The sequence below is a fragment of the Nonomuraea monospora genome, from assembly GCF_039531895.1.
Taxonomy (GTDB): domain Bacteria; phylum Actinomycetota; class Actinomycetes; order Streptosporangiales; family Streptosporangiaceae; genus Nonomuraea; species Nonomuraea monospora.
Map to the genome: position 1 here is coordinate 173,015 of NZ_BAAAQX010000008.1, position 56,631 is coordinate 229,645.

Sequence of the window (56,631 nt, forward strand, 5' to 3'; positions counted from 1 at the left end):
CCGTTCGAGCTGGACGAGGCCGCCTACATCGACGGCGCGTCCCCGTGGCGGGTGTTCTGGACGATCGTCATGCCGTTGTCGAAGCCCGCCGTCGTGGTGGTCACGATCTTCACGTTCATCGGCACCTGGAACGACTTCCTCGGGCCGCTGCTCTACCTCAACGACGAGCGCAAGTACACGCTCTCCCTCGGCCTGGCCTCCTTCCAGAGCGTCTACCTCACCCAGTGGGGCTACCTGATGGCCGCCTCCGCCGCCGTCATCGCCCCGATCATCGTCCTGTTCTTCTTCCTGCAGCGCTACTTCATCGAGGGGGTCACGCTCACCGGCATCAAGAACTGACGAGCGCCCGCAGCCCGGCGGCGGCCAGGCTCGGGACGGCCGCCCCGACCGTGCCGAAGCCCTCTCCCACGGTCATGCCCTTGAGGTGGCGGGCGTGGATGCCCTCGGCGATCACGGCGATCTTGAAGTAGCCGAGGGCGAGGTAGAAGTCGAGCCGGCCCAGGTCGCGTCCCGACGCGCGGGCGTAACGCTCGGCCAGGTCCGCGACGGACGGCAGGCGCTCGCTGGTGGAGGCGGCCGAACCGCCGAGCACGGGCTCGAACGCCGGATCGCGGTAGACCAGGTGCAGGCCCAGGTCGGCCAGCGGGTCGCCGAGCGTGGCCATCTCCCAGTCGACCAGCGCCCGCACCGTGCCGGGGTCGTCCACGGCCAGGATGGCGTTGTCGAGGCGGAAGTCGCCGTGCACCACCGCGCCCGCGCCCCCGCCCCCGCCCCTGCCCGCGCCCCCGCCCCTGCCCGCGCCCCTGCCCGCACCCGCACGCCCGCCCGCCCCCGCACTTCCGCCCGCACCCGCACGCCCGCCCGCACTTCCGCCCGCACCCGAGCCCGCGCCGGTCGCGGGAACCAGGTCGGCGAGCCGGGCCGCCAGGGTCTCGACGTCGGGCAGCTCCCGGGTGGCCACCCGGCGCCACTGGTCCGACCAGCGGGCGACCTGCCTGGCCAGGAACCCGTCCGGACGGCCGAAACCCGCCAGCCCCACCTCCTCGTACGGCACGGCGTGCAGCGCGGCCAGCACGTCGATCAGCGCGTGGGCGCAGCGGGCCGCCTCCGCGCCGGAGTAGCGGCCGAGGTCCTCGCGGCTGCGCACCACGACGCCGGGGACGTACTCCACCAGGGAGAACGCACAACCCAGCACCGAGGCGTCCGCGCACAGCGCGACCGGGCGGGCGACCGGGACGCCCGTGCCGTGCAGGGCGGCGACCACCCGGTACTCGCGGGCCACGTCGTGCGCGGACGGCGTGAGGCCGCCCAGCGGCGGGCGGCGCAGCACCCACGCCCGGTGGCCGTCGCTCAGCCGGTAGGTGAGGTTGGAACGCCCGCCGGGCAGCAGCTCGGCCGTGATCGGCCCGGCCACCTCGGGGACGTGCGCGGCGAGATACCGCGTCAGCGCGCCCAGATCCAGCCCAGGCGGAGAGGCGGCCATCGCGGGCTCGCGCGCCGGGGGACGCTCGGGCGAGGAAGCGGCCTCTGCGGCCTCGCGCGCCACGGGATGACCGGCCGGGGAGCCGCTCACCGCAGCGTCAGGCAAATGGCCGGTCGCGGCGTCGGCGTGCGCCGGGTGAGGATCGGGCAGGCGGCCGGTCGTCGTGTCGGCGTGCGCCGGGTGAGGATCGGGCAGGTGGCCGGTCGTCGTGTCGGCGTGCGCCGGGTGAGGATCGGGCAGGTGGCCGGTCGTCGTGTCGGCGTGCGCTGGGCGATGGCCGGGCAGGTGGCCGGTCGTCGTGTCGGCGTGCGCTGGGTGAGGGTCGGGCGGGTAGCCGGTCACCGGGTCGCCGTGCGCAGGGCGCGGCGGGCGATGGCCCAGCGGTGGGTCTCGGTCGGGCCGTCGTAGACGCGGAACGGCCGCACCTCCCGCAGGAACCGGCTGAGCAGCACGTCGCCCGAGACGCCGAGCGCCCCGCAGATCTGCAGCGCCCGGTCCACCACCCGCCAGACCGCCTCCGCCGTGAACGCCTTGGCGATCGAGGTGGACTGGCTGGCGCTGTGCCCTTTGTCCAGCTCCCAGCACGCCTGCAACGTCAGCGCCCTGGCCGCCGCCATGTCGATCTCGGAGTCGGCGATCATGCCCTGCACCATGCCGAGGTCGCCCAGCCGCGAGCCGAAGAGCCGCCGCTCCGACGCCCGGACGAGCGCGATCTCCTGGGCGCGCCGCGCGATGCCGAGCCAGCGCATGCAGTGCGTCATCCGGGCCGGGCCCAGCCGCACCTGGGCGTAGTCGTAGCCCTGGTCCACCTCGCCGAGCACGGCCTCGTCCGGCACCACGCACCCGTCGAAGTCCACCTCGCAGTGCCCGCCGTACAGGCTCTCGTCGAGGGTGTCGAGGTGCCGGACGATCTTCATGCCGGGGTTGTCCGCGTCCACCAGGAACATGGTCGCGCCGCCCCGATCGCCCGGCTCGCCGGACGTGCGGGCCATGCAGATGGCGAACGCCGCGCCGTCGGCGCCGGTGATGAACCACTTGCGGCCGTCGATCCGCCAGCCGCCCGGCACGCGGACCGCCCGGGTGCTCAGCGCGGCCGGGTCGGAGCCGGCGCCCGGGGCGGGCTCGGTCATGGCGAAGCAGGAGCGGATCTCGCCCAGGGCCAGCGGGCGCAGGTAGCGCTCCTTCTGCGCCCGGCTCGCCACGAACTCCAGCAGATGCATGTTGCCCTCGTCGGGCGCGGCGACGTTCAGCGCGAGCGGCCCGAACAGCGACCAGCCGGCCTCCTCGAAGACCGCCGCCCGCCCGCGCATGTCGAGGGCCTGCCCGCCGTACTCGGCCGCCACGTGCGGCGCGAACACCCCGGCCTGCTTCGCGGCGGCCTGCAGCCGGACGCGCATGGCCTCGCCGCCGCGCGCCGCCACGCCGTCGTGGCGCTCCTCCTCCGGCACCACCACCTCGCGCACGAACGCCGCCGTCCGCTCGGCCAGCTCCACCACGTGCGGCACGTGCGACAGATCGACCGCCACCGGAACCCCTCCCTAGGCTAATGACCATTAGCCCCATCTTGGGCGGGAACGGCGGCGCTGGTCAAGACCGGCTATCAGCCATTAGCCTGTGTGGCATGACGGGGCGGGCCGTGGACATCAGGGCGGCGGCGCTGGCGCTGTTCGCCGAGCGCGGGTATCAGGCGACGACCATGGCCGACATCGGGGCCGCCCTCGGCATCCGCGGGCCGAGCCTGTACAAGCACGTCGGCTCCAAGCAGGAGCTGCTCGCCGAGATCATGATCGCCACGATGGACGCGCTGCTCGCCGGGCACCGGGCCGCCGTCTCCGGCTGCGACGACGTCGCCGAACGGCTGCGCCGCGCCACCGAGGCGCACGTGCGCTTCCACGCCCGGCACCGGCTGGAGGCGTTCGTCGGCACCCGCGAGATCCGCAGCCTCGAGGAGCCGCACCGCGCCGGCGTGCTCGACCGGCGGGCCTGCTACGAGGGCGGGTTCAGGGAGATCGTGGCCGACGGGGTGCGCCAGGGGCGGTTCAAGGTCGCCTCGGCCAAGCTGACCTCGTACGCGATCCTGGACCTGGGGATGGGCGTGCCGGTCTGGTACCGCGAGGACGGCGAGCTGACCGAGGACCAGCTCGTCTACCAGTACGGCGACTTCGCCCTGCGCCTGGCGGGCGCCCGCTAGAGCGCTCGGCGGCCGCCCGCCGGGGCGAGGGGCCGGGAGGTCGGCGATACTGGGGCTGCCCGACCTCACGGGCCGGAATCCTGCGCACCACCGTCAGCACAGGAGGATCGATGAACGACGACTTCCCGTCCTTCCCCGGCGCACGCCCGTCGGCCTGCCCCTTCGACCCGCCGCCCGAGTACGCGGGCTGGCGGGAGGCGGACGGGCTGCAGCGGGTGCGGCTGTCGGACGGCTCCCTCGCCTGGGCGATCAGCCGGTACGACGACATCCGCGCCGCGCTCGGCGACCCGAGGATCAGCGCCGACGACCGCGACCCGAACCTGCCGCTCAGCGCCGCCGCCCTGTCCAGGCCGCCCGCCTTCCCCCGCATGGACGACCCCGAGCACGCCAGGCACCGCCGCATGCTGATCAAGGACTTCACGCTCAGGCGCATCAACGGGCTGCGCCCGCGCATCCAGGAGATCGTGGACGGCTTCCTGGAGGAGATGACGGCGAAGGGCCCGCCGGCCGACCTCGTCCGGGACTTCGCGCTGCCCGTCCCGTCGCTGGTGATCTCGCTGCTGCTCGGCGTGCCGTACGAGGATCACGAGTTCTTCCAGCGCAACAGCGGCGTCCTGGTCAACCCGCTCTGCTCGGAGCAGGACAAGACGCAGGCGTCGGTCGCGCTGTTCACGTACCTGCTGGAGCTGGTGGAACGCAGGCGGAGCGAGCCGGGCGACGACATCGTCAGCCGCCTGGCCCGCGAGCGGATCGCGGCCGGCGAGCTGACCGCGCAGGAGGCCGCGATGAGCGGCATGACGCTGCTGGTCGCCGGCCACGAGACCACCGCCAAGATGATCTCCCTGGGCACGCTGGCGCTGCTGTGGCACCCCGACCGGCTGGCCGCCCTGCGCGACACCGGCGATCCGGCCGTCGTCGCGAACGCCGTGGACGAGCTGCTGCGCTACATCACGCTCGCCGAGAACCTCATCGTGCGCGTCGCCGCCGAGGACGTGGAGATCGGCGGCAGGCTCATCCGCGCCGGCGACGGCATCATCCTCAACCTCCTGTCGGGCAACCACGACCCGTCCGCCTTCCCCGACCCGGACGCGCTCGACCTCGGCCGCAACGCCCGCGGCCACGTCGCTTTCGGCTACGGCATCCACCAGTGCCTGGGCCAGCCGCTGGCCCGCGCCGAGCTGGAGATCGCGCTGCCCGCGCTGCTGCGCCGGCTGCCCGGCCTGCGCCTGACGATCCCGCTGGAGCAGGTCGAGCTGCGCCCCGACCTGAGCCGCTATCCCAGCGAGCTGCCGATCGCCTGGGGGTAGCCCGGCCCGCGCGCGCAGCCCCTCGCGAGGCTGCGCGCGCGGTCTCGGTCAGGCGGGTCCGTGCAGCAGCTCGTGGAACTTCTTGTGCCGCTCGTACGAGGCCGGCGGCCCGGCCTCCCGCACCCGTGCCGTGACCGTCGCGGGCGGGCCGGCGGGCTTGACCGGCTCGTACAGCCACGTCTGGAACAGCGCGTCGAGCTGCCTGCCGGAGATCTTCTCCGACAGCGCGATGAACTCGTTGGTGTCGCCGTTGCCGTGCTGCTTCGTCCTGGCCCAGGCCCTGATGATGGCGAAGAAGTCGTCGTCGCCGACCTCGCTGCGCAACGCCTGCAGCGTCATGCCGCCACGCCAGTAGACCGAGGCGTAGAAGAGGAAGGCGGGGGTCGGATCGCCGGGCACCCGCACCCAGAAGCGGGGGTGGTCGGCCGGGATCTCGTCGTAGAGCGCGTTGGCCAGCTCGGCGGCGGTGCCCGTGCCCTCCTTTTCCGACCACAGCCACTCGGCGTAGGTGGCGAAGCCCTCGTTCAGCCAGATGTCGCGCCACTGCTTGAGCGCGACGCTGTCGCCGAACCACTGGTGGGCGTTCTCGTGCACGACGACGGCGACGTCCGGGCCGGTCTCGAAGAAGATCGAGTCGTAGACGGGCTGCGTCTGCGTCTCCAGCGCGAAGCCCACGTTCTCGTTGACGACCGAGCCGCCCATCGAGGAGAACGGGTAGCGGCCGAACACGCTCGCCTCCCAGTCGATGATCTCCGGCGTGCGCTCGACGCTGGCCTTCGCGAACTCCAGGCGCGGCCCGAGCGTCCTGTCGTACGCCGTGATCACCGGCAGGCCGGTGGACGAGCGCCCCTTGTGCACCTCGATGTCGCCGATGTACAGCGTGGCCAGGTAGGTGGCCATGGGCTTGTCCATCAGCCAGTGGAAGGTGGTCTTCCCGCGCGAGGTGCGCTGCGAGGCGAGCACGCCGTTGCTGATCACCTGCTTGCCCTCGGGCACGGTGACCGACACGTCGAACGTGGCCTTGTCCGCCGGGTGGTCGTTGCTCGGGTACCACCACCAGGCGATCTCCGGCTCGCCCAGCGCGAGCGCGCCGTCGGCCCGCTTGATCCACGGCCGGACGATGCCGGGCACCTCGATCGAGCTGGGCACGCCCCCGTAGGTCACCTCGACCACGAACGGCAGGAAGCGGGGCAGCGGCCGGGCCGGGGTGATCTCCAGCTCGTGCGCGCCCGTCCTGGCGAACGCCGCCAGGCCGCCGTTGACCTTGACCTCCCGCACGTCCAGCAGGAAGTCCAGGTTGAAGCGCGTCAGCGACTGCGTGGCGGTGGCCAGCAGGGTCGCCTTGCCGTCCAGGCGGTCGGCGCCCGGCTGGTAGTCCAGTTTCAGGTTGTAGTGCTTGACGTCGTAGCCGCCGTTCCCGTAGTCGGGGAAGTAGACGTCCCCGATGCCGGGCGCTCCGGGCGCGCGGGACATCGCCGCAGCGGGGGCGGACAGGGGGACGGCGAGCAGCAGTGATAAGGCGGCGGCCGTGGCGGCGCGCCTGAGCGAGCGCGGGAACATGTCCCTCCTCGGCAGAGATCCGGTGCTCGCGAAGCTACGTCAATCGCGCACGCGTGCAAAGAGCGCGGTGCGTGATCCTGACGCCGTTGCGGTGATCGTCAGGCATCAGCCCAGCTCACACGGGGTACGGCCTGTCGCGACGGGGGGAGAGTGGCATGGGCCGGACGCGGGGCGGTGCGGCGTGGCCGTGAGCTGGTTCGCCGCCGGCATGCGGGGCCCGCTGAAGTGGCCGGGGGAGATCACCGCCGGGGTCACGCTGGCCGCGCTGGCCATCCCGCTCAACATCGGCTACGCGCAGATCGCCGGGCTGCCGCCGATCGCCGGCCTGTACGCCGCCATCGTGCCGATGCTGGTGTTCGCGCTGCTCTGCTCCTCCCGCCAGCTCGTGGCCAGCCCGGACGCGCCCATCGCCGCGCTCATCGCCTCCCTGCTGGTCGCGATCGCCGCCCGGCCGGGCAGCCCGCAGTACGTCGAGCTGGCCTACGCCCAGGCGCTCGTCTGCGCGGCGGTGTTCCTGCTGTTCTACGCCTTCAAGCTGGGCTTCCTGGCGAACTTCCTGTCCGAGCCCGTCCTGGTCGGCTTCATCGCCGGGCTGGCCGTCGAGATCCTCACCAGCCAGGTGAAGAAGATCCTCGGCATCCACACCACCGCCGAGCGGTTCTTCCCCGAGCTGTGGGAGATCGTGACCAGGATCCCGCAGGCGCGTCCGTGGAGCGTCGTCGTCGGGGTCGCCACCATCGTCGTGATCGTCGCGCTGCGCAGGCTCCTGCCCGCGCTGCCGGGGCCGCTCATCGCCCTGGTGGCCGCCACGGCGGTGGTGACCTGGGCCGGGCTCGACCGGCTCGGGGTGTCCGTGCTCGGTCACGTCCCGTCCGGGCTGCCCGTGCCGCACTGGCCGTCGATCACGCTGGGGCAGTGGGCCGCGCTCGTCCCCGGGGCCATCGCGATCTGCGCCGTCACGCTGGCCGACGGGCTGCTCACCGCCCGCCGCTACGCCGAGCAGCACGGGTATCCGCTCGACGCCAACCAGGAGCTGCGCGCCTTCGGGCTGGCGAACGTGGCCGCCGGGCTCACCCAGTCGATGACCGTCGGGTCGAGCGCCTCCCGTACCGCCGCCATGGACGCCGCGGGCAGCCGGTCGCAGATACCGAGCGCGGTCTGCGCGGTCGTGGTGGCCGTGCTGGTCGCGTTCTGCTCCGGGCTGCTGGCGTACCTGCCCAACACGGCGCTGGCCGGGATCGTCGCGGTCGCGGTCGTCCGGCTCATCGATGTGCGCAGGCTGGCGGAGCTGTGGCGGCTGCGCAGGTCCGAGTTCTGGATCGCCGTGGTGTGCCTGCTCGGCGTCCCCGTGCTCGGCTCGCTGACCGCGGTGGTCATCGCGTTCCTGCTGTCGGCCGTGGACGTCGTCCGGCGCGCCTCCCGGCCGAGCACCGCCACCCTGCGGCCGGGCGAGCACGGCCGTTACACCAGGGGCGCGGCGGAAGGGCCGCTGGTCGTCTACCGGTTCGAGAGCCAGTTGTTCTTCGCCAACGCCGGCACGTTCAAGAGCGAGATCACCCGCCTGGCCGACGACGGCGCCGAGTGGATCGTGCTGGACGCCGAGGCCATCACCGACGTGGACGTGACCGGAGCCGAGGCGCTCCGCGAGACCGCCGCCGCGCTGCGCGAGCGCGGCGTCACCTTCGCCGTCGCCCGCGCCACCGCCGGGCTGCGGCGCCTGCTGGCCCACTACGGCCTGACCGGGCTGAGGTTCTTCGACTCCAACGAGGCCGCGGCCGCCGCCCACCGGGAGAGTGACCATGGGTGAGGCCTTCGCCGACATGCTGCCCTACACGCTGGGCCTGATCGTCTCGCCGTTCCCCGTCGTGGCCGTGATCGCCCTGCTGGTCAGCGCGAACGGCCGGGCCAAGGCGCTGCTGTTCGCGCTCACCTGGCTGGTCATGAGCTGGGTCGTGCTGATCGCCCTCATCGCGCTGCTCGGCGCGCTCGGCGGGGGCGGGCACGCCAAGCCGGCCTGGGTGGCCTGGGTCGCCCTGGTCATCGGGGTGCTCCTGCTCGCGGCGGCGGCCGTCGGCATCCGCAGGGCCGTCCGCCGCACGGACGGCGCCGCGCCCGAGCCGCCCCGCTGGATCGCCGCCATGGACACCATGACACCTCCCAAGATCGTCGCGGTGGCGGCGCTGCTCATCGTGGCCAACCCGGTCAACCTCGCCTCGCTGGCAGGAGGGGCCCTCGCCGCCACCCGCGAGCCGCTGCCCGCCGGTCGTCAGGCCGTCGTGGCCGCCGTGTTCGTCGTCATCGGCAGCATCGGGGTGCTCACCCCGTACGCCACCGCGCTCGGCGGGGGCGGGCAGCGGCGGCTCGCGTGGATGCGCGGCTGGCTGATCCGGCACAACGGGGCTCTGACCCTGCTGCTGATCCTGGTCTTCGCGCTGCTGTTCCTGGCCAAGGGGCTGCGCGGCCTGCTCGGCTGAAGCGGTGGGTTGTCAGGCCCGCACCCGTCGCCTACGCTCTTTCGTAATTATGAATTTACGTAGGAGAGTGCGATGAGCGAGGACAGACTCGCCGAACTCGAGCGCCGCATCGCCCGCCTGGAGAGCCAGGCGGGCCTCGCGAGCCCGGCCCGCCGCCCGCCGACGGCCCCGCCGTCCCTCGCCGCCGCCGCCACCGGCATGCTCCGCCAGGCCAAGGAGGCGGACGAGGCCGGGACGGTCGGGTACGCCGGAGCGTCGCGGCTGGCCGGCGGCGAGAGCCTCTGGGACCGGCAGGTCTCCCTCGCCACCCTGCTGTCGGCAGACTGGGCGCCGGTGGCCGGCGTCCTGGAGTCGCTGGGCAGCAGGCCCCGGCTGGCGCTGCTCGCCGAGCTGCTGCGTCAGGGCCGGTGCACCAGCACGGACCTGCAGGAATGCCTCAGCAGGGACGGCGAGCAGACCACGACGGGGCAGCTCTACCACCACCTGCGGGCGCTGCAGGGGGCCAGGCTCATCATGCAGCGGCGGCGGGGCGAGTACGCCCTGGTGCCGCAGGCCATGACCCAGGTCCTCACCATCCTGGCCGCCGCCTTCGACCTGGCCAGCGACCCGCCGTTCGGCCGGCCCGCCGGACCGCCCGTGGATCTGCCCACCGTGGAGTGACATCCGCGCGGGAGGCGGGTGCGTGCCGCCGGAAGTACTATTTCCTTTAAAACCAGTAGGAAATATTGACTTATCCGGAATGTCGGCTTAGCGTCGTGACCATGAGCCAGGGCCTCCTCCTCACCAGGCGCCCCCACGTGGACCACGGCCACGTCAGCAGCGCCCAGTGTCGTTGATCACGCGTACACCCCCGCCTCCTTCGACAAGCGCAAAGCTCTCCCGTGAGGAACCTCCTGTGACCCCGACCAGATCAGTCCTGCCATCCACCCGCCCCCACCCCGGCCCCCACGCCGGCCCCGAGGGGAGCGCGGCATGACGGAAACCCTGCCCGGGCGCGCCGTCGCCGCCGAGCACTTCCGCCGCGCGCTCGCCGTGCACGCCAGCGGCGTCGTGGTGATCACCGCGCAGACCGGCGGCGTCCCCGCCGGGCTGACGGCCACGTCGTTCTCCTCCGTCAGCCTCGAACCGCCGCTGGTCTCCTTCTACGTGGACCGTTCCTCGACCACCTGGCCGCTGCTCGCCTCCGCCGACCACTTCGCGGTCAACATCCTGGCCAGCGACCAGGCCGAGCTGGCCTCCCGCTTCGCCCGCAAGGGCGTCGACCGGTTCGCGCCGCCCACCCGCTGGCGGCCGGGGCCGCTCGGCGCGCCGCTGCTGCTGGACGTCTCCGCGCACCTGGTCTGCCTGCCGTACGAGCGGGCCGAGGTCGGCGACCACCTGCTGGTCGTCGGGCTCGTCGCCGAGGTCGAGACGCACAGCACCGGCCGCCCCCTGCTGTACCACCAGGGCCGTTTCGGCCGTTTCCTTCCGCACCCAGAAGACTGATCTTTCCGCACGTGGAGTCGAGTGTGACCCTCTCTACTGGGATTCCCGCGTACGCGAGTCCCGTCGATCACGTCGCCTACGGCCAGTACGGCCCAGGCCGCCTGCACCTGTCACCGGGCTGGAACCGCCCCCTCTACCCCTTCCAGGACCGGATCACCGCCGACGGCTCCAGCGGCCACCGCGCCGAGCCCGGCCGCTACCACCTCTACCTCGCCTGGGTCTGCCCCTACGCCCATCGCGCCGCCATCGTCCACAGGCTCAAGGGCCTGGAGGAGGTGGTGTCGCTGTCGTACGTGGACGACGAGCGCGACGGCCGCGGCTGGGCCTTCAGGGAGCGGCGCGGCCCCGACCCCGTCAACGGGTTCACCCTGCTGGAGCAGGCGTACACGGCCACGGAGGAGGGCTACGGCGGGCACGTCTCCGTCCCGGTGCTCTGGGACAAGGAGCTGGGCAGGATCGTCAGCAACCACTTCCCGGACATCACCATCGACCTGGCCACCCAGTTCGAGCGGTGGGCCGACCCCGCGGCCGACCTCTACCCGGAGGCGCTCCGGCCCGAGATCAACAAGCTGAACGCGTGGATCTACCACGACATCAACACCGGCGTCTCCCGGGTGGCCCGCGCCGAGGGCGCGGAGCGCGAGGACGAGCGCCTGCGGGTGCTGGCCGCGCTGGAGTGGGTCGACGAGCGGCTGGCCGGCCGCCGCTACCTCACCGGCGACACCCTGACCGAGGCGGACGTCCGGCTGTGGGTGACGCTGGCCAGGTACGACGCCCTGCACAACCGCGACCACGAGATCAGCGAGTGGGACCTGTCCGGCTTCGAGCACCTGTGGGGCTACGCCCGCGACCTCCACAGCCTCCCGGCCTTCCGTGAGACCACCGAGGGCCTGCCCGCCACCTGGGACCTCCCGCACGGGCGGGGCGCCTGATGAGCCGCAAGCAGGTGCACCTCGCCGCCCACTTCCCCGGCGTGAACAACACCACGGTGTGGACCGACCCCCGCTCGGGCAGCCAGATCGACTTCGCCTCGTTCACCCACCTGGCCAGGACGGCCGAGCGCGGCAAGTTCGACTTCTTCTTCCTGGCCGAAGGGTTACGGCTGCGCGAGCTGAAAGGCCGCATCCACGACCTCGACGTGGTGGGCAGGCCCGAGTCGCTCACACTGCTCAGCGCGCTGGCCGCCGTGACGCACCGGCTCGGCCTGGCCGGGACCGTCAACGCCACCTTCAACGAGCCGTACGAGCTGGCCAGGCGCCTGTCCACGCTCGACCACCTGAGCGGCGGGCGGGCCGCCTGGAACGTGGTGACCACCTCCGACGCCTTCACCGGTGAGAACTTCCGCCGCGGCGGCTACCTCGACCGGGCCGACCGGTACGAGCGGGCCGCCGAGTTCGTCCGCCTGTCCCGCGAGCTGTGGGACTCCTGGCAGCCGGACGCGGTCCTCGGCGACCAGGCGGCGGGCCAGTTCCTCACCCCGGACGCCGTCGGCACGGTCGGGCACCGGGGCGCGCACTTCTCCGTGGAGGGCCGCTTCACGCTGCCGCGCAGCCCGCAGGGGCACCCGGTCGTCATCCAGGCCGGCGACTCCAGCGAGGGCAGGGAGTTCGCCGCCGCCAACGCCGACGTGATCTTCACCGGGCACGGCTCGCTGGAGGACGGCAAGCGCTTCTACGCCGACGTCAAGGGCCGCCTGGCCAGGTACGGGCGCGAGCCGCACCAGCTCAAGATCATGCCAGGGGTGACGTTCGCGCTGGGCGACACCGAGGAGGAGGCCGCCGAGAACGCCGCCGCCATTCGCCGCCTCCAGGTCGGCCCGCAGACCGCGATCGCCTTCCTGGAGCAGGTGTGGGGCCGCGACATGTCCGGATACGACCCGGAGGGGCCGCTGCCCGACCTCGAGCCCGACCTGGACGAAGGCGTCTCCCAGGGACGCGTCGCGATCAAGGACAGGGCCGCCGTGGCCGCCAAGTGGCGGGCCCTGGCCGCGGAGAAGGGCCTGTCGATCCGCGATCTGGTCATCGAGGTGACCGGGCGGCAGACGTTCGTCGGCACGCCGCAGACCGTGGCGCGGCTCATCGACGAGCACGTGCAGGCCGACGCCGCCGACGGGTTCATCCTCGTGCCGCACCTGACGCCCGGCGGGCTGGACGACTTCGTGGACCGGGTGGTTCCGCTGCTGCAGGAACGCGGCTCCTTCCGTACCGACTACACCGGCAGCACCCTGCGCGAACATCTGGAGCTGGCATGAGCACCCTGCACCTGGCCGTCGCGCTCGACGGCGCCGGCTGGCACCCGGCCGCCTGGCGGGAGCCGAGCGCCGCGCCGCGCGCCCTGTTCTCGGCCCGCTACTGGGCGGGGCTGGTCGCCGAGGCCGAGCGCGGGCTGCTCGACTTCGTCACCCTCGAGGACGCGTTCGGCCTGCAGTCCACCCTGCCCGACGCGCCCGACGACCGGACCGACCAGGTACGGGGCCGCTTCGACGCGGTGCTGCTGGCCGCCAGGCTGGCGCCGCTCACCCACCACATCGGCCTGGTGCCGACCGCCACCACCACGCACACCGAGCCGTTCCACGTCGCCATCGGCATCGCCGCGCTCGACCACGTCAGCGGCGGGCGCGCCGGCTGGCGGCCCCAGGTCTCCGCCCGCAGCTTCGAGGCGCGCCACTTCGGCCGCCGCGAGTTCCCGCCCCTCGACCAGGTGCTGAACCGGCCCGGCGGCGCGGACCTGTCCGGCGACCCGCAGGTGCGCGACCTGTTCGCGGAGGCGGGCGACGCGGTACAGGTGGCGCGGCGGCTCTGGGACAGCTGGGAGGACGACGCCGAGATCCGCGACGTGCCCACCGGCCGGTTCATCGACCGCGACAAACTCCACTACATCGACTTCGAGGGGCGCTTCTTCTCGGTCAAGGGCCCGTCCATCACCCCCCGCTCGCCGCAGGGCCAGCCGATCGTGGCCGCGCTGGCGCACAGCCGGCTGCCGTACGAGTTCGCCGCGGCAAACGCCGACGTCGTCTTCGTCACACCGCACTCGGCCGAGCAGGCCCGCGCCATCGTCACCGAGGTCAGGGAGCTGTCCCCGGACGTGAAGATCTTCGCCGACCTCGTCGTGTTCCTCGGCGACGACGCGACCGCCCGCAAGGCGCGCCTCGACGAGCTGGACGGGGCCGAGCTCGCCTCCGACGCCGCGATCTTCACCGGGCACGTGCGGGACCTGGCCGGGCTGCTGCTGGAGTGGCGGCGCGCCGGGATCGAGGGGTTCCGGCTGCGGCCGGGGGCCGTGCCGTACGACCTGTGGCAGATCGCCTCAGGCCTGACCGCCGAGCTGCGCGGCCGTCAGGCGTTCAGGAGCCGGTACGAGGCGCAGACGCTGCGCGGGCTGCTCGGCCTGCCCCGCCCGGCGAGCCGTTACGCCGGCCAAAACGCGGGGGCACGATGAAATTCCTGCTCATCACGCTGATCACGCACACCGGCGGCTCGCCGACCGAGCGGTTCCGCGAGGTGGTCGGCAACGCCGTGCTGGGCGAGGAGCTGGGCTTCGACGGGTTCGGGGTGGGGGAGCGGCACGAGCGGCCGTTCATCTCCTCCTCGCCGCCGGTCGTGCTCAGCCACATCGCGGCCAAGACGTCCAGGATCCGGCTGTTCACGGCGGTCACCACGCTCAGCCTGCTCGACCCCGTGCGGGCCTACGAGGACTACGCCACGCTCGACCACCTGTCGGGCGGCCGCCTGGAGCTGATCATCGGCAAGGGGAACGGCGCGGCGCAGGCCCAGCTCTTCCACGTCACCGCCGAGGACCAGTGGGAGCGCAACCGGGAGTCCTACGAGCTGTTCCGCCGCCTGTGGCGGGAGGACAAGGTCACCTGGCAGGGCCGGTTCAGGCCGTCGCTGACCGAGGCCGAGACCTGGCCGCGGCCCCTTCAGCAGCCGATCAGGGTCTGGCACGGCAGCGCCACCAGCAAGGAGTCGGTGGACCTGGCCGCCCGCTACGGCGACCCGCTGTTCTCCGCGAACGTCACCAACCCCATCGACCCCTACGCCGAGCTGATCGACCACTACCGCGAACGCTGGGCGCACTACGGGCACGACCCGGCCGACGCGCTCGTGGGCGCGGGAACGGCCGGCTACTACGCCGCCAGGACCTCCCAGGAGGCCGTCGCCACCTACCGGCCGATCTTCGACGCCCGCGTGGAGTTCCAGCGCCGCCTCGGCCTGCCGGTCGTCTTCCCGACCCTGGAGGACGCCATCGAGCGCAGCTCCATCCTCGTCGGCAGCCCGCAGCAGATCATCGACAAGGTGCTGCGCTACCACAAACGGTTCGGCCACGAGGTCATGCACCTGCACGCCGACGCCGACGGGCTCACCCCGGCGCAGCACCGGGGAGCGCTGGAGCTGTTCCAGGCCGAGATCGCGCCTGCCCTGCGGGCCGAGATCCCCAGCAGGCCGTTCCCCACCTCCGGAGGTGACTCATGACGCTGTCCATCCTCGACCTGGCCCCCATCCCCTCCGGCGGCACGGCCGCCGACGCGCTGCGCAACACCATCGACCTGGCGCGGCAGGCCGAGCGGTTCGGCTACCGCCGCTACTGGGTGGCCGAGCACCACTTCGCGCCCGGCGTGGCCAGCTCGGCGCCCGCCGTGCTGATCGGGCTGATCGCGGCGGCCACCTCCACCATCCGGGTGGGGTCGGGGGCCGTGCAGCTCGGACACCAGACGCCGTTGTCGGTCGTCGAGCAGTTCGGCCTCATCGACGCCCTCTACCCGGGGCGGCTCGACCTCGGCATCGGCCGCTCAGGCCAGCGCCGCGCCGAGCTGGCCGCCCGCGCGACCGTCCCCGCCGAGCCGCCCGCCGAGCGGGTAGTGGACGGGCTGCTCATCCCCAAGCCGTTCGACTTCTCCAAACTCGTCACCCATCCGCAGCTCGCCCACTACGCCACCCTCCTGCAGCAGCCCGGCGCCCAGACCCCCGACTTCGCCGGCCAGATCGACGACGTGCTCGCCTTCCTCGACGGCACCCACGAGGCGCACGCCGTCCCCGGCGAGGGCGCCGACCTGCAGGTGTGGATCCTCGGCAGCAGCGGTGGGCAGAGCGCCCAGGTCGCGGGGGAGCGGGGCCTGCCGTTCGCGGCCAACTACCACGTCAGCCCCGCCTCCGTGCTGGAAGCCGTCGAAGCCTACCGGGAGGCGTTCAAGCCGTCCGCCGCGCTGGCCGAGCCGTACGTCGTCGTCTCCGCCGACGCCGTCGTCGCCCACGACGAGGCCACCGCCCGCGAGCTGGCCTCCCCCTACGGCCTGTGGGTGCGCAGCATCAGGACGGGCGCCGGCGCCATGCGCTTCCCGACGCCCGCCGAGGCCGCCGCCCACACCTGGACCGACGCCGACCGCGAACTCGTCAAGGACCGCCTCGACACCCAGTTCGTCGGCACCCCGGGACAGGTCGCCGAACGGCTGGACGTGCTGCGCCGCGTCACCGGGGCCGACGAACTGCTCGTCACCACCATCACCCATGATCACGACGACCGCGTGCGCTCGTACGAGCTGCTCGCAGAAGCCTGGAACCGCCGGTGAAGCGCCTCATCCCCGTCCTCCTGCTGGCCTTGACCGCGTGCGGCGCCCAGCCCGCCGCCCAGCCAGAGGCCGCCGCCCCCACCTCCCTGACCTGGGCCATCGAGACCCAGCCGATCACCCTCAACCCGCAGCAGTGGGCGCAGAACAAGGTCAGGCTGCTGGTGTTCAACCAGTTCGACGCGCTGCTGACCAGGAACAAGGACGGCTCGTTCGGCCCCTGGCTGGCCAAGGAGTGGAAGGTGTCGGACGACGAGCTGACCTACACCCTCACCCTGCGCGACGACGTGACCTTCCACGACGGCGCCAAGTTCGACGCCGCCTCCGTCAAGGCCAACCTCGACCAGTTCTTCGTCGAGGGCTACAACACGGCCGTGGCCGGCATCCAGCTCCGGGCGTACCAGGAGGCGAAGGTGGTCTCGCCGACCACCCTGGAGATCACCCTCAAGGAGCCGGACGCCCTCTTCCTCGACTTCCTCGCCTCCCCCTACGCCGGGCAGGTCTCCCCGAAGTCGCTCAAGAGCGCCAAGGACGTCAAGTTCGGCGGGATTGACCTGGTCGGCACCGGGCCGTTCATCCTCGACAGGTACGTGCCGGGCCAGGAGATCCACTACCGCCGCAACCCCGCCTACCAGTGGCCGCCCGCAGGAGCCGCCCACCAGGGCCCCGCCCACCTGTCGGAGATCACCTACCGGTTCCTGCCCGAGGCCGCCGTCCGCGTCGGCGCGCTCACCTCCGGCCAGGTGCAGGTCATCGAGGGCGTGCCCGCCACCGAGGCCGGCCTGATCAAGAGCGACCCCGGCCTCACCCTGCAGACCGCGCTCAACTCGGGCACCTCCTTCTCCTACTACTTCAACGTCTCCCGCGCCCCGTTCGACGACCAGCGCGTACGCGAGGCCTTCCGCGAGGCCGTGGACCTGGACGCCGTGCTCAAGGCCGTCTACCAGGGCACCGCCACCAGGGCGTGGAGCGTCGTCGGCAAGGCGAGCACCTTCTACGACACCTCGCTGGAGAACACCTTCGGCGGCGACGTCGCCAAGGCCAACGCGCTGCTCGACGAGGCCGGCTGGAAGCAGCGCGACGCCCAGGGCTACCGGGTCAAGGACGGCAAGCGGCTGAGCGTGCGCACGCTCGCCTCGGCGGCGTTCATCCGCGACCGGCGCGACATCCTCGCCCAGGCCATCCAGGCGCAGGTCAAGCAGAACGCGGGCATCGACTTCCAGGTCAAGATCGTCGACCAGGGCACGGCGCAGAAGGCCCTCGACGACAACGACTACGAGGTGTTCGAGAACTCCCGCGGCGACTCCGACGCCGGCGCCGCGCTCAACCTGCTCCTGCCGGGCAAGGGCGCGCTCAACCGCACCCACTTCTCCGACCCCGACGTGGAGAAGTGGATCGCCGAGGCCTCGCGGACCTCCGACCAGGAGCGGCGCAAGGAACTGTACGCCAAGGTGCAGCAGGTGGTGGTGCGGGACAAGGCCATCGTGTTCCCGATCTACGTGCCCGCCGACCAGATCGCCGCGCAGAAGAGCGTCCAGGGGCTCGGCTTCAACCCCGCCTCCGGCACGCCCGCCGGCGCGTACGACGTGCGGATAGGCACATGATCGGCCGGCTCGGCGTCGTCAGGCGGCTCGGGACCGGGCTGGCCGTGTTGTGGGCCGCCGCCACCGCCTCCTACGTCGCGCTGCTGATCGCCCCGGGCGACACCGTGGACATCCTGGTCGGCGACGGCGCCGACACGCCGGAGATCCGGGCCGCGATCATCAAGGAGTGGGGGCTCGACCGGCCCGAGGTCGTCCAGTACCTCGCCTACCTGTGGCGGCTGCTGCACGGCGACCTCGGGCGCTCCTACCAGCTCCAGCGGGGCGTCGGCGAGGTGCTGGCCACCCAGATCGCGCCCACCGCCCAGCTCACCCTGGCCGCCGCGGCCGTCGGGGTGACCCTCGCCGCCGTCATCGCGCTCGTCACGGCCGGGCGCGGGCGGGCGGCGCGCGGCATGGCCTCGCTCGCCTCGGTGGCGGAGCTGGTGGCGGTGTCGGTGCCGCCGTTCCTCATCGGGATCGTACTGCTGGCCGTCTTCTCGTTCACGCTCGGCTGGTTCCCCGTCTCCGGCGCGCAGGGGCCGGCCGCGCTGGTGCTGCCCGCGCTCGCGCTCGGGCTGCCCATCGCGGGCGTGCTCGGGCAGGTGCTGCGGGGCGGGCTCGAACGGGCGCTGGAACAGCCGTTCGCGGTCACCGCGCGGGCGCGCGGGCTGACCGAGCGGGCGCTCGTCGCCCGGCACGCGCTGCGGCACGCGCTCATCCCGGCCGTGACGCTGGCCGGCTGGTTCACCGGCACGCTGCTCGGCGGGGCCGTCATCACCGAGGTGCTGTTCGGGCGGCCCGGGCTCGGACGCGTCGCCATGGACGCCGTCACCGGGCGCGACATGCCGGTGGTCATGGCCGTCGTGCTGCTGTCGGCCCTGGTGTACGTGACCATCAGCACGCTCCTCGACCTGGCCTACCGCGCCATCGACCCGCGAATCCGAGGCTGACCGTCCATGTCCGCACTCACCCCGGCCTCCACCCCGCCCTCCCCGTCGCCCTCCACCCCGGCCTCCACTCCGCCGGCCTCTTCTGCTTCTTCTTCCGCGAGGTCGCCTGCCAGGGCCGCGGTGGCAGCGCCGCGCCTGCCCATCGCGCCAGGGCTGCTCCTCCCGAGCGCCTTCCTCGTCCTGCTCGCGCTGGCCGTCGCCGCGCCCGCCCTGCTCACCGGCGCCGACCCGCTGGCCGCCGACCCGCTCAGCGCGCTCGCGCCCCCAGGCGCGGAGCACTGGTTCGGCAGCGACCACCTCGGCCGCGACGTGCTGTCCAGGGTCGTGTACGGCGCCCGCCACTCCATCAGCATCGGCGTCGCCGCCACCGTCCTGGCCGTCACCTCGGGCGTGCTGCTGGGCCTGGCGGCCGGGCTGTCCCCCACCTGGCTGGACGAGGCGCTGGCACGCGCGTTCGACGTGCTGTCCACCCTGCCCGAGCTGCTCCTGGCCCTGCTCGTGGTGGCGATCACCGGCCCCGGCACCGGGAACGTCATCTTCGCGATCGCCGTCGCGCAGATCCCGAACTACGCCCGCGTGATCCGCGCCCAGACGTTCGTCGTGCGCCACTCCGGCTACGTCGAGCAGGCCGTCACGTTCGGCCGCCCCCGCCTGGCGATCACCGCCGGGCACGTGCTCCCCAACGTGCTCGGCCCCATCCCCGTCCTGGCCACCATCGGGCTCGGCCAGGCGGTCATCGCCAGCTCGGGGCTGAGCTTCCTCGGCATGGGCCCGCAGCCGCCCGCCGCCGAATGGGGCGCGATGCTCTCCGAAGCCCGCAACTACCTGCGGGTCGCCTGGTGGGAGGCGCTCTTCCCGGGCCTGGCGATCACGCTCACCGTCGTCTGCCTGACCGTCGTCGGCCGCCGCCTCCAGCGCCGCTTCGAAGGAAGGACCCCATGATCACCAACCCCGGCGAGGACACGGCGATCACCAGCCCTGGCGCGGACACGGCGATCACCAACTCCGGCGAGGACACGGCCGCCTCCCCGCTCGTCGCCGTGCGGGACCTGCGGGTCGGCTTCAACGGGACGGAGGTCGTGCGCGGGCTCTCGCTGTCCGTCGCGCCCGGCGAGTGCGTGGCCGTTGTGGGGGAGTCCGGCTCGGGCAAGAGCGTCACCGCCCGCACCCTGCTCGGCCTGGCCGGGCCGGGCTCGTCCGTGCGGGCGTCCGCGTTCACCGTCGCGGGGCGCGACGCGCTGACGTTCGGCGAGCGGGAGTGGCGCGGGCTGCGCGGCAGGTTCGCCGGGCTCGTGCTCCAGGACGCGCTCGTCTCCCTCGACCCGCTGCGTACCGTCGGCGCGGAGATCGGTGAGGTGCTGACCGCGCACGACGTCGTGCCGCGCCGGTGGCGGGAGAGCCGGACGCTCGAACTGCTGGAGTCGGTCGGCGTGCCCGAGCCGGAGCTGCGGGTGCGCCAGCATCCGCACGAGCTGTCGGGCGGGCTGCGGCAGCGCGTGCTCATCGCCTCCGCCATCGCGGCCGAACCCGAGCTGATCATCGCCGACGAGCCGACGACCGCGCTCGACGTCACTGTGCAGGCCCAGATCATGCGGCTGCTCGCCGAACGCAAGGCGGCCGGCACCGCGCTGCTGCTGATCAGCCACGACCTCGCCGTCGTCGCCTCGATCGCCGACCGGATCCTCGTCATGCGGGACGGCCGCGTCGTCGAGGAGGGGCCCGCCCTGGACGTGCTGGCGGCGCCCGCGCACGACTACACCCGCGCCCTCCTCGCCGCCGTCCCGTCCGCCACCTCCCGCGGCACCCGCCTCACAGACGGCACCCCCCTCACCACACGCCTCACGAAGGGCTCGCCCCTTACGAAGGGCTCGCCCCTTACGGACGGCCCGCGCCTCACGGACGGCCCGCGCCTCACGGACGGCCCGCGCCTCACGGACGGCCCGCGCCTCACGGATGGCCCGCGCCTCACGGAGGGCCGCGCGCTCACGGAGGGCAGCCCTCTCACGGACGGCCCGCGTTTTGCGGACGGCACGCCTGGTGGGCCCCTCACCTCGTCTCCGGGCCAGGCTCCGGTGCTCGCCGTGTCCGGCCTGACGCGCTCCTACGGCCCCCGCCGCGTCGTCGAGGACGTCTCCTTCGTCCTGCACCGGGGCGAGACGCTGGGCATCGTCGGGGAGTCGGGCTCGGGCAAGACCACGGTGGCCCGCCTGGCCCTGGCCCTGATCGAGCCCGACGACGGCCAGGTCACCCTGCACGGCGAGCAGTGGAGCGGCCTGCCCGAGCGCCGGCGCCGCCCCCGCCGCCCCACCCTCCAGCTCATCTCCCAGAACCCCCTGGACTCCTTCGACCCCCGCCACACCACGGCCCGCCTGATCGCCGAGCCGCTGCGGCTGCCGCGGGCCGAGCGGCGGGCGCGGGTGCTGGACCTGCTGGCCCGCGTCGGACTCCCGCTCGAGGTGGCGGGCAGGCATCCGCGCGAGCTGTCCGGCGGCCAGCGGCAGCGCATCGCCATCGCCCGCGCCCTCGGCCCCCGCCCCGACGTGCTGGTCTGCGACGAGCCCGTCTCCGCGCTGGACGTCTCCATCCAGGCCCAGGTGCTCGACCTGCTGGCGGAGCTGCAGGCCGAGTACGGCACCGCGATGGTGTTCATCTCGCACGACCTGGGCGTCGTGCACCACCTCGCCGACCGGGTGCTGGTCATGAAGGACGGCAGGGTCGTGGAGGAGGGGGAGGTGGACGAGGTGTTCACCGCGCCGCGCCACCCGTACACGCGGGATCTGGTGGCGGCGGTGCCCAGGTTGCCCGGCGGGGAAGTGGCAGATCTTCCTCGATCCGCAGCGGAAGCGCAGGTGAGCGCGGGGATGTGACCCGCTGGAGGGTGGCGCAACCTCCCCGTTATCCCCTTATTCCTACTCATTTAGTAGGTTGAAGGCATGGAACGGGTGGCCCTCGACGATCGGCGGCGCCGGGCGGATCGTGCCCGGCAGGTCGCCGACCTGCTGAGAAGACAGATCATCCACGGCGGCTTCCCCGGCGGGCAGCTCCCGCTGGAGGCGGCGCTGGCGCGCGAGTTCGACACCTCGCGCAACACCGTGCGCCAGGCCCTGGACCTGCTGCGCGAGGAGGGGCTGGTCGAGCGGTGCCCCGGCGTGGGCACCACCGTGGCGGCCGAGAAGTACCCGCACGGCCTGCACCGCCTGCTCGGCCTGGCCGAGACCCTGCACGAGCACGGGCAGGTCGTCAACCAGGTCCGCACGATGACCCTCATCGAGCCGCCCGCCCCGGTCAGCCACCGGCTCGGGCTGCCGCCCGGCGAGCAGGTCGTCTACCTCGAACGGCTGCGCAGCCTCAACGGCCTGCCGCTCTCGCTCGACCTGACCTACCTGGTGCGCGAGGTCGGCGAGCCGCTGTTCGACGAGGACCTGGCGGGCAACGACATCTTCGTCCTGCTGGAGACGATCACCGGGCAGCCCCTCGGCATGGCCGAGCTGACCCTGGAGGCCGTCAACGCCGACCCGCACACCGCCGCCGCCCTCGGCACGCCGCGCGGCGCCGCGCTGCTGATGGTCGAACGGCTGACGCACCTGGCCGACGGCAGGCCGGTGGACCTGGAGTTCATCCGTTTCAGGGGGGACCGGCTGACGATGCGCGGCCACCTGCGACGTACCGAGAAGGAGGAGCACGCATGGCCCTGATCGAGCAGCGGGTCGAAGTCCCCGTGACGATCGACGAATCCCTGTGCATCGACGGGTGCACGCTGTGCGTGGAGGCGTGCCCGCTCGACTCGCTGGCGATCAGCGACGAGACCGGCAAGGCGTACATGCACGTGGACGAGTGCTGGTACTGCGGCCCCTGCGCGGCCCGCTGCCCGGTCGACGCGGTCACCATCAACATCCCCTACCTGCTGCGATGAAGGAACGCCCGATGCGGAGAACGCGGAGAACTCTGACGGCCCTCGCCCTGCTGCTGGCGGCGACGGCCTGCTCGGTCTCGGGGGCGGCGGACGGCGGCGAGGGGAAGATCAAGCTCGTCGTAGGCTACCAGTCCAAGACCATCAACACCGTCACGGCGGGCACGCTGCTGCGCTCGCTGGGCTACCTGGAGAAACGGCTCGGCGACAAGTACACCGTCGAGTGGCAGGACTACGAGACCGGCGCCCCCATCACCGCCAAGATGGTGGCCGGGAAGATCGACATCGGCTCGATGGGCGACTACCCGCTGCTCATCAACGCGGCCAGGACGCAGGCGATCCCGGCCGCCCGCACCGAGCTGATCTCCATCACCGGCTACAACCTGCGCGGCGGGCTCAACATGGTGCTCGTCCCGCCCGCCGCCAAGGCACGCACGCTGGCCGACCTGGCCGGCGCCAAGATCTCCGCCAGCGTCGGCTCGGCCGGCCACGGCACCCTGGTGCAGGCGATGGAACGGGCGAAGATCACCGCCGAGGTGGTCAACCACCAGCCCGCCATCGGCGCGGCGCAGCTCGAGTCCGGCGGCGTGCAGGGCTACGCCCAGTTCGTGGCCTGGCCCGGCCTGCTGGCCTTCCAGGGCAAGGGCCGCCTGATCTACGACGGGTCGGCCCTGGACGTGCCGACCTTCCACGGGGTCGTGACGCGGCAGGCGTACGCCAAGGAGCACCCCGAGGTCGTGGACGCCTTCCTCAAGGCCCAGCAGGACGCCACCCGCTACCTGCACGAACACCCCCTGGAAGCCGCCGAGTCGGTGGCCAAGGACACCGGGCTGCCCGCCGAGGTCGTCTACCTCTACAACGGCAGGAACGGCATCTCCACCTTCGACCTCACCCTGAAGGAGCCGCTGCTCAAGGCGCACGAGCGCGACGTCGCCTACCTCAAGCAGATCAGCCCCGACTTCTCCGGCGTGGACGTCAAGGCGTTCGTCAACGACGGCTACCTGCGCAAGGCGTACGGCGCCGCCTACGACCAGGACCTCGCCTCGACCGCGAACCCCGCCGCGACCACCGGCACCGACGCCGCCTGCGGCGAGCCCGTCACCGACCCGGCGACCGCCTCAGAGCTGTGGCTGTCCGGCGAGAACACCACCAGGCCCGCCGCCACGCCCGCCTGCCTGCTGCGCCAGGTCGCCGCGGCCCAGGGCAAGGTGCGGGCGGCGTACGTGCCCGACACCGTGACCGGCACCAGGTGGTTCGCCGACCAGTCGGTCTGGCTCAAGGGGCCCGGCGGGAGCCTGCTGCCCTTCACCACCCAGGACGGCGCAGACGCCTACCGCGAGGAGCACCCGAAGGCCGAGCCCGTCAGCTACGCGGACGCGCTCAAGACGGCAGCCGAAGGGGGTGACGAGCGATGACCGCCGACGCCCGGACCGCCGATCCACACGTGCCCGCCGTCCAAGCCGATGTCCAACCCGATGTCCAACCCGACGTCCAACCCGACGTCCAACCGGGCGTCCAACCGGGCCTCCAAGCGGGCGTCCGAGCCGACGTCCAAGCGGGCGTCCAAGCGGGCGTCCAGCCCGGCGCCCAAGCGGGCGTCCCGGCCGCCGCGTCCTCCGTGGCGGGGCGGCGGCGCGCCAGGAGCGGCGCGAAGGCGCGGCGGCGGCTCGTCAGGGCCGCGTCGCTGCTGGCCGCAGCCGGGCTGTGGCAGGTGCTCACCGTCACCGACGCCCACCTGTGGCTGCGCTTCGACCGGCTGCCCACCCTGGGCGAGATCGGCGCCAGCGCCGCGAGCCGCGTCACCACCCAGCTCTACTGGCTGGACCTGCTGCAGAGCCTGATCAGGATCCTCACCGGTTTCGGGCTGGCCGCCGTGGCGGGGGTGGCGGCGGGCGTGCTGGTCGCCAGGTCCGCCAGGGCCGGGGACGTGCTGACGCCGCTGTTCGAGGCCGTCCGCCCCATCCCCGCGATCGCGCTGGTGCCGGTCGCCATCCTGCTGTTCCCGACGGACGAGCAGGGCATCGTGTTCATCACGTTCGCCGCCGCGTTCTTCCCGATCCTGGTCAGCACCCGGCATGCCGTCCGCGCCCTGCCCACGCTGTGGGAGGACGCCGTCAGGACGCTCGGCGGCGGCCGTCGTCACGTGCTGGCGAACGTGGTGCTGCCGGGGATCCTGCCCGGCGTGTTCGGCGGCCTGTCGGTCGGCATGGGCGTGTCGTGGATCTGCGTCATCTCGGCGGAGATGATCTCGGGCGAGTTCGGGGTCGGCTACCGGACGTGGATGTCGTACACGATCGTCGACTACCCCGCCGTCATCGTCGGCATGATCACGATCGGCCTGCTCGGGTGGCTCACCTCGGCCGCCGTCGAGCTGGCCGGGCGCCGCGTGACGCGCTGGCTGCCCAGGGCGGAGGAGACGTCGTGACGCTCGGCATCACCCTGGACTCCCTGTCGCTCGGCTACGCGCGCGGCCCCGTGCTGCGGGAGGTCGATCTGACGGTACGGCCCGGCGAGGTGCTGGTGATCGTCGGCGCGTCCGGGTCGGGCAAGTCAACGCTGCTGCGCGCGCTGGCCGGGCTGCTGACCCCGCACGGCGGCCGGGTCCTGGCCGGCGACGAGGAGGTCACCGGCACCTCACGCGAGCGGGCGATGGTCTTCCAGGACGACGGGCTGCTGCCCTGGCGCACCGTGCGGCGCAACGTCGAGCTGCCGCTGCGTATCCGCGGCCTGCCCAGGGGCGAGCGCAGGACCGTCGCCGAGGAGTGGCTGGCCCGCGTCGGCCTCGAAGGGCACGAGGACCGGCTGCCCCGAGAGCTGTCCGGCGGCATGCGGCAGCGCGTGCAGCTCGCCCGCGCCCTGGCGGGCGCGCCCCGCGCGGTGCTCATGGACGAGCCGTTCGGCGCGCTCGACGCCCAGACCCGCGCCGGCATGCAGGCCCTGCTGCTCGACGTGCTGCGCGACACCCGGGCGACGATCGTCTTCGTCACCCACGACGTGGACGAGGCGCTGCTGCTCGCCGACCGCGTGGTGGTGCTCGGCTCCGGCGGCGTCCGCACCACCATCGAGGTGCCAGGCCCCCGCGACCCCGCCGCCGACCGCGCCGAGCTGCGCGCGAAGATCCTCAAGGAGCTGTGAAGAATGGACATCCCCGCGATCGAGGACGCCCTGCGCCTGGAGTGTGAGGTGCTCGTCGTCGGAGGCGGCACCGCCGGCACGATGGCCGCCATCACGGCGGCCGAGCAGGGTGCGCGCGTGCTGCTGCTGGAGAAGGCGCACGTGCGGCACAGCGGCGCGCTGGCCATGGGCATGGACGGCGTCAACAACGCCGTCATCCCCGGCAAGGCCACGCCCGAGGACTACGTCGCCGAGATCACCCGCGCCAACGACGGCATCGTCAACCAGAAGACCATCCACCAGACCGCGACCAGGGGCCACGACATGGTCCGCCGCCTGGAGCGCTACGGCGTGAAGTTCGAGAAGGACGAGCACGGCGAGTACGCGGTGCGCCGCGTGCACCGCTCCGGCAGCTACGTGCTGCCCATGCCGGAGGGCAAGGACGTCAAGAAGGTCCTCTACCGGGTGCTGCGGCAGCGCCACATCCGCGAGAAGGTCCGCATCGAGAACCGGGTCATGCCCGTCAGGGTGCTCACCTCCGGCGGCCGGGCGGTCGGCGTGGCCGGCTTCGACTCCCGTTCGGGCAGGTTCGTCACCGTCTCGGCCGGCGCCGTGATCCTCGCGACCGGCGCGTGCGGCCGGCTCGGCCTGCCCGCCTCCGGCTACCTGTACGGCACCTACGAGAACCCGACGAACGCCGGCGACGGCTACGCCATGGCCTACCACGCCGGCGCCGAGCTCAGCGGCATCGAATGCTTCCAGATCAACCCGCTGATCAAGGACTACAACGGCCCCGCCTGCGCCTACGTCGCCAACCCGTTCGGCGGCTACCAGGTCAACAACAAGGGCGAGCGGTTCGTCGACTCCGACTACTGGTCGGGGCAGATGATGGCCGAGGTGTCCGCCGAGATCGGATCCGCCCGCGGCCCCATCTACCTCAAGCTCTCCCACCTGCCCGACGAGACCGTCACCGCCATCGAGAACATCCTGCACACCACGGAACGCCCCACCCGTGGCACGTTCCACGCCGGGCGCGGCCACGACTACCGCACCCACGACGTCGAGATGCACATCTCGGAGATCGGCCTGTGCGGCGGCCACTCGGCCTCCGGCGTGTGGGTGGACGAGAACGGCGCGACCACCGTCCCCGGCCTGTACGCGGCGGGCGACCTGGCCTGCGTGCCGCACAACTACATGATCGGCGCGTTCGTCTTCGGCGACCTCGCCGGCGCGCACGCCGCCGCCCACCACCGGGAGCCGGACGCGCTGCCCGAGGACCAGATCGCCGCCGCCCACGAGCTGGTCTACCGGCCCCTGCGCCACCCGGAGGGGCCGCCGCAGCCGCAGGTCGAGTACAAGCTGCGCCGCTTCGTCAACGACTACGTCGCGCCGCCGAAGACGGGGGCCAAGCTGGAGATCGCGCTGGAGTCGTTCGAACGCATGCGGGAGGAGATCGCCGCCATGGGCGCGCGCACGCCGCACGAGCTGATGCGCTGCGCCGAGGTGGACTTCATCCGCGACTGCGCCGAGATGGCCGCGCGCTCCTCGCTGGCCCGCACCGAGAGCCGGTGGGGGCTCTACCACGAGCGGGCCGACCTGCCGGGGCGCGACGACTCCGAGTGGCTGTTCCACCTCAACCTGCGCAAGCGCGCCGACGGGGCGATGGAGTTCGTCAAGCGGCCGGTGGAGCCGTACCTGGTGCCGGTCGAGGAGTTCACGCCCGTCGCCGCCGAGCCGGTGGTGCTGGGCACGCGCGGCCCCCAGGCGTCCGCCGCCGCCAGGGGCGCCACCGGCGGGCGGGGCGCGCGGACCGCCGTCGGACGCTCGCCGCGCATCCTGGAGCTGCACCGGCTCGCCGAGCAGCAGCCCGCCGTCACCGACCTGGCCCCCTACCTCGCCGACCCCGACCCCAAGGTGCGCCGCGCCGCCATCGCCACGCTCACCGAGACCGTCCCCCCGGGCACGGACCTCGCGCTCGCGGCGGCCCTCGACGACGCCCACGGCACCGTACGGCGCGCCGCCGCCACGGGGCTGGTCGAGCTGGTCGAGGTGCTGCCCGCCACCGCCGCGCTCGGCGACGCGCTCGCCGCCCGGCTGTCCAGCGGCGACGCCACCGTACGGGCGGCCGTCCTGGACGTGCTGCGCGCGTTGCGCCTGGGAACGGTCGGGCTGTTCCGCTCCGGGCTCTCCGACGCCGACCACCGGGTGCGGATCGCGGCCATCAGGGGCCTGGTCTCGCTCGACGCGGTCACCGAGGTGGCGGACGCGGCCTCGGACCCGTCGCGGGAGGTGCGGGTGTGGGCGGCCAAGGGGCTCGGCCTCATCGGCAAACCGTCGCCCGCCCTCGCCGTGCTCGCCGCCGACCCCGACCTGCTCGTCAGGGCCGCCGCCCTGGAGTCGTCGGCCGCCACGGGGGATCCGCTCGTGTCGCCGGCCCTGGAGGGGCTGTCGGATGCGGCCTGGGAGGTGCGGGTGGGCGCGGCGCGCTGCCTGGCCGCCGCCGACCCCGCCGTCGCCGTGGGGCCGCTGGTGGGGGCGTTGGCGGATGCCAACCTGGATGTGCGCAAGGCGGCGGTGGTGGCGCTGGGGGCCTGGGCGGGGAGCGCGGAGGTGGCGGGGGCGTTGCGGGCGGTGCTCGACGACACGGATGCCGACGTCCGCGCCTACGCCCGCCGCGCCCTCACCACCCCCTAACCGCCACCACCTCCTGAAACGCCCGCCTCCGCCTGACGCCCGCCCCCGCCCAACGCCTGCCTCCGTGCGACGCTCGCCATCCCGGCCTCGCACGCTGCGCCCGCCGTGCCGCGTGCGTGTGCCCGCCGTGCCCGCCCTGCCATGCACGCCAGGGCGGGCGCGGGGGTGTCAGGTGAGGGAGGCGCCGCCGGGCAGGAAGTCGCGCAGGTGGGCGACCAGCGCGTCCGGCCGCTCCTCCGCGATGAAGTGCCCGCACTCCGCGATCTCGAAGCCCCGCACATCCTCGGCGTACTCACGCCAGATCTCCAACGTGGGCAACCGGGCGGGCAACCCGGCCGACCCCCACAACGCCAGCACCGGCATCGTCAGCCGCCGCCCGGCAGCCGCGTCCGAGTCGTCCAGCGCGAGATCCTCCTCATGCGCCCGGTAGTCGTCGAACCCCGCCCGCAACGCCCCCGGCCGCGAGAACGCCCGCACGTACGCGTCCACCGCCTCGGCCGGCAACCCGTGCCGGTTGTACGTCCACCGCTCGAAGAAGTACTCCAGGTACCCGCGCACATCCCGCCCCACCAGCCGCTCGGGAAGATCGGGCTGCAGGTGGAACAGCCAGTGCCAGTAGGCCGACCCGACCGACGCGTCAAGGCGGCGGAACATCTCCCTGGTCGGCACGATGTCCAGCACGGCGAGCCGCTCCACCTGGTCAGGACGGTCCAGCGCCCACCGGTGCGCCACCCGCGCCCCCCGGTCGTGCCCGACGACCGACGCGCGTTCGAAGCCGAGCGAGCCGATCAGCTCCGCCAGGTCGGCGGCCATCCGCCGCTTGTCGTAGCCGGTCGCGGGCTTGTCGCTGAGCCCGTACCCGCGCAGATCGGGAGCCACCACCGTGTGCCCGGCGGCGAGGCGTCCGAGCACCGGCTCCCAGCACAGGCTCGTCTGCGGCCAGCCGTGCAGCAGGACCACGAGCGGGCCCGAGCCGGCGCGCGTGTAGTGCAGGCGGATCCCGCCGACGGAGGCCACCCCTGTGGTGTTCATGGGCCTTCCTTCCTTAACCTCTTCATAGGGTTAGCGACATTACCGGGAAAATGGGGACATGGCAGCGAACGACGCGTGGATCCGGGACGGCGGGCGGGTGTGCCTCGACTTCGTCAACACCCTGCGCGACCGCTGGGACGTCCCCAGGGAGACCCTCGAACAGCCGGACGACCTGGCGCGATGGCTGGACGGCGCCGGACTGGTCGCCCCCGACGCGCGCCTCGCCGTCCCGTCCGACGCCGCGTTGCGTTCGGCCTGGCTGCTGCGGGAGGCGATCGACCGGGCGGTGCTGGGCGCGTCCGAGGGCCGCCTGCCCGCCCCGGCGGACGTGGACGTCCTCAACGAGGCGGTGGCGGCGGCGCCCCGCCCGCTCCTCCAGCTCGTGATCACGGACGGCCGGCTGGAGCCGCAGGCGGAGCCGCTGGCCGCCGACGTGGCCGCCGCGCTCGGGCTCGTCGCCCGCGACGCCGCCGAGCTGCTGCTGTCACCCGAGGTCGGACGGGTGCGAGTGTGCGGGTCGGACCGCTGCGCCCTGCGCTTCGTGGACCGGTCGCAGGCGGGCAGGCGCCGCTGGTGCTCGATGACCCGCTGCGGCAACCGCACCAAGGTCCGACGCCACCAGCAACGCACCAGGACCTGACGCCGCGCGGCAGCGCGCCACGACTCAACCCCCGCCGGCAACGCGCCCGAAAATAGCACTGGGAGTTTTGGTCCTCACTCAGCCACAATTAGCGATGTGTGCCTCTTTTGGGACTTAAGTGGCGCACGGCCTCTTTGTGGTTCAACGAGTGATTGGCGATTGCATGGCGGGCGAGCACAGACGTACGGCCCTCGTGGTGCGAGGCGGGTGGGAGGGACACGCCCCGGTGGCGGCCACCGACCTCTTCGTCCCCTTCCTCGAGAAGAACGGCTTCGAGGTGCGGCTGGAGGACAGCCCGGCGCCCTACGCGGACCCCGCGTACATGGCGGGGGTCGATCTCATCGTGCAGTGCTACACGATGGGCAGCATCGAGCAGGACCAGCTCAAGGGCCTGCGGGCGGCGATCGAGGCCGGCACGGGGATGGCCGGCTGGCACGGCGGCATCGCCGACTCCTACCGCAACTCCTCCGACTATCTGCACCTGATCGGCGGGCAGTTCGCCTGCCACCCCGGCAAGCACCCCGACGACGAGGACGCGGGCACCGAACGGCACAACTTCGTCCCGTACACGGTCAACATGCTGCCCGAGGCGGCGGCGCACCCGATCACCGAGGGGATCGGCGACTTCGACCTCGTCACCGAGCAGTACTGGGTGCTGGCCGACGACTACAACGACGTGCTGGCCACCACGACGCAGAAGGTGCGCCCGTGGGACCCCTGGCACAGGGAGGTGACCTCGCCGGCGATCTGGACGCGCCGCTGGGGCAAGGGGCGCATCTTCGTCGCGACCCCGGGGCACAGCCTCGACGTCCTGGAGCACGACAGCGTGCGCACCATCATCGAGAGGGGAATGTTGTGGGCCAGCCGCTGAACCTCGGCATCGTCGGTTGCGGGGCCATCTCGGCCCAGTACCTGCGCACCATCGAACGGCTGCCGCAGGTGCGGCTGGTCGCGGTCGCCGACCTCGACCTGGAGCGGGCCCGCGAGGCCGTCGCGTCCTATCCGGGCGTGGACGTGCTGGGCGTGCCGGAGCTCCTGGCCGATCCGCGCGTCGAGGCCGTACTCAACCTGACCATCCCCGCCGCCCACGCCGAGGTGGCCCTCCAGGCCATCGCGGCCGGCAAAGACGTCTACTGCGAGAAGCCGCTCGCCGCGACCGGCGAGGACGCGCGCCGGGTGCTGGAGGCGGCCCGCGCGGCGGGGGTACGGGTCGGCTGCGCGCCCGACACGGTGCTCGGCACCGGCACCCAGACCGCCCGCCAGGCCATCGACGACGGCCTGATCGGCCGGCCCGTCGCGGCCACGGCGACCATGGTCACCCCGGGCCACGAGCGCTGGCACCCGAACCCGGACTTCTACTACGTCCCGGGCGGCGGCCCGCTGCTGGACATGGGCCCGTACTACGTCAGCAGCCTGGTGACGCTGCTCGGGCCCGTCGCGACGGTGATCGGCGCGGCCAGCCGCACGCGCGCCAAGCGCACCATCGGCTCAGGGCCCCGGCAGGGCGAGGAGATCCCGGTCACCGTGGACACCCACGTCACCGGCGTTCTCGTGCACGAGTCCGGCGCGCTGTCCACGCTGGTGATGAGCTTCGACGCGGTGGCCACCAGGTCGCCGAACATCGAGGTGCACGGCGAGAAGGGCTCCCTCGTGGTGCCCGACCCCAACCATTTCGACGGCGACGTCCTGCTGACCCGCCTCGGCGACGACGGGCCGCGCACCCTTCCCGTCTCCGCCGGGTACGCCGACGCGGGCCGGGGCGTCGGCCTGATCGACTTCGCCGACGACCGTGAGCCTAGGGCGGGCGGGGAACTGGCCTTCCACGTGCTCGACGTCATGGAGTCGCTCCTCGCCTCGGCCCACGAGGGCCGGGCGGTGGACGTCGAAAGCACCTGCGAGCGGCCCCGTCCGGTCGCACTGGGCGGCCTCACCACCGAGGGCTGAGCCTCCCGCGCCCGCGCAGCGGCACGTTGCTCGGGTCGGCGTGCGCGGCAGCATGTTGCGCTGGTCGGGCCTGCGCGGCGGTAAGCGGTGCTGGTCGCGGCTGCGAGCCCGGAGCGGAGGGTTGAAGCCGTGAGCCGGGCTCGGCGCGAAGGGTGGTCCTTTCGTGCCGGGCCCGGCGCCCGCGATCCTGAGGCGGCCGCTCAGCGGACGGACTCGCCGGTGGTGCTGAGATCGCGCCGGTACGACTCCGGCGCCTTGTACACGGCGAACATCGTCACCAGCGCCCCTGCCATCACGTACGCCGCCACCAGCGGCCACCGCGCCCCGTCCGCCCCCGCCAGCGCCGTGGCGATGAACGGCGTCAGCCCGCCGGCGAAGATGGAGGCGATCTCCCGCCCCGCCGCCGCCCCCGTGTAGCGGCGTTCGGCAGGGAAGAGCTCGGCGTAGAAGGCGGGCTGGATGGCGTTGATGGCGTTGTGCCCGACGTTCAGCACCAGCACGTACCCGAGCACGATCAGCACCGTCGACCCGCTGTGCAGCAGCGCGAAGAACGGGAAGGCCATCACGAACACCACGGCGGCGCCGAAGAAGTAGACGGGCCGCCGCCCGATGCGGTCGGACAGGGCGGCGAAGGCGCCGTGGCTGACGAAGGCGAGCACGGCGGCGATCAGGATCGCGTTGTTGAGCTGCCCCTTGTCGATCCCGATGCTCGCGCCGTAGGAGAGGGCGAACACCGTCAGCAGGAAGTACGGCAGTGCCTCGGCGAAGCGCAGCCCGACGATGAGCAGCAGGTTGCGCCAGTCGTCGGCGAAGATCCGGCGGATCGGCCCGTGCGCGGGACGTTCCTGACCTGCGGCGACCGACTCGGTGAAGACGGGCGTCTCGTGCAGGCTGCGCCGCATCCAGAACGTCACCACGAGCACCACGGCCGACAGCAGGAACGGGATCCGCCAGCCCCAGCTCAGCAACTGCTCGTCGGGCAGCGTGAAGACCCAGGCGAAGATGCCCGTGATGAGGATCTGCGCGGAGAAGCCGCCGGTGTTGGGCCAGGCGCTGAAGAAGCCGCGCCGGTGTGGCGGCGCCGACTCCAGCACGATGATCATGGACCCGCCCCACTCGCCGCCGACCGCGAACCCCTGCACCAGCCGCAGCACCACCAGCAGGATCGGCGCCCAGACCCCGATCGTCGCGTAGCCGGGCAGCAGGCCGATGAGGATCGTGCTCAGCCCCATCAGGACGAGCGTGACCATCAGGGTGGACTTGCGGCCGTGGCGGTCGCCGCGGCTGCCGAAGAACAGCCCGCCCAGCGGCCGGGCCAGGAAGCCGACCGCGAACGTGCCGAAGGCCGACAGGGTGGCCACGAAACCGCCGGCCTCGGGGAAGAAGACCTTGGGGAAGACGACGGCGGCGGCCGTGCCGTACACGAGGAAGTCGTAGTACTCGAGGGTGTTGCCGAGGAAGCTGGAGGCCGTGACCTTCCAGGTGTAGCGGAGGTCGGTGCGTGGGGGAGAGGTCGCGACCATGGCGACGCCCTTTCTGCCGTGCCCGCAGGGATTGAGTTGTCGCACACTATGACTCGGCAGACGGTTAACCGTCAACGGTTGACGTTGACCGTATGCAACGCGGCGCGTTAGGCTCCGTCCAGGACAGGAGAGAAGAGGAGAGCTGGTGACGATCACCAATCCGCTGCGTCATCCACCCCTCGGCGACCAGCTGCTCGCCCAGCTCCGCTCGCTCATCGTGCGCGGCGAGCTGATCGTCGGCACCCATCTGGTCGAGGGGCGCATCGCGGAGCGCTTCGGGGTTAGCCGCGGCCCGGTCCGCGACGCCCTGCGCCAGCTCGAGATCGAAGGGCTGGTCGAGACGCGCAAGCGCGGCGTCTTCGTCCGCGGCCTGTCCCACACCGACCTCGTCGAGCTCTACTCCCTGCGCGGCGCCCTGGAGGGCCTGGCCATCCGCGAGGCCATCGCCCGGCTCGGCGCGGCCGACTGGACCCCGCTGGAGCAGGCGATCGAGCAGATGCGCGCCGCCGCGGCCACCCCCGACCCCGCCAAGTTCGCCGCCGCGGACCTCGACTTCCACAGCGGCTTCTACGTCCTCGGCGCCAACCGCTGGCTCACCGCCACGTGGGAGTTGCACCGGCCGCTGTTCGCCACCGTGCTGGAGATCACCAACACCGACCGCGACCTCATCCCCGTCGCAGAGGACCACGCCGACCTGAGCGGGATCGTCCGCTCCGGCGACGTGGACGCGGCGCTGACCGCCCTCGCGGCGCACCTCGACGGCTCCTGCGGCCGCATCCGCGCCACGCTGAGCGAACGGCCACGGCCCCAGCCGCAGCCCGCGTTCTGACACCGCTCCTCGTCCCAGGCCGGGCCGGTCCGCAGTGGACCTCCTGACTCGGACCGGCCCTTCCCTTCCTGAGCCGCCCCAGCGAGGCCCCGCCATGCCCGAAAACGCCATGCCCGAAAACGCCGTGTCCGAGACCGCCATGCCCGGAAACAGCATGCCCGGAAACGGCATGGCCGGGACCGCCATGGCCGGGACCGCCGTGCCCGGGACCGCCGTGCCCGGGACCGCCGTGTCCGGGACCGCCGTGCCCGGCAGTGTCATGTCCGGAAATGTCGTGCGCGCCGAGGTGCTCGCCGCCGTCCCGACCTTCTTCGACGACGCGGGCGACCTCGACCTCGCCACCACCAAGGCCTACCTCGCCGCCCTCGCCCCCCGCGTGGACGGCGTCTTCGTCTGCGGCACCACCGGCGAGTTCCCCGCCCTGGAACGGGCCGAGCGGCACACGCTCGCGGAGGAGGCGCTGGCGGTGTTCGGCCCCGGGCGGGTGGTGGTGCACGTGGGGGCCGCCGCCACCCGCGAGTCGGTGGCGCTGACGAAGGACGCGGTCGCGCTCGGGGCACGCAGGCTGGCGGCGCTGACCCCGTACTATCTGCCCGCCGACACCGGCGCCGTGCTGCGGCACTTCGACGCGGTGGTGCGGGCGGCGGGCCCGGCCGCCGCCGTGTACGGCTACCTGTTCGGCGAGCGCACCGGCGTGCACGTCGAGCCCGCCGAGCTGGCCGCCGCGACCGGGCTGTCCGGCGCCAAGCTGAGCGGCCGCGCGGCCGACCGGTTCGCCGAGTACGCCGCCGCGCTTCCGCCGGGCAAGCGGCTCTGGTCGGGCTCCGACACCCGGCTGGCCGCGGTGGTGCTCGGCGGCGGCACCGGCGTCGTCTCGGGGCTGTCGGCCGCCTTCCCCGAGCCGTTCACCCGCCTCGCCGACGCCGTGGCCGCCGGCGACACCGCCGCGGAACGGGACGCGCAGGCCGACGTGGACGAGGTGCTCGACACGCTCGGCGGCACCGTCGAGGGCATCAAGCTCGCCCTGCGCCACCTCGGCCACGGCACCGGCGAGCTGCGCATGCCCACCTCCGACATCACCCCCGAGCAGCGGAGCCGCATCGCCGGCCTGGCCGCCACCCGAGGGTGACGAGCCCCGGCCTGACGGGGCGCTGAATGACACGCCGGCGCCCTTCCGCAGGACCACTCTCAGGACGCTCGCCCGCACCACGTCCGCCCGCACCAGCACTCGCAGGACGCTCGCCCTCAGGACGCGCCCGCACCTGTGCTCGGCCCTGCCGCTCGGCGATCTCGCCCCGCCGGGCCGCCCACAGGACGGCGCGAGCACCTACCATCACAGATGGCGGTCAGCCCAGATCCCCTCGGGAGACGACATGAGCGATTCCGCGACACTCCCCCTCTACATGCGCCGCTCCCTCTTCGACCCGGACGCCGAGCTGGTCCGGGTCCGCGAGGAGGAGGGCGTGCGGCGCGTCGCCACCCCGTTCGGGGCGGACGTGTGGATGGTGACCAGGTTCTCCGACGTCAGGGAGGTGCTCGGCGACCCGGCGCGGTTCAGCAACGCGCGCCAGCCGCTCCCGCCGGGCGCGCCCGACATGCCCAGGGAGCAGGTGGAGGCGCAGCGGGCGGGCCATCTGCTGCTCTTCGACCCGCCCGAGCACACCCGGCTGCGGCGGATGCTGACGCCGGAGTTCACCATGCGCCGCATGCGCCGCCTGGAGCCGCGCATCAGGGACATCGTGGCCGGGCACCTCGACGCGATGGAAGCGGCGGGGCCGCCGGCCGATCTGGTGGCGTCGTTCGCGCTGCCGATCCCGTCCCTGGTGATCTGCGAGCTGCTCGGCGTGCCGTACGAGGACCGCGAGGAGTTCCAGCAGCGCACGTCGAGGCTGCTGGACCTGTCGCTGTCGCTGAAGGAGCGCACCCCGATCCGCGAGGCCGCCCGCGCCTACATGGCCGAGCTGGTCGGCCGCGCCCAGGCGGACCCGGGCGACGACCTGCTCGGCATGCTGGTGCGCGAGCACGGCGACGACCTGTCCACCGCCGAGCTGATCGGCATCGGCAGCCTGCTGCTGGTGGCGGGCCACGAGACGACCTCCAACATGCTCGCCCTCGGCACGCTGGCCCTGCTGCGCCATCCCGAGCAGCTCGACCAGCTCAGGAAGGAGCCGGAGCGGATCGCCGCCGCCGTGGAGGAGCTGCTGCGCTGGCTCAGCATCGTGCACAACGGCACGTTCAAGAGCACCACGACCGAGGTCGAGCTGTCGGGGGTGCGCATCCCGGCCGACGCGCTGGTGGTGGTCGCGCTGCCCGCCGCCAACCGCGACCCCGCGCTGGTGCCCGACCCCGACCGGCTCGACGTGGGCCGCGGCGACCTGGGGCACCTGGCCTTCGGCCACGGCGTGCACCACTGCCTGGGCGCGCCGCTGGCCAGGATGGAGATGCAGATCGCCTTCGGCGCCCTGTTCGAGCGCTTCCCGGGGCTGCGCGAGGCCGCGCCGCCGCCCGCGTTCCGCGCCATGAACGTCGTGTACGGGCTGACGTCGCTGCACGTCACCTGGTGAGGCTCAGCCCTTCAACCCGCTGAACGTCATGGTCGCCACGAACTGCCGCTGCGCCAGCACGAAGGCGATGATGAGCGGCATCGTGGCCACCACGTTCCCGGCCATGAGCAGCGACCACTGCGTGTGCCGGGTGCCCTGGAAGTTGGCCAGCCCGAGCTGGATCGTGTACAGGCTCTCGTCGCTGATCGCGACCAGCGGCCAGACCAGGTCGTTCCACGAGCCGAGCAGCGTGAACACGGTCAGCGTCGCCAGCGCGGGCCTGGCCAGCGGCAGCACCACCCGCCAGAACACGCCGAACGTGCCGCACCCGTCGATGCGGGCGGCGTCCTCCAGTTCGCCGGGCAGCGACAGGAAGAACTGCCGCATCAGGAAGATGCCGAACGCCGACGCCAGCCACGGAACGAACGCCGCCGCCAGGGTGTCGATCAGGCCGATGCGGGTGAACATCACGTACGTCGGGATCATCAGGAGCTGCGTCGGGATCATGATGGTCGCCAGGATCATCAGGAACCCGGCGTTCCTGCCGAAGAACTTCAGCCGGGCGAAGCCGTACCCGGCCATCGAGCAGAGCACGAGCTGGGAGAGCACCGCGATCGCGGACACCACGACGGTGTTGAGCAGCCAGCGCAGCGCCTGCGACTCGGTGAACAGGCCGATGAAGCCGTCGAGCTGCAGCCGGCTGGGGATGATCCGGGGCGGGAATCGGTTGATGTCGCCGTCCGGCATGAACGCGGTCAGCACCATCTGCACCAGCGGCAGCGCGAACAGCAGGGCGATCGGCATCAGCAGCAGGTGCCAGGGGCTGAACGGCAGACGTCTCATCAGAAGGCCTCGATCTTGCTGCGCCGGGAGTAGACGATCATCCCGACGGTGATGAGCAGGGTGGCGGCGAACAGCCCGTAGGCGACGGCCGAGCCGTAGCCGAACTTGGTGAGCTTGAACGCCTGGACGTAGACGTAGTACACGATCGTCTGCGTCGCCCCCAGCGGGCCGCCCCTGGTCGTGGTGAAGACCAGGTCGAAGAGCTGCAACGCGGTGATCGTCTGCCAGATGGCGGTGAACACCGTGACCGGCCCGAGCGCGGGCAGCGTGACGTGCCGGAAGACCTGCCAGCGGTTGGCGCCGTCCATCCTGGCCGCCTCCACCACGTCCTTCGGGATGTCCTGCAGCGCGGCCAGGTATACGACCACGGTGAAGCCGACCTGCCCCCACAGCGCGATCAGGCAGATCACCGGCAGCGCCTGCGACTGGCTCTCCAGGAACTGCTGCTGCGGCAGGCCCAGCGTGCGCAGCACGCTGTTGGCGGCGCCGTACTGGGGGTTGAAGACGAAGCTGGCCAGGATGCCGGTCGCCGCCGCCGACGCGACGAACGGGATGAAGATGCACGTACGGTAGAATCCGACCAGCTTGATCGGCCGGTTGAGCGCGACGGCGACGAGCATGCCCAGGAAGATCGACGACGGCACGAACAGCACCGTGAACACGATCGTGTGCCGCACCGCCGCGAACAGGTCGGGGTCCTCCAGCATGAGCTGGTAGTTCAGCAGGCCGATGGGCTTGGCGGGGGCGATGCCGTTCCACTTCTGCAGGGAGATGAGGAACGCCCACACCGCCGGGAAGATCGACAGGCCGACCACGAGCGCGGTGGCGGGCCCCGCGAACCCCCATCCGGTCAGGCTGCGGTGCAGCCACCGCAGCCGGCCGGACGGGACCGCCGCGCGGGGGGCGGCGGCCTGGCGCCGCCCGGCGAACAGCAGCGACATCGTCAGCCCCCGGCCAGCGCCTGGCGGGACTTGGCGGCGGCCTCGTCCAGCGCCGCCTTCGGCGTGGCCGCGCCCTGCAGCGCCTTGGCGATGGCCTCGCCGACGTAGCGCGACATCTCGACGTACCCGCTGACCGTGGGCCTGGCCTGCTTGGCGTTGGCCAGGTTGGCGACGATCTTCTCGACGCCCGGGTACTCCTTGACGTAGGTCTGGTACTCCGGCAGCGACGTCTCCGAGGCGCGCAGCGGCAGGTTGCCCTGGGCGAGGTTCCACTGGGCGTCGCCCTCGGCGGAGGTGAGCCACTTCATCAGCTCGAACGACCAGTAGGCGCGGTTGGCGTCGCCGTTGTCGAACAGCGTCCACAGGTCGGGGCCCGAGACCGTCTGGTGGTCGCCGTTGTGGCCGGGCAGGAACGCCACGCCGTAGTCGGTCTTCTTCTGCTTCAGCTCCAGCAGCGACCACGGCCCGTTGATGATCATCCCGATCCGTCCGTCGCCGAACAGCGGCGCGTAGCGCTCGTCGGTCTGGTCGAGGTAGACGCTCTTGTCGTCCACGGCCATCGCGCGCAGGAACTCCAGCGCGTCCACGCCCGCCTGCGAGTTGAACGCGGCCTGCTTGCCGTCCTGCGACAGGATGGCGCCGCCGCGCTGCCACAGCAGCGGCCAGAAGTGCCAGGTGGTGTCCTCGGAGGCGCTGACCGAGTACGCGGTGCCGTAGATCTTCTCGGCCGGGTCGGTGAGCTTCCTGGCCGCGGCCCTGAAGTCGTCCCAGGTCCACTCGTCGGTCGGGTACGGCACGTTCCTGGCGTCGAAGAGCTTCTTGTTGTAGAGCAGGGAGAGGTTGTCCACCAGCGCGGGGAAGCCGATGACCTGGCCGTTGGGCGTGGCGGTGGTGCGGGCCGACTCGGGGAACTCGCTCCACTTGACCGCCGCGTCCCGCACCTTCTGGGTCAGGTCGAGGGTCTTGCCGGACTCCTGAAGCTGAGACGCCCAACTACCGAAAGCATAGGAAATATCGGGATACACGCCGCTTGCGAAGCCCGCTGACAGCTTCTGCAACAACTCGTCGGTGGTGGACGCGCCCGAGGTGACCTCGATGGTGACGTTGGGATGCTGCTGGGTGAACTTGGCCGCCAGCCCCTCCAGGATCTTCTGCGCGTCGGAGGTCTGCCCCGACCACCACGTGAGCTTCACCTTCGCCTGCGGGTCCACGGTCTTCGGGCCCTCCTGGGACGTTCCCCCGCAGCCGGAGGCCGCCAGGATGATCGCCGCTACCAGGGCCGCCACGGTTCTTCTTCGCACTGTGGATGCTCCCTCCCGGAATGTTGGAGCCCATCATGGCCACTTTCGAAGTCTTGTCAATACCTTCGAAAAAGCGCAAGGGTTGACAACCTTTCACAACTCCTGCGACTGTGCCGTGGTGTCCAGAACGACCTTCGACCTCCTTGTCGTGGGCGACGCCAACCCGGACGTGATCGTGTCCGGTTCGCCTCGCCACCCCGAGTTCGGCCAGCGCGAGCAACTCGTCCCCGCCGCCGGCCTGGTGCTCGGCGGCTCCGGCGCGATCACCGCGTACGGCGCCGCCCGGCTCGGGCTGCGCACCGCGTTCGTCGGACGGGTCGGGGACGACCCCGCGGGCACCTTCGTCCTGGACGCCCTGCGCTCCGGCGGCGTGGACGTCTCGGCCTGCGTCGTCGACCCCGCCGTCCCCACCGCCATGACCGTCGTCCTGGTGGACGGCGACGACCGCGCCATCCTCACCGCCCCGGGCTGCCTCGACCGGCTCGCCGCCACCGACGTGCCGCCCGCCCTGCTCGAACGCGCCGCGCACGTGCACGTCTCGTCGTACTTCCTGCAGCCGCTGCTGGCCCGGGGGCTGGCGGGGCTGTTCGGCCTGGCCAGGGCCGCGGGGGCGTCCACGTCCCTCGACACCAACGACGACCCGGCGGGCCGGTGGGCGGGGCTGGCCGACGTGCTGCCCCTCACCGACGTCCTGCTCCCCAACGAGAACGAGGCCTTCGCCATCGCCCACGCCGTCTCGGGCGCCGGCGTCAGCGCGAACGCCAGCACAGGCGCCGGGACGGCCACCGGCACAGCAGCGGGCAGGACCGCCAGCGCGCACACCAGCAGAGGCGCCGGGACGGCCGCCGGACCTAGCCTCGGCGCAGGCGCAGGCGCAGGCGCAGGCGCAGGCGCAGGCGCAGGCGCAGGCGCAGGCGCGGTTGCTGGCGCAGGTGCAGGTGCAGGTGCAGTTGCGGGCGCAGGCGCAAGCCCTGGCGCTGGCGCTGGCGTGGGCGCTGGCGTGGGCGCGGTTGCTGGCGCAGACGCAGGTGCAGGCGCGGTTGCGGACGCTGGCGCTGGCGTGGGCGCGGGAACTGGGGCGGGCGCGGAGGCCACCCCGGGCAGGGCGGTCCGGGACGACGCCGATCTCGAACGCGCCGTCAAGGAGCTGGCCGCCCACGGCACCCTCCCCATCGTCAAGCGCGGCGCACAAGGCGCCCTGGCGTTCGCCGACGGCGAGCTGATCGAGGTCCCCGCCCGCCCCGCCACCGTCGTGGACGCCGTAGGCGCAGGGGACAGCTTCAACGCGGGCCTGCTCGCCGCCCTCCTGCGCGGCCTGCCACTGAGCCGGAGCATGTCGGTAGCCGTGACCTGCGGCACCCTTTCCACCCGCGCCGCCGGGGGCACCGCGGCGCAGCCCACCTGGGAGGAAGCCACCTCATGAAGAAGATCGTGTTCGTCGGGGCGGGAAGCGTCGTCTTCACCCACGGGCTCCTCGCCGACCTCGTCAAGTTCCCCGAGCTGCACGGCATGCGCATCGCCCTGCACGACATCGACCCGGAACGCCTCCAGGTGGCCGAGGCCGTCGCCCGCCGCATCACCGGCGGCAACGCCACCGTCACCGCGCACCTCGACCGCCGCGAGGCGCTCGAGGGCGCCGACTTCGTCATCAACATGGTGCAGGTCGGCGGGTACGACGCCACCGTCGTCGACTTCGAGATCCCCGCCAGGTACGGCCTGCGCCAGACGATCGCCGACACCATCGGCACCGGCGGCGTCTTCCGCGCCCTGCGCACCTTCCCGCTGCTCGACGCGCTGGCCGACGACATCAACGCCGTCTGCCCCGACACGCTGCTGCTCAACTACACCAACCCGATGGCGATGAACGTCTGGTACCTGTCGGGCAAGGTGCGCAACGTCGTCGGCCTGTGCCACTCGGTCTACTGGACGATGCGCGGCCTGGCCGACCTCGTCTCGGTGCCGTACGAGGAGATCTCGTACGTCGCCGCGGGCGTCAACCACCAGGCGTGGGTGCTGCGCTTCGAACGCGACGGCGAGGACCTCTACCCGCGCCTCGACGTGGAGGACCCGCAGCTCCGGCGGCGGGTGCGGATCGACATGTACCGGCGGCTCGGCTACTACCCGACGGAGACCAGCGAGCACTCGGCCGAGTACGTGCCGTGGCTGATGCACCACGACTCCGAGCTGGACCGGCTGCGCATCCCGGTGGGGGAGTACCTGCGCGTCAGCGAGGAGAACCTGGCCGAGTACAAGCGCACCCGCGACCTCGTCAGGGGCGGCGGCGAGCTGGACATCGCCGGCACCGACGAGTACGCGCCGCAGATCATCCACAGCGTCGTGACCGGCACGCCGCGCGTCGTCTACGGCAACGTCGTCAACGACGGGCTCATCTCCAACCTGCCGCAGGGCTGCGTGGTGGAGGTGCCGTGCGTGGCGGACGCCACCGGCGTGCGGCCCACCGCCGTCGGCGCGCTGCCGCCGCAGTGCGCGGCGCTGAACAGGGCGTACGTGAGCGTCAACGAGCTGACGGTGCGGGCCGCGCTCGAAGGCGACCCCCGCCACGTCAGGCACGCGCTGATGGTTGACCCGAACACGGCCGCCTCACTCACCGTGGACGACATCTGGCGGATGGCCGACGACCTCACCCGCGCCCACGGCGACCTCCTCCCGGAAGCCTTGCGCGCCCGCTAGCGAGCCCACCGCGGAAGACCTCACCGCGACAGACCTCACCGCGACAGACCTCGCCGCGACAGACCTCGCCGCGACAGACCTCGCCGCGACAGGGCTCGCCGCGACAGGGCTCGCCGCGACAGGGCTCGCCGCGACAGGGCTCGCCGGGGAGCGGCTCAGCGGGGGAGGGGCTCAGCGGGGGAGGGGCTCAGCGGGCGATCTCGACCGCCAGCCCCTTGTCCCGCAGCGCGGCCACGCACTCGGGATCGGCCGACTCGCCCGTGATGAGCAGGTCGATCTCGCCGACCGCGCAGATCGGCGCCATCTCCACCACCCCCAGCTTGGACGCGTCCGCGACCAGGATCTTCCTGGTCGCGGCGCGCAACATGCGCTGCTTCATCTCCGCGTCGGGCAGGCTCACGTTCGTCACCCCGCCCGCCGCGTCCACCCCGCCGCACCCCAGGATGACGGTGTGCGCGCGGATGCCCTCCAGCAGCTTGCCGCCCAGCGGATCGACCAGCGAGTGCTGCTGCCGCCGCAGGCTGCCGCCGGTCACCACGACCGAGATGCGGGGCAGCGCGGGCTCCAGCTCCAGCGCCGTGCGCAGCCCGTTGGTGAACACCGTCACCTCGGTCAGGTCGGGGCGCGCCACCAGCTCCCTGGCCACGTACGTCGTCGTGGTGCCCGCCCCCATCAGGACGCTCTCGCCCGAGCCGACGAGCCGGGCGGCGACCTTGGCGATGGACGACTTCTCCACCGCCGCCGTGCCCAGCGACAGCTCGAACGACGCCTCGACGTGCGGCGCGGGCCCGGCCGACACGGCGCCGCCGCGCACCCGGCGCACCTTGCCCTGCTCCTCCAGCGCGTCGAGGTCGGCCCTGACCGTCACGCTGGACACCCCGAACGCCTCGGCCAGCTCCGCGACCCTGGCGAACTCCTGCTCGGTCAGCAACGCCAGCATGCGCTCGCGACGGACCTCCGTCGGCATCGACTCACTCATCGACGCCCCCCTGCCGGCCTCGGCTCGCTCCATCGACGGCCCTCCACCGGCATCGGACCCCCGCCTGTTCGGGCTCGCTCATCGGCGGACCGCCGCGGGCAGCAGGTCGCCGTGCGCCTCGATCAGCTCGTCGCAGAGCGCCTCGATCGCGGGCAGCGGCAGCGTGGCCGCCGTGTTCGGGTCGAGCATCGCGGCTCGGTACACGTGCGCCCGCTCCCCGTCGAGCACCGCGCGCACGGTCAGCTCGACCACGTTCAGAAACGTCCGGTTGAGCGCGGCGAGCTGCACGGGCAGGTCGCCGACGGCCCGCGGGCGCACCCCCGCGGCGCCGACCAGGGCGGGCACCTCCACACACGCCTGCGCGGGCAGGTTGCCGATCAGGCCGCGGTTGGCCACGTTGACGTAGATCTCCTTCTCCTCGCCGGTCAGCAGCGCCAGGATCATCGCGGCGGCGGGCTCCTGGTGCTGCCACCGGATGAGCAGCTTGTGGCCGGCGGACAGCGCCCGCCGGGTCTCCTCGTACAGGTGCAGGCTCTGGCCGACGCGCCGCAGGTACTCCTCGACCGGCACGCCCAGCCTGGCGGTCTCCTCGGGATGGCGCATGATCCACGGCACGTACTCGGCGGCGTGCTCGCTCGACATCGTCGGGAAGCGGCCGAAGGTGCGGTACAGCTCGACCCGCACGTGCCTGCGCAACTGGGCGTCGGCGGCGATCACCGCGTCCAGCTCGGGGTAGAGCGAGCGGCCGTCCGCCTCGAAGCGCAGCACGAACGACTGGTGGTTGAGGCCGGCGCTGAGGAAGGTGATCTCGTCCTCGTCGCGGCCGACGAGGTCGGCCAGGTAGGCGTGCGTGTCGCACACCGCGTGGCACAGCCCGGCGAACCGTTCGAACCCGGTGGCCTCGTGCACCGCCTGCCCGGCCATCGCCATCGGGTCGCTGAGGCTCAGCAGCCACGCCTGCGGGCACACCTCGGCCATCTGCGCGGCCAGCTCCACCAGCACCGGGATCGTGCGCAGCCCGCGGAAGACGCCGCCGATGCCGATGGTGTCGCCGATGGTCTGGCGCAGGCCGTACCGGTGGGGGATCTCGAAGTCGCGCAGCGTGGCCTCGAAACCGCCGACGTCGAGGTGGGCGACCACGAAGTCGGCCCCCTCGAGCGCCTGCCGCCGGTCGAACACGCTGCGGATCTTCGCCTCCGCGCCCGCCTCGGCGTCGAGCGCCCGCACCAGAGTCCCGGCCGTGGCCAGCCTGCCGGGGTCGTCGTCGTGCAGCACGACCTCCAGCTCGCCGCGCAGGGCAGGGGCGAGCATCAGGGCGGACAGGACGCGACGCGTCAGCTCCACGTCACCGGCCCCGATGAAGACGATCCGCGCCATTCCCGCAGTATCCCACGCCCCGTCCGACGCTGGGGGCCCGCTCAGCAGCGCAGCAGCCGTCCCCCAGCCTTGTCCGGACGGGGGAGCGTGCTCAGACGCGCAGCAGCGGCCCCCAGGTGAGCGGCCCGACCAGGCCGTCCGCCTCGATGCCCTCGGCCTGCTGGAAGCCCCGCACCAGCGCCACCAGCCCGTCGTCGCAGCGGGTGGACTTCAGCCACCCCTCCAGCCCGTCCTGCACCCCGGCGTAGGCGGCGGGCGGCACGTGCCCCCGCGCGAACAGGCAACCCCTGACGGTCTTGACGTCGTAGTTGTCGTCGCCGAGCCGGACCAGCGGCAGTTCCTTCACGATCTCCTCCGTCCAGGATGAGCCGGGCGCGCCGGCGATGAGGGCGGCGACGGCCGCCCGGAAGTCGGTCATGTCGATGGAGTGGGGGTCGGGCTTGGCGGTGTTGACCTCCCGGTGGGCCTTGACGCGCGAGGCGCCCAGCCCGAACTCGCGGCACAGCTCCGCGCACAGCCGCCGGTAGGCGTCGAGCTGCACCTCCGGCCACGGCTGCGAGCCGTTGTTCTCGGCCTCGATGCCGAGCGAGCTGGAGTTGTCGTGCAGCGGCGAGGTCGAGGGGGCGTTGTGCCAGCAACGCCCGGCCGCGATGACGTAGATGCGGCCCGACCTGCCGAGCCCGAACTGCGACAGCGGCCCCGACAGCCCGGGACGGCCGTCGCGGACCACGGCGAGCGAGGGGTAGTCACCGCCACCGGCGGGGCCGGCGGTGTGGTGGCAGACGATGCCCTGCACCTCGGGCTGCGGCCCGTGTCCCCGGCTCTTCCACCCCGCCACCTCGGTCACCGGATGGCCCGTGCGGCGGGCGACGTCGGCGAGCTGGGTCAGATACGGCATCGTGCACCTCCGGCTTGCGTCTGGATGAGTCTCACACCCTTCGATCAACGACGAGTAGTCATCGAGTTGCTGTACGTGATCACCGCCGGGCGGGCGGATGACCAGGGCTCCCGCCACGCGCGGCAGGTGCTTACAGATCAGTACCATGCCGTACCCGTACGCGACCGGGAGATTCGGAGAATCGGGGCAATCGGGCACCGGTGGCGGGCGGGGGTCCCCGATGTCTATACCCGGAGGTCAGCGTCCGCTCACAACGACCGCGGCGAGGCGTCGTCCAGGACCTCACAACGACCGCGGCGAGGCGTCGGCCAAGGACCTCAGCGAGGTGTCGGCTGGGGGCCAGGCCCTCACGGCCGGATGGCGCCGACGAGCCGCCCCCGCCAGTAGTCGTCGAGCGCGACCACCTTGATGACGTCGCCGGTCTGCGGCGCGTGCACCATCCTGCCGTCGCCCGCGTACATGCCCATGTGCCCCAGACCCTTGCTGAACAGCAGGTCGCCGGGCTGCACCTCATCCAGGGGCACCCGCCGGTCGGCGCCCCACGCCCACTGCGTGTACGTGGTGCGCGGCAGCGACACCCCGGCCGCCCGCCAGGCCGCCTGCGTCAGGCCCGAGCAGTCGAAGGAGCCAGGCCCGGTGCCGCCGTACCGGTACGGCTTGCCGACCTGCGCGAAGGCGAACTGCAGCGCCTCGCGCGCGTTGCCGGAGGCGGGGCCGGTGTAGGTGAGGCCGGTGCTGCGCGGGTTGCCGGTCCGGTAGGCGCCCAGCCGGCGCAGCAGCTTCGTCTGCTCCTCGACCAGGTCGTCCACCTCCTCCTGCTTGCCGCGCACGTCGTCGCGCGCCTGCTCGGCCTCGGCGAGGGCGCCCTTGGCCTGGTCGCGCCGCTCGCGCAACCCCTTGGTGGCCGACTCGAACGCCGCGATCCGCGCCGCCCGGTCCTGGGCCATCTGGTCGAGGGAGGCCATGCCGCTGAGCATCGCCTCGGGAGGCCCGCCGACGGCCAGCCGCTGCCAGCCCATCGACGGGCCGAACTGGTAGTTGTGCACGGCGATCGCGGCCAGTTCTTCCCGCAGCTCCGCCACCTGCTCGCCCTTGGCGTTCAGTTCGGCGTCCAGCGCCCGGTACTTCGTCCTGGCCTTGCGGTAGGCCTCTGTTGCCTGGTTGTAGCGCTCGACGAGCTGGTCGGCCCGCTCGTTCAGCTTCACCAGCCGTGCTCTGACCTGGGCGGGGGACGGGTCGGCCCAGGCCGCGCCCGGCACGAGGGCCGGAACGGTCACGGTCAGGGCCGCGGCAGCCGCCGCCCGTGCGAGCCTCGCCGACACCGTCACCCGTCCGCCTCCTTCGCGCCGTTCCATCAGGAGGTACGGGGGAGAGGCCGGGAATGTTCAGTCAGGAGGCCCGAGTGTCAGAGAACGTGCAGGGCAGCCGCTTGTAGCCGTTGATGAAGCTGGACAACAACCGGTCCGGCTCGCCCGCCCTGACGTCCGGCAACCGCCCGAACAACTCCCGCAACATCACCGCGATCTCCCGCCGAGCCAGGTTGGCCCCCAGGCAGAAGTGCGGCCCCGGCCCGCCGAACCCCACGTGCGGGTTGGGGGAGCGGGTGATGTCGAACGCGTCGGGGTCGGCGAAGACGCTCTCGTCCCGGTTGGCGGAGGCGTACCAGAGCGTCACCCGGTCGCCCGCCCGCAGCCGGTGCCCGTTCAGGTCGTGGTCGCGGGTGACGTTGCGGCGCATGAAGATCACCGGCGTGCTGTGGCGGACGATCTCCTCCACGGCCCCGCCGATGTGCGCGTCGAAGTCGGACAGCAGCAGCCGGCGCTGGTCCGGGTGGTCGGTGAGCAGTTTCAGGCCGTGGGCGAGCGCCGTGCGGGTGGTCTCGTTCCCGGCCACGACCAGCAGCAGGAAGAACGCGCCGAACTCGCGCGGGCTCAGCCGTTCGCCGTCGATGTTGGCGTTGACCAGGGCGGAGGTCAGGTCGCCCGTCGGCGCGGCGCGGCGCTTCCTGCCCAGCTCGGCGGCCAGCCGGTGCAGCCGCCAGCCCGCCAGCGACACCGTGGCCAGCAGGCGGGCGGTGCGCAGGCGGCCGACCCTGGCGGCGCCGCCCGTGTAGTCCACGGGACGGCCGACGTACTCGGGGTCGGTGTAGCCGACGACGATGTTGGTCAGGCGGACGACGCGCTCGTGCTCGTGCGGCGGGATGCCGAGCATGTCGCAGATCACCTCGACAGGCAGCCGCGTCGCCACCCGCGAGACGAAGTCGCCGGGCCCGCCGGCGATCAGGTCGTCCACGATGCGGCGCGCCCGGCGGGCGACGTCGTCCTCGGTCTTGGCCAGCGTCTTCGGGGTGAACGCGCGCGAGACGATGCGGCGGATCTTGGCGTGCCGCGGGTCGTCCATGTCGATCATGGAGTTGAAGTAGCCGTCCATCCAGCCCGGCAGGTCGGTCGGGCTGGTGGCGCTGGGCTCGCTGCTGAACACCTCGGGGTGGCGGCTGGCCTCCACCACGTCGGCGTGGCGCACCAGCGCCCACGCGCCCGGGTCCCGCCGCAGGAACGGCACCTTCGGCATGGCGAACAGCCGCAGGCCGGGCTCCGCCCGCAGTAAGGCGAACGCCCGCGCCCGCTCCTGCTCGGGACGCTCCCAGAACCGCAGGTCGCTCAGGTCGATGTCCCCCAGGGTGAGGGCCGAACGGTTGTCCGTCGCCATGCGTCCACCGCCTTCCGAATCTGGTGTTTACCATCACCAGATTTGCCGGACGCGTCAAGACCTGCGGCACAATCGGGTGCATGACGCCCCACAGAACCTCCGTGCGCCCCTACCGCGGCGAGCCCGCCGAGCAGCGGCGCGCCAGGCGGCGGGCGGCGCTGCTGGAGGCCGGCCTCGACGTGCTGGGCACCGGCGGCTGGGCCGCCGCCACCGTGCGGGGCGTGTGCGCGCGGGCCGGCCTGAACGACCGCTACTTCCACGAGAGCTTCACCGACCTCGACGCGCTGCTGCTGGCCGTGGTCGACGACCAGGCCGCGCAGGCCACCGGCCTGATCACCGCCGTCGCCGCGAAGGCCCCGCGCCGCCTGCGCCCGCGCGCCGCCGCCGTGGTGAGCGCCATCGTCGACTTCCTGGCCGCCGACCCGCGCAGGGCCCGCGTCCTGGCCTACGAGTTCCCCGCCAGCCCGCTGCTGCAGGAACGCCGCAGGCAGATCATCGCTACGCTGGCGGGCATCTACATCGAGCAGGCCCGCGAGCTGCTCGACGAGGTGCCGCTCAGCGAGACCGATCTGCGGATGACCGCGCTGACCGTGGTGAGCGGCCTGTGGGAGCTGCTGTCGGCCTGGCTGCGCGGCGACGTGGACACCGGCCGCGACCACCTCGTCGACTACGTCGTCGCGCTGCTCCTGTCCACCACGGACCTCGCGCCCGCCCTCGACCACCGGCTCCGCTGATCACCCCGGCGCGGGGCCCGTCCGCGCACCCCCGGCTTCCCGGGCGCCTGGCACGTCCGTCACGAAGGGCTGGTGGCCTCACCCTGACCAGTCGATCTCCTGCCGCTTGCCGAGGAACTCCCCGGCCGCCTCCCACTCCAGCGGCAGCGGCATCGGGTACGTCGTCCTGATCCTGGACAGCTCCCGGTGCGCGCGGATCAGCCCGGCGAAGTCGCGCGGGTAGTTCCGCGTGTCCACCCCGGTGAACACGCCGACCTTGCGCGCCCGCCCGAGCAGCCGCCGCCAGTCCTCGATCCCGGCCAGCCCCACCGACTCCACCCCGTGCGAGAACAGCATGAGCCTGATCTCGTCGAACGGGTCCGCGCCGTCGAGGTAGGCCATCGCCCGCTCGTGCGACTGCCCGGCGTTGAACACCATCCAGTACGGCACCGACCCGCTGCGCAGCGCCCACCACGGCTCCAGCAGCAGGAAACACTCGACGAGCAGCCGGTCGGCGGGCAGGTCACGCCGCCGGTACCACTCGCGGTACAGGTCGGCCACGACGGGGCTCAGGTCCTCCGGCTCGCCGTACCGCATCCTGGCCAGCCGCCAGCCGTTGCGCGCCGCCAGCTCCTCCAGGTCGGCGAGCAGCTCCGGCTCGAACCCCCACTCCGCCTCCGGGGTGTCGCCGTCGGCCGGCGGATAGTCCCACCGCCGCCGCTCCGCCCCGTACCGGCGCAGGTAGTCGGCGACGCGCGGCCCGCCGTGCTCGTACTCCTCCCGGGTGGCGCCGCCCAGCGCGCCGTGCTGGAACACGTACCGCGGCCCCACCCGCGTGACCGGCCAGCGCAGCCCGCACTCCGACACCACCAGCGTCGCGCCCGCCGGCGGCGACTGCTCCAGGAAGCGCCGGTAGGCCTGCGGCAGCCTGCGCCACTTGACCCGGAAGTACGTCATGCCCGCGATCATCAGCCGGTCCTGGTTGGCGTCGTGCATGTGGTGCAGCACCAGGTCGGGGTTGGCGTCCAGCAGCGCCTGCCCGGCCTGGCGGGTGGCGCGCAGGTCGCCGCGCGGGTCGTCGGGGCCGACGCCGTGCCGCCGTACCGGCAGCAGCAGTGTCTGCGGCAGCCACGGCGCCCGCAGCGCCGCCGCCAGGTGCACCAGCGCGCCGTTGGACGAGCCGACGAACGCCACCAGGTGCGGCCCGCGCGGGTAGTGGCCGCACAGCGCCCGCAACATCCCGGTCGCCGAGTCGAACGAGGCCACCGCCTTCTGCGGCTTCACCACGAGGACTCCAAGAACGTCCGCACCTCGCGCGCCAGCCCGTCAGGATCCTTGTACGGCACCATGTGCGGCAGCCCGTCCATGACCACCAGCCGCCCCCGCGGCAGCAGCCGGGTCACCTCCTCGGCCCACGCCTGGCTCACCATCCGGTCCTGGCCGCCCAGCACCACCAGGGCGGGCACGGCCACGTGCGGCAGCTTGTCCTCGATCCGGTCGCGCATCGAGGCGCCGAAGCTGGCCAGCACCCGGCGCGGCCCGGCGTCGAGGTAGTCGGCGACGTTCAGCGGCATCATGCGCGGGCTCTCCCGCACCGAGTTGCGCAGCCACTGGCCGGCCAGCCGCGCGGCCGACCTGGATCGCGCGTCCACGGTCGGCCCGACCAGCACCAGCGCGCCCGCCGCGCCCGGATGCCTGGCCGCCAGGTCGACCGCCACCTGGCAGCCGAACGACCCGCCGAGCAGGCACGGCCGCTCCAGCCCGCCGGCCGCCAGCCAGTCCGCGACCGCGTCGGCCAGGGCGCCCAGCGTGAGCGGCTCGCGCGGCTTCTCGCTACGGCCGAACCCGGGCAGGTCGAGGCTCCAGGCGTCGTGCGTGACCCCCATCGCCTGTACGAACGGCAGCAACTCCCTGCTCGACACCCCGGCGCCGTGCAGGCACACCACGGCGGGCCGCCCGGGCCCGGGTTCCCGCCACACCGCCACCTTCATGCCCAGGGCGGTGCCCACCAGCGATTCGAGCGGCACGCCTCGTCCTTCCTGGAAGGGAAGACGCCCTCCTACCCGAACCGTGATCGGTCAGTCCACGGGCGACGGCGGCGGCGCGCCCAGCGACTCCAGCTCCGCCCAGAACCCGTCCGGGATCACCGCGTCCACCAGCGCGTTCAGGCCTTCGAGTCGCTCCACCGAGGTGATCCCGACCACCGTGGAGTGCACCCGCGGCTCCCGCAGCGAGAAGTGCAGCGCCGCCGCCGGGAGCGCGACCCCGTGCCGGTCGCACAGCTCCCGCACCCGCTCCACGTGCCGCCCGAACTCCGGCGAGATCGGCCGGTAGCCGTACCGGGAGGAGTGCCGGGGAGAGCCGGACAGGATGCCGCCGCCGAACGGCGCGGCGTTGAAGACCGTCATCCCGCGCTCGGTGGCCAGCCGCAGGATGTCCTCGGCGCCGCGGTCCACGAGCGTGTAGCGGTTGTGGGTGAGCACCGCGTCGAACGCGTCGGTGCGGATGTAGTCCTCCACCAGCGTCCCGCCCGCGGCGGCGATGCCGATCGCGCCGACCAGGCCCTGCTCGCGCAGCGCCACCAGGGCGGGCACCGCGCCGCCCGGCGCCGTCGCCTCCGCCACCGTGATGGTGAACGGGTCGTGCAGGTGGTAGATCGGCAGCGTGGCGACGCCGAGCCGGGTGAGCGTCTCCTCGAACGAGCGCTTCACCCGGTCACCGTCGAACACCCCGGTCTCCGGGTCCCTGTCGGCCTTGGAGAAGACCGTCACCCCGCCGGCCGTGCCGAGCACCTGGCCGATCAGCGTCTCGCTGCGCCCGCCCGCGTACTCGTTGGAGGTGTCGAGCTGCCGGAACCGGCCGGACACCAGTGCCCGCGCCAGCTCTTCGCCGCCCGGGTCGCGGCCCAGCATCGACGTGCCGAGGGTGATCGCCTCCAGCGGGGTGTCCGTCCCGGGCACGCGGCGCGCCTGCTGCTCTGGCACCGTGTCCGCCTCTCTCGTGATCGTATGGTTTCCGGACGATCATCCCATGTGTGTCAGAGGACGAGCTGGAAGCGGCGCCGCGTCTGCCACTCCACCGTCATCACCGTCGCGTCGTCCTGCAACCGGCCCCGCTGGTGGGCGAGGATGGCCTGGATGAGGCGCCGCAGCGTCTCCGGCGCCGACATCCCGTCGGCCTCCCGCCGCACCACGAAGTCGATGAACCGCTCCAGCCCGAACAGCTCCCCGTCCGGGCTCTGCGCCTCGATGATGCCGTCGGTGTAGAACAGCAGCCGGTCGCCCGGCTCCAGCTGGTAGTGCAGCGACCCGGTGTAGGCGGCCAGGCCGAAACCCATCGGCGGGTCGGGGATGCTCTCCAGCGTCGCCACCAGATGACCGTCGCGCAGCACCAGCGGCGGATGGTGGCCCCGGTTCACCCAGGTCAGCCACCCCGAGTCGAGGTCGAGCCGGGCCAGGATGCCCGTGGCGAAACGGCCGGTGAACTCGCCCCTGATCGCCTCGTCGATCGCCTCCCCGGCCGCGGCCAGGTCGACGCCGCGCAGGCGGTTGTTGCGGGAGGCGGCCATCGCGATGGACGCGGTCAGCCCGGCGGAGGTGTCGTGGCCCATGGCGTCGAAGATGGACAGGTTCAGGGTGGCGCCGTCGAGCGCGTAGTCGAAGGCGTCGCCGCCCATCTCGTAGGCGGGCTCCAGCGCGGAGCTGACCACCACGTCGTCGTTGGCGAACGTGCCCGGCGGCAGCAGGTTCCACAGCACCTCGGCCGACAGGGTCAGCGGGCGGGTGCGTACGAGCCGGTGGAAGGAGTCGCTGTGCGGCCGCTTGCTGATCACCATCAGCGCCAGCAGCGACGCCAGGCTCTTGGCCCGCGCCTCGACCAGGTCCCCCTCGTCGGGCGCGGTGAGCCCCACCACGCCGACCCGCTCCGTGCCGTCCAGCAGCGGCACCCACAACACCGGCGCCTGCCCGTCCTCCTGCGAGCGGGCGCGCACGATCTCCACCGACCGGAACGCCCGGCCCGGCATGGTGCCGTCGATGCGGATCGTGCCGAGCGGCTCCCCGGCGGCGTCGCACTGGCCGGGCAGCGGCACCAGGAGCTGCTGCTGCAGGTCGGTCACGTAGATCACGACGTGCGGGAACCCGGCGATCCGGGCGTGCCCGGCGGCGTGGGCCGGGAGCTGCTCCATCCCGGACAGGTGCATGACCTGCAGCAGGCCGCCCAGGGCGCGCTCACCGTCACTCTGCACGTCCTCACCCCTCGCACGTCACGTCCGTCACTGCCCTCCTACCCACCCCGCGACGGATCTTGACGTGCCCCGGCCGGGTCGTCCAGCCATGGCGCCGGTTCCGCCGCCCAGGATTTCTGTCGGGACGGCCCGGCATGATGAGGGCATGGCTTCATGGCAGGAATTCGAGAGTCAGGCGCCCGAGCTGTCCAAGGCCGCCCGGCGGCTGATGGACACCTACACCCACAAGGTGATGGCCACCTTGCGCAAGGACGGCTCGCCCAGGGTGAGCGGCGTCGAGACCAGCTTCAAGGACGGCGACCTGTGGACTGGCTCGATGCCCCGCGCCGTCAAGGCCGCCGACCTGCTGCGCGATCCGCGCATGGCCCTGCACGTCACCTCGCGCGACCCCGACCAGTCCGACCCCTCCGCCTGGGAGGGCGACCTGAAGCTGTCCGGGCGCGCGGTGGAGGTCACCGACGCGACGGTGCGGGCGGCGTACGGGCTGCCGGACGCCGACTCCCACCTGTTCAGGATCGAGGTGAGCGAGGTGGCGTGGACCAGGGTGCAGGGCGACGAGCTGGTCATCGCCGCCTGGCGCGAGGGGGAGGGTGAGCGCGAGATCCGGCGTAAGTGATCTACAATGTAAAGGCGCCCGGGCCGGTTGGCTGACGCGCCGCCTAATGGACGGAGAAGCCGCCGTCCACGAACAACATCTGGCCGGTGACGAACGCGCACGCGTCGCCCGCCAGGAACACCGCGGCGCCCGCGAAGTCCTCCGGCAGCCCGTTGCGGCCCACCATGTGCCGGGCGGCCAGCGCCTCGACCCGGCCGGGGACGGCCTGGGCGGGCTCGGTGAGCGGGGTCAGCACGAAGCCGGGGATGATCGTGTTCACGCACACCCCGGCCGGCGACCACGCCTCGGCCTGCGAGCGGGTCAGCCCGGCCAGCCCGGCCTTGGCCGCGCCGTAAGCGCCGCTGTCGCCGAACGCGCTGATCGACTGCTGCGAGCCGACGTTGATGATGCGGCCCCACCCGCGCGCCGCCATCCGCGGCCCGAAGTGCTGGCCGAGCAGGTACGGGGCGGTGAAGTTCACGGCCATGGTGAGCTCGAAGTCGTCCTCGGACAGCTCGGCCATGGGCTTGCGGATGTTGTTGCCCGCGTCGTTGACCAGGATGTCGATCGCGCCGGCGCTCTCGCACACCCGCCGCACGTCCGCGCGCTCGGCCAGGTCGGCGCTGATCCACGAGGCGGTCACGCCGTGCTCGCGCAGCCGGGCGACGGCCTTGTCCAGCTCGGCCTCCCTGCGGGCCACCACCACGACCTCGGCCCCGGCGCGGCCGATCGCCTCGGCCAGCACGTACCCGATCCCGGAGCTGCCGCCGGTCACCAGCGCGCGACGGCCGTGAAGGGAGAACAGCTCCCGCAGATAGTCGGACATGGTCGATGAAGCTAGCACCCCGCCGCCCGCCTGATCCCCCGGGGGCCGGTTGTGACCAAGACCACAGCCGCCGCCGCTTCCACGGCCCGCCCCAGGGGCGCTGGAACGCCTCTGCCCGGCCGCCGACGGCAGGACGGCGGCCGGGCAGCCGTGGCCGGTCCCCCCGTGTGAGGGAGGCTCGGCGCGAGCGTCACGGAGCCTTCTGCGACACCCCGGAAAGGCGCTCTGACCAGGGATGACAGGGCTTCATGGCCGTAGGATCGGCAGGGTCCGGCCGCGCGGGGCGGCCGTCCCGTTCTGGAGATCCCGAGTGAATCGCACCATCCGTACGATCGACGACGTCCTGGCCCTGATGGACCAGATGTTCGCCTCAGGCGCCGACCGGTGGACCGGCAACGCCTCCACCTGGTGGGACGGCTTCTACGCCGACCGGTCCAAGCCCGTCCCGTTCTTCGTGCCGGGCCCGGACGAGAGCCTGGCCTCCTACCTGGACCGGGGGCTGCTGAGGCCGGGGCGGGCGCTGGACCTGGGGTGCGGGCCGGGCAGGAACGCCATCCACCTGGCCTCCCACGGCTTCGAGGTGGACGCCGTGGACCTGTCGCCCGCCGCGGTGACCTGGGGCGAGGAACGCGCCGCCGAGGCGGGGGTGAAGGTGCGGTTCGTCTGCGGTGACGCGTTCACCTCGGCGGAGCCGGCGGGGCCGTACGACCTGGTGTACGACTCCGGCTGCCTGCACCACCTGCCGCCGCACCGCCGGGTGAGCTACCGGGCGTTGCTGGAGCGGGTGCTGGCGCCGGGCGGGCATCTGGCCGTGACGTGCTTCGCGGCGGGCGGCATGGGGTCGGAGCAGAGCGACGAGGAGCTGTATCGCGACGGTGAGCTGCACGGCGGGCTGGCCTACACGGCCGAGGAGCTGCGGTGGCTGTTCTCGGACTACGCGGAGGTGGAGGTGCGGCCGATGACGGGGCAGCCGCCCGGCGGGCCGCTCTTCGGCGAGCCGTTCCTGCTGTCGGCGCTGTTCCGGCGGGAGCCGGCGGCCTGAGACCCCTGCCGGTCCGCTTCCCGCGCTCGTGCCGGCCTCGCGCGCGAGCCGGTCGGCTCTGCGTGCGCGGGCCGGTTCTCTTGGCTTGGCGGGCGGGTCGGGGTGCGGGAGAATGGGAGGTCGTTCTCCGGCAACGGTTCTGAAAGGCGCCGGGTGTGCGATGAGCGTGGATCGGGCCCGCTCCCCGGGCGAGCGGGCGGACGCCCCGCTGGCCGCCGCGATCGGGGCGGCGCGCTGGGTCAGGAGCGCCACGGCAGGCGACGGCGCGGGGCGGCATTGGCTGGCCAACCCCGACCCGGGCGGCAGGTCGGCGCTGGCTCCCGCGCCCGCCTCCCTGTACGCGGGCGCGGCCGGCATCGTGCTGTTCTTCCTTGAGCTGGCGGCGGCGACCGGCGACGAGGGTTACCTGGAGGACGCGCGGGCGGGGGTGCGCTACCTGGCCTCGGCGTGGCGTGGCGTCGCCGGGGTGGGCTTCCATCACGGGCTGAGCGGCATCGCGGTCGCGCTGTGCGAGGCGGGCTGGGTCCTGGGCGACGGCACGGCCGAGGAGGCCGCCGCCGCCGTACTGGAACGGGTGGCGCGCGCGGCCCGTCCCATGAGCCCGGACCAGCAGGCGCCGGGCTGGACCGGGGATCCGGCGTTGCG

General features: G+C 72.8%; 52 protein-coding genes (2 of these 52 only partly in view). 34 read left to right on the forward strand and 18 right to left on the reverse strand.

Features of this window, described 5'->3' with window-relative positions; all coding sequences use genetic code 11:
- A protein-coding gene (locus ABD331_RS17920) for a carbohydrate ABC transporter permease (RefSeq protein ID WP_344476037.1) crosses the window boundary here: on the forward strand, positions 1–339 show its 3' portion. It extends 558 nt beyond the left edge of the window; only the last 339 of its 897 coding nucleotides appear in the window; the start codon falls outside the window, past its left edge; the stop codon is at positions 337–339.
- Here the strand turns inward: ABD331_RS17920 and ABD331_RS17925 are convergent.
- Together ABD331_RS17925 and ABD331_RS17930 are read right to left on the reverse strand one after the other, a co-directional pair.
- Positions 329–1,825 carry a phosphotransferase family protein gene (locus ABD331_RS17925; protein WP_344476038.1) on the reverse strand — a complete coding sequence of 499 codons (1,497 nt, stop codon included), beginning with the start codon at positions 1,823–1,825 and terminating at the stop codon, positions 329–331. The genes ABD331_RS17920 and ABD331_RS17925 overlap by 11 nt on opposite strands.
- Positions 1,822–3,009, reverse strand: a complete 1,188-nt coding sequence (locus tag ABD331_RS17930) for an acyl-CoA dehydrogenase family protein (protein WP_344476040.1) — start codon at positions 3,007–3,009, stop codon at positions 1,822–1,824. The genes ABD331_RS17925 and ABD331_RS17930 overlap by 4 nt, the downstream gene beginning before the upstream one ends.
- Positions 3,010–3,104: 95 nt before the next feature.
- Between ABD331_RS17930 and ABD331_RS17935 the strand changes: the two genes are divergently transcribed.
- Together ABD331_RS17935 and ABD331_RS17940 are read left to right on the forward strand one after the other, a co-directional pair.
- Positions 3,105–3,674: a TetR/AcrR family transcriptional regulator gene (locus ABD331_RS17935; protein ID WP_344476042.1), complete on the forward strand. Its 570-nt coding sequence runs from the start codon at positions 3,105–3,107 to the stop codon at positions 3,672–3,674.
- A gap of 110 nt (positions 3,675–3,784) precedes the next feature.
- Entirely contained in the window at positions 3,785–4,981 is a 1,197-nt protein-coding gene (locus tag ABD331_RS17940) for a cytochrome P450 (RefSeq protein WP_344476044.1), read from the forward strand.
- A gap of 48 nt (positions 4,982–5,029) precedes the next feature.
- Here the strand turns inward: ABD331_RS17940 and ABD331_RS17945 are convergent, their stop codons facing one another.
- Positions 5,030–6,541 (reverse strand): M1 family metallopeptidase, encoded by a 1,512-nt coding sequence (locus ABD331_RS17945; protein WP_344476046.1) that lies wholly within the window; start codon positions 6,539–6,541, stop codon positions 5,030–5,032.
- 187 nt (positions 6,542–6,728) lie between these two features.
- Between ABD331_RS17945 and ABD331_RS17950 the strand changes: the two genes are divergently transcribed.
- The 19 genes from ABD331_RS17950 (at position 6,729) to ABD331_RS18040 (ending at position 28,314) form a co-directional block, all read left to right on the forward strand.
- Positions 6,729–8,348 (forward strand): SulP family inorganic anion transporter, encoded by a 1,620-nt coding sequence (locus tag ABD331_RS17950; protein ID WP_344476048.1) that lies wholly within the window; start codon positions 6,729–6,731, stop codon positions 8,346–8,348.
- Positions 8,341–9,015 (forward strand): GAP family protein, encoded by a 675-nt coding sequence (locus ABD331_RS17955; protein WP_344476051.1) that lies wholly within the window; start codon positions 8,341–8,343, stop codon positions 9,013–9,015. Before ABD331_RS17950 ends, ABD331_RS17955 begins: the two co-directional genes overlap by 8 nt.
- Before the next feature lie 72 nt (positions 9,016–9,087).
- Positions 9,088–9,675, forward strand: a complete 588-nt coding sequence (locus ABD331_RS17960) for a hypothetical protein (RefSeq protein ID WP_344476052.1) — start codon at positions 9,088–9,090, stop codon at positions 9,673–9,675.
- Positions 9,676–9,987: 312 nt separating this feature from the next.
- Positions 9,988–10,500 carry a flavin reductase family protein gene (locus tag ABD331_RS17965; protein WP_344476054.1) on the forward strand — a complete coding sequence of 171 codons (513 nt, stop codon included), beginning with the start codon at positions 9,988–9,990 and terminating at the stop codon, positions 10,498–10,500.
- 23 nt (positions 10,501–10,523) lie between these two features.
- Positions 10,524–11,432, forward strand: coding sequence for a glutathione S-transferase C-terminal domain-containing protein (locus ABD331_RS17970; RefSeq protein WP_344476056.1), 909 nt, complete (start codon positions 10,524–10,526; stop codon positions 11,430–11,432).
- Positions 11,432–12,751: an NtaA/DmoA family FMN-dependent monooxygenase gene (locus ABD331_RS17975; protein ID WP_344476058.1), complete on the forward strand. Its 1,320-nt coding sequence runs from the start codon at positions 11,432–11,434 to the stop codon at positions 12,749–12,751. Before ABD331_RS17970 ends, ABD331_RS17975 begins: the two co-directional genes overlap by 1 nt.
- Complete coding sequence (locus ABD331_RS17980; protein WP_344476060.1) at positions 12,748–13,938, forward strand: LLM class flavin-dependent oxidoreductase; 1,191 nt, start codon at positions 12,748–12,750, stop codon at positions 13,936–13,938. The genes ABD331_RS17975 and ABD331_RS17980 overlap by 4 nt, the downstream gene beginning before the upstream one ends.
- Positions 13,935–14,972, forward strand: a complete 1,038-nt coding sequence (locus ABD331_RS17985) for an LLM class flavin-dependent oxidoreductase (RefSeq protein WP_344476063.1) — start codon at positions 13,935–13,937, stop codon at positions 14,970–14,972. The genes ABD331_RS17980 and ABD331_RS17985 overlap by 4 nt, the downstream gene beginning before the upstream one ends.
- Complete coding sequence (locus ABD331_RS17990) at positions 14,969–16,066, forward strand: LLM class flavin-dependent oxidoreductase (protein WP_344476065.1); 1,098 nt, start codon at positions 14,969–14,971, stop codon at positions 16,064–16,066. Before ABD331_RS17985 ends, ABD331_RS17990 begins: the two co-directional genes overlap by 4 nt.
- Positions 16,063–17,667, forward strand: coding sequence for an ABC transporter substrate-binding protein (locus tag ABD331_RS17995; protein ID WP_344476067.1), 1,605 nt, complete (start codon positions 16,063–16,065; stop codon positions 17,665–17,667). The genes ABD331_RS17990 and ABD331_RS17995 overlap by 4 nt, the downstream gene beginning before the upstream one ends.
- Positions 17,664–18,596 (forward strand): ABC transporter permease, encoded by a 933-nt coding sequence (locus tag ABD331_RS18000; protein ID WP_344476069.1) that lies wholly within the window; start codon positions 17,664–17,666, stop codon positions 18,594–18,596. The genes ABD331_RS17995 and ABD331_RS18000 overlap by 4 nt, the downstream gene beginning before the upstream one ends.
- 120 nt (positions 18,597–18,716) lie before the next feature.
- On the forward strand, positions 18,717–19,538 hold the full coding sequence (locus tag ABD331_RS18005; protein ID WP_344476071.1) for an ABC transporter permease: 822 nt from the start codon (positions 18,717–18,719) through the stop codon (positions 19,536–19,538).
- Positions 19,535–21,463 (forward strand): dipeptide ABC transporter ATP-binding protein, encoded by a 1,929-nt coding sequence (locus tag ABD331_RS18010; RefSeq protein WP_344476073.1) that lies wholly within the window; start codon positions 19,535–19,537, stop codon positions 21,461–21,463. The genes ABD331_RS18005 and ABD331_RS18010 overlap by 4 nt, the downstream gene beginning before the upstream one ends.
- Positions 21,464–21,529: 66 nt before the next feature.
- Positions 21,530–22,291: a GntR family transcriptional regulator gene (locus tag ABD331_RS18015; RefSeq protein WP_344476075.1), complete on the forward strand. Its 762-nt coding sequence runs from the start codon at positions 21,530–21,532 to the stop codon at positions 22,289–22,291.
- Positions 22,282–22,509, forward strand: a complete 228-nt coding sequence (locus tag ABD331_RS18020) for a 4Fe-4S dicluster domain-containing protein (protein WP_148440852.1) — start codon at positions 22,282–22,284, stop codon at positions 22,507–22,509. The genes ABD331_RS18015 and ABD331_RS18020 overlap by 10 nt, the downstream gene beginning before the upstream one ends.
- 11 nt (positions 22,510–22,520) lie before the next feature.
- The gene (locus ABD331_RS18025; RefSeq protein WP_344476080.1) at positions 22,521–23,921 is read left to right on the forward strand and encodes an ABC transporter substrate-binding protein; all 1,401 of its coding nucleotides are present in this window, start codon (positions 22,521–22,523) and stop codon (positions 23,919–23,921) included.
- On the forward strand, positions 23,918–24,931 hold the full coding sequence (locus ABD331_RS18030) for an ABC transporter permease (RefSeq protein WP_344476082.1): 1,014 nt from the start codon (positions 23,918–23,920) through the stop codon (positions 24,929–24,931). The genes ABD331_RS18025 and ABD331_RS18030 overlap by 4 nt, the downstream gene beginning before the upstream one ends.
- The gene (locus tag ABD331_RS18035) at positions 24,928–25,641 is read left to right on the forward strand and encodes an ABC transporter ATP-binding protein (protein WP_344476084.1); all 714 of its coding nucleotides are present in this window, start codon (positions 24,928–24,930) and stop codon (positions 25,639–25,641) included. The genes ABD331_RS18030 and ABD331_RS18035 overlap by 4 nt, the downstream gene beginning before the upstream one ends.
- A 3-nt stretch (positions 25,642–25,644) precedes the next feature.
- Positions 25,645–28,314 carry a fumarate reductase/succinate dehydrogenase flavoprotein subunit gene (locus ABD331_RS18040; RefSeq protein ID WP_344476086.1) on the forward strand — a complete coding sequence of 890 codons (2,670 nt, stop codon included), beginning with the start codon at positions 25,645–25,647 and terminating at the stop codon, positions 28,312–28,314.
- Between the two features lie 168 nt (positions 28,315–28,482).
- On the opposite strand, the gene ABD331_RS18045 is transcribed toward ABD331_RS18040, so the two are convergent.
- Complete coding sequence (locus tag ABD331_RS18045; protein WP_344476088.1) at positions 28,483–29,346, reverse strand: alpha/beta fold hydrolase; 864 nt, start codon at positions 29,344–29,346, stop codon at positions 28,483–28,485.
- A 58-nt stretch (positions 29,347–29,404) separates the two neighbouring features.
- Between ABD331_RS18045 and ABD331_RS18050 the strand changes: the two genes are divergently transcribed.
- From ABD331_RS18050 to ABD331_RS18060, 3 genes are all read left to right on the forward strand, one after another.
- Positions 29,405–29,986, forward strand: a complete 582-nt coding sequence (locus tag ABD331_RS18050; protein WP_344476090.1) for a CGNR zinc finger domain-containing protein — start codon at positions 29,405–29,407, stop codon at positions 29,984–29,986.
- A 163-nt stretch (positions 29,987–30,149) separates the two neighbouring features.
- The gene (locus ABD331_RS18055; RefSeq protein WP_344476092.1) at positions 30,150–30,857 is read left to right on the forward strand and encodes a ThuA domain-containing protein; all 708 of its coding nucleotides are present in this window, start codon (positions 30,150–30,152) and stop codon (positions 30,855–30,857) included.
- Positions 30,842–31,930 (forward strand): Gfo/Idh/MocA family protein, encoded by a 1,089-nt coding sequence (locus tag ABD331_RS18060; RefSeq protein WP_344476093.1) that lies wholly within the window; start codon positions 30,842–30,844, stop codon positions 31,928–31,930. The genes ABD331_RS18055 and ABD331_RS18060 overlap by 16 nt, the downstream gene beginning before the upstream one ends.
- Before the next feature lie 200 nt (positions 31,931–32,130).
- Here ABD331_RS18060 and ABD331_RS18065 read toward each other — a convergent pair whose 3' ends face one another.
- Positions 32,131–33,453 carry an MFS transporter gene (locus tag ABD331_RS18065; protein ID WP_344476094.1) on the reverse strand — a complete coding sequence of 441 codons (1,323 nt, stop codon included), beginning with the start codon at positions 33,451–33,453 and terminating at the stop codon, positions 32,131–32,133.
- A 145-nt stretch (positions 33,454–33,598) separates the two neighbouring features.
- On the opposite strand from ABD331_RS18065, the gene ABD331_RS18070 reads away from it, so the two are divergent.
- From ABD331_RS18070 to ABD331_RS18080, 3 genes are all read left to right on the forward strand, one after another.
- Entirely contained in the window at positions 33,599–34,282 is a 684-nt protein-coding gene (locus tag ABD331_RS18070) for a GntR family transcriptional regulator (RefSeq protein ID WP_344476096.1), read from the forward strand.
- Positions 34,283–34,376: 94 nt separating this feature from the next.
- On the forward strand, positions 34,377–35,411 hold the full coding sequence (locus ABD331_RS18075; protein WP_344476097.1) for a dihydrodipicolinate synthase family protein: 1,035 nt from the start codon (positions 34,377–34,379) through the stop codon (positions 35,409–35,411).
- Positions 35,412–35,655: 244 nt separating this feature from the next.
- Positions 35,656–36,846, forward strand: a complete 1,191-nt coding sequence (locus tag ABD331_RS18080) for a cytochrome P450 (protein ID WP_344476099.1) — start codon at positions 35,656–35,658, stop codon at positions 36,844–36,846.
- Between the two features lie 3 nt (positions 36,847–36,849).
- Here ABD331_RS18080 and ABD331_RS18085 read toward each other — a convergent pair whose 3' ends face one another.
- Genes ABD331_RS18085 through ABD331_RS18095 form a run of 3 tightly spaced genes read right to left on the reverse strand, consistent with a single transcriptional unit; the run spans position 36,850 to position 39,910 of the window.
- Complete coding sequence (locus tag ABD331_RS18085) at positions 36,850–37,668, reverse strand: carbohydrate ABC transporter permease (protein ID WP_344476101.1); 819 nt, start codon at positions 37,666–37,668, stop codon at positions 36,850–36,852.
- Complete coding sequence (locus tag ABD331_RS18090) at positions 37,668–38,609, reverse strand: carbohydrate ABC transporter permease (RefSeq protein WP_344476103.1); 942 nt, start codon at positions 38,607–38,609, stop codon at positions 37,668–37,670. The genes ABD331_RS18085 and ABD331_RS18090 overlap by 1 nt, the downstream gene beginning before the upstream one ends.
- Positions 38,610–38,611: 2 nt before the next feature.
- A complete protein-coding gene (locus ABD331_RS18095; protein ID WP_344476105.1) occupies positions 38,612–39,910 on the reverse strand; it encodes an ABC transporter substrate-binding protein in 1,299 nt (432 codons plus the stop codon).
- Between the two features lie 118 nt (positions 39,911–40,028).
- Between ABD331_RS18095 and ABD331_RS18100 the strand changes: the two genes are divergently transcribed.
- Entirely contained in the window at positions 40,029–41,333 is a 1,305-nt protein-coding gene (locus ABD331_RS18100; RefSeq protein WP_344476107.1) for a carbohydrate kinase family protein, read from the forward strand.
- Complete coding sequence (melA, locus tag ABD331_RS18105; RefSeq protein ID WP_344476109.1) at positions 41,330–42,601, forward strand: alpha-glucosidase/alpha-galactosidase; 1,272 nt, start codon at positions 41,330–41,332, stop codon at positions 42,599–42,601. Before ABD331_RS18100 ends, melA begins: the two co-directional genes overlap by 4 nt.
- 187 nt (positions 42,602–42,788) lie before the next feature.
- Here melA and ABD331_RS18110 read toward each other — a convergent pair whose 3' ends face one another.
- The 5 genes from ABD331_RS18110 to ABD331_RS18130 all read right to left on the reverse strand — a co-directional run bounded on the left by ABD331_RS18110 (position 42,789) and on the right by ABD331_RS18130 (position 48,564).
- Positions 42,789–43,580, reverse strand: coding sequence for a DeoR/GlpR family DNA-binding transcription regulator (locus ABD331_RS18110; protein WP_148440870.1), 792 nt, complete (start codon positions 43,578–43,580; stop codon positions 42,789–42,791).
- A gap of 78 nt (positions 43,581–43,658) precedes the next feature.
- Positions 43,659–44,957, reverse strand: coding sequence for a family 4 glycosyl hydrolase (locus ABD331_RS18115; protein ID WP_344476111.1), 1,299 nt, complete (start codon positions 44,955–44,957; stop codon positions 43,659–43,661).
- A gap of 91 nt (positions 44,958–45,048) precedes the next feature.
- Positions 45,049–45,855 carry a peptidoglycan recognition protein family protein gene (locus ABD331_RS18120; RefSeq protein WP_344476113.1) on the reverse strand — a complete coding sequence of 269 codons (807 nt, stop codon included), beginning with the start codon at positions 45,853–45,855 and terminating at the stop codon, positions 45,049–45,051.
- A gap of 347 nt (positions 45,856–46,202) precedes the next feature.
- Entirely contained in the window at positions 46,203–47,183 is a 981-nt protein-coding gene (locus ABD331_RS18125) for a C40 family peptidase (protein ID WP_344476116.1), read from the reverse strand.
- Between the two features lie 61 nt (positions 47,184–47,244).
- The gene (locus tag ABD331_RS18130; protein ID WP_344476118.1) at positions 47,245–48,564 is read right to left on the reverse strand and encodes a cytochrome P450; all 1,320 of its coding nucleotides are present in this window, start codon (positions 48,562–48,564) and stop codon (positions 47,245–47,247) included.
- An 80-nt stretch (positions 48,565–48,644) separates the two neighbouring features.
- Between ABD331_RS18130 and ABD331_RS18135 the strand changes: the two genes are divergently transcribed.
- Positions 48,645–49,298, forward strand: coding sequence for a TetR/AcrR family transcriptional regulator (locus ABD331_RS18135; RefSeq protein WP_344476120.1), 654 nt, complete (start codon positions 48,645–48,647; stop codon positions 49,296–49,298).
- Positions 49,299–49,376: 78 nt separating this feature from the next.
- Here the strand turns inward: ABD331_RS18135 and ABD331_RS18140 are convergent, their stop codons facing one another.
- Genes ABD331_RS18140 through ABD331_RS18155 form a run of 4 tightly spaced genes read right to left on the reverse strand, consistent with a single transcriptional unit; the run spans position 49,377 to position 53,523 of the window.
- Positions 49,377–50,564 carry a hypothetical protein gene (locus ABD331_RS18140; protein WP_344476122.1) on the reverse strand — a complete coding sequence of 396 codons (1,188 nt, stop codon included), beginning with the start codon at positions 50,562–50,564 and terminating at the stop codon, positions 49,377–49,379.
- Positions 50,558–51,304 (reverse strand): alpha/beta fold hydrolase, encoded by a 747-nt coding sequence (locus ABD331_RS18145; RefSeq protein ID WP_344476124.1) that lies wholly within the window; start codon positions 51,302–51,304, stop codon positions 50,558–50,560. The genes ABD331_RS18140 and ABD331_RS18145 overlap by 7 nt, the downstream gene beginning before the upstream one ends.
- A gap of 51 nt (positions 51,305–51,355) precedes the next feature.
- Positions 51,356–52,261, reverse strand: coding sequence for an aldo/keto reductase (locus ABD331_RS18150; protein WP_344476126.1), 906 nt, complete (start codon positions 52,259–52,261; stop codon positions 51,356–51,358).
- A 53-nt stretch (positions 52,262–52,314) separates the two neighbouring features.
- The gene (locus ABD331_RS18155; RefSeq protein WP_344476128.1) at positions 52,315–53,523 is read right to left on the reverse strand and encodes a PP2C family protein-serine/threonine phosphatase; all 1,209 of its coding nucleotides are present in this window, start codon (positions 53,521–53,523) and stop codon (positions 52,315–52,317) included.
- 145 nt (positions 53,524–53,668) lie between these two features.
- Here ABD331_RS18155 and ABD331_RS18160 point away from each other — a divergent pair, with 145 nt between their 5' ends.
- Positions 53,669–54,139 carry a pyridoxamine 5'-phosphate oxidase family protein gene (locus ABD331_RS18160; protein ID WP_344476130.1) on the forward strand — a complete coding sequence of 157 codons (471 nt, stop codon included), beginning with the start codon at positions 53,669–53,671 and terminating at the stop codon, positions 54,137–54,139.
- Between the two features lie 43 nt (positions 54,140–54,182).
- Here ABD331_RS18160 and ABD331_RS18165 read toward each other — a convergent pair whose 3' ends face one another.
- Entirely contained in the window at positions 54,183–54,944 is a 762-nt protein-coding gene (locus ABD331_RS18165) for an SDR family NAD(P)-dependent oxidoreductase (protein WP_344476132.1), read from the reverse strand.
- A gap of 310 nt (positions 54,945–55,254) precedes the next feature.
- Here ABD331_RS18165 and ABD331_RS18170 point away from each other — a divergent pair, with 310 nt between their 5' ends.
- Together ABD331_RS18170 and ABD331_RS18175 are read left to right on the forward strand one after the other, a co-directional pair.
- Positions 55,255–55,986 carry a class I SAM-dependent methyltransferase gene (locus ABD331_RS18170; RefSeq protein ID WP_344476134.1) on the forward strand — a complete coding sequence of 244 codons (732 nt, stop codon included), beginning with the start codon at positions 55,255–55,257 and terminating at the stop codon, positions 55,984–55,986.
- A gap of 160 nt (positions 55,987–56,146) precedes the next feature.
- Positions 56,147–56,631, forward strand: the 5' portion of a protein-coding gene (locus ABD331_RS18175) for a lanthionine synthetase LanC family protein (RefSeq protein WP_344476136.1). The gene runs 853 nt beyond the window's last position; only the first 485 of its 1,338 coding nucleotides appear in the window; it begins with the start codon at positions 56,147–56,149; the stop codon falls past the right edge of the window.

Excerpts from the sequence above, each read along its gene's own strand:
- ABD331_RS17935 (WP_344476042.1), top strand. The coding sequence starts at position 3,105 with ATGACGGGGCGGGCCGTGGACATCAGGGCGGCGGCGCTGGCGCTGTTC.
- ABD331_RS17940 (WP_344476044.1), top strand. The coding sequence starts at position 3,785 with ATGAACGACGACTTCCCGTCCTTCCCCGGCGCACGCCCGTCGGCCTGC.
- ABD331_RS17945 (WP_344476046.1), bottom strand. The coding sequence starts at position 6,541 with ATGTTCCCGCGCTCGCTCAGGCGCGCCGCCACGGCCGCCGCCTTATCA.
- ABD331_RS17955 (WP_344476051.1), top strand. The coding sequence starts at position 8,341 with ATGGGTGAGGCCTTCGCCGACATGCTGCCCTACACGCTGGGCCTGATC.
- ABD331_RS17960 (WP_344476052.1), top strand. The coding sequence starts at position 9,088 with ATGAGCGAGGACAGACTCGCCGAACTCGAGCGCCGCATCGCCCGCCTG.
- ABD331_RS17965 (WP_344476054.1), top strand. The coding sequence starts at position 9,988 with ATGACGGAAACCCTGCCCGGGCGCGCCGTCGCCGCCGAGCACTTCCGC.
- ABD331_RS17975 (WP_344476058.1), top strand. The coding sequence starts at position 11,432 with ATGAGCCGCAAGCAGGTGCACCTCGCCGCCCACTTCCCCGGCGTGAAC.
- ABD331_RS17980 (WP_344476060.1), top strand. The coding sequence starts at position 12,748 with ATGAGCACCCTGCACCTGGCCGTCGCGCTCGACGGCGCCGGCTGGCAC.
- ABD331_RS17985 (WP_344476063.1), top strand. The coding sequence starts at position 13,935 with ATGAAATTCCTGCTCATCACGCTGATCACGCACACCGGCGGCTCGCCG.
- ABD331_RS17990 (WP_344476065.1), top strand. The coding sequence starts at position 14,969 with ATGACGCTGTCCATCCTCGACCTGGCCCCCATCCCCTCCGGCGGCACG.
- ABD331_RS18000 (WP_344476069.1), top strand. The coding sequence starts at position 17,664 with ATGATCGGCCGGCTCGGCGTCGTCAGGCGGCTCGGGACCGGGCTGGCC.
- ABD331_RS18010 (WP_344476073.1), top strand. The coding sequence starts at position 19,535 with ATGATCACCAACCCCGGCGAGGACACGGCGATCACCAGCCCTGGCGCG.
- ABD331_RS18015 (WP_344476075.1), top strand. The coding sequence starts at position 21,530 with ATGGAACGGGTGGCCCTCGACGATCGGCGGCGCCGGGCGGATCGTGCC.
- ABD331_RS18020 (WP_148440852.1), top strand. The coding sequence starts at position 22,282 with ATGGCCCTGATCGAGCAGCGGGTCGAAGTCCCCGTGACGATCGACGAA.
- ABD331_RS18025 (WP_344476080.1), top strand. The coding sequence starts at position 22,521 with ATGCGGAGAACGCGGAGAACTCTGACGGCCCTCGCCCTGCTGCTGGCG.
- ABD331_RS18030 (WP_344476082.1), top strand. The coding sequence starts at position 23,918 with ATGACCGCCGACGCCCGGACCGCCGATCCACACGTGCCCGCCGTCCAA.
- ABD331_RS18040 (WP_344476086.1), top strand. The coding sequence starts at position 25,645 with ATGGACATCCCCGCGATCGAGGACGCCCTGCGCCTGGAGTGTGAGGTG.
- ABD331_RS18045 (WP_344476088.1), bottom strand. The coding sequence starts at position 29,346 with ATGAACACCACAGGGGTGGCCTCCGTCGGCGGGATCCGCCTGCACTAC.
- ABD331_RS18050 (WP_344476090.1), top strand. The coding sequence starts at position 29,405 with ATGGCAGCGAACGACGCGTGGATCCGGGACGGCGGGCGGGTGTGCCTC.
- ABD331_RS18055 (WP_344476092.1), top strand. The coding sequence starts at position 30,150 with ATGGCGGGCGAGCACAGACGTACGGCCCTCGTGGTGCGAGGCGGGTGG.
- ABD331_RS18065 (WP_344476094.1), bottom strand. The coding sequence starts at position 33,453 with ATGGTCGCGACCTCTCCCCCACGCACCGACCTCCGCTACACCTGGAAG.
- ABD331_RS18075 (WP_344476097.1), top strand. The coding sequence starts at position 34,377 with ATGCCCGAAAACGCCATGCCCGAAAACGCCGTGTCCGAGACCGCCATG.
- ABD331_RS18080 (WP_344476099.1), top strand. The coding sequence starts at position 35,656 with ATGAGCGATTCCGCGACACTCCCCCTCTACATGCGCCGCTCCCTCTTC.
- ABD331_RS18085 (WP_344476101.1), bottom strand. The coding sequence starts at position 37,668 with ATGAGACGTCTGCCGTTCAGCCCCTGGCACCTGCTGCTGATGCCGATC.
- ABD331_RS18090 (WP_344476103.1), bottom strand. The coding sequence starts at position 38,609 with ATGTCGCTGCTGTTCGCCGGGCGGCGCCAGGCCGCCGCCCCCCGCGCG.
- melA (WP_344476109.1), top strand. The coding sequence starts at position 41,330 with ATGAAGAAGATCGTGTTCGTCGGGGCGGGAAGCGTCGTCTTCACCCAC.
- ABD331_RS18110 (WP_148440870.1), bottom strand. The coding sequence starts at position 43,580 with ATGAGTGAGTCGATGCCGACGGAGGTCCGTCGCGAGCGCATGCTGGCG.
- ABD331_RS18115 (WP_344476111.1), bottom strand. The coding sequence starts at position 44,957 with ATGGCGCGGATCGTCTTCATCGGGGCCGGTGACGTGGAGCTGACGCGT.
- ABD331_RS18120 (WP_344476113.1), bottom strand. The coding sequence starts at position 45,855 with ATGCCGTATCTGACCCAGCTCGCCGACGTCGCCCGCCGCACGGGCCAT.
- ABD331_RS18130 (WP_344476118.1), bottom strand. The coding sequence starts at position 48,564 with ATGGCGACGGACAACCGTTCGGCCCTCACCCTGGGGGACATCGACCTG.
- ABD331_RS18135 (WP_344476120.1), top strand. The coding sequence starts at position 48,645 with ATGACGCCCCACAGAACCTCCGTGCGCCCCTACCGCGGCGAGCCCGCC.
- ABD331_RS18160 (WP_344476130.1), top strand. The coding sequence starts at position 53,669 with ATGGCTTCATGGCAGGAATTCGAGAGTCAGGCGCCCGAGCTGTCCAAG.
- ABD331_RS18165 (WP_344476132.1), bottom strand. The coding sequence starts at position 54,944 with ATGTCCGACTATCTGCGGGAGCTGTTCTCCCTTCACGGCCGTCGCGCG.